Origin of the sequence: Nocardia neocaledoniensis (genome assembly GCF_003182135.1) — a bacterium.
Taxonomy (GTDB): domain Bacteria; phylum Actinomycetota; class Actinomycetes; order Mycobacteriales; family Mycobacteriaceae; genus Nocardia; species Nocardia neocaledoniensis.
This window is the reverse complement of the sequence record NZ_QGTL01000019.1, coordinates 1-56798: the sequence shown is the minus strand read 5'-3', so window position 1 is coordinate 56798 and position 56798 is coordinate 1. Positions and strand designations below refer to the sequence as shown.

The 56798-nt window shown below is 70.5% G+C and carries 57 protein-coding genes, 1 rRNA gene and 1 riboswitch (1 of these 59 running past the window's edge); of the genes, 30 read left to right on the top strand and 28 right to left on the bottom strand.

All coding sequences use genetic code 11. From position 1 onward, the window contains the following. On the bottom strand, window positions 1-237 hold the 5' end (the start) of the coding sequence (locus DFR69_RS32440; RefSeq protein ID WP_208644084.1) for a Glu/Leu/Phe/Val dehydrogenase dimerization domain-containing protein. It extends 993 nt beyond the left edge of the window; the window shows 237 of its 1230 coding nt (coding positions 1-237); it begins with the start codon at window positions 235-237; its stop codon lies off the left edge, out of view. 126 nt (window positions 238-363) lie between these two features. On the opposite strand from DFR69_RS32440, the gene DFR69_RS32435 reads away from it, so the two are divergent. Beyond that, window positions 364-1302, top strand: a complete 939-nt coding sequence (locus tag DFR69_RS32435; protein WP_110041510.1) for a LysR substrate-binding domain-containing protein — start codon at window positions 364-366, stop codon at window positions 1300-1302. Between the two features lie 16 nt (window positions 1303-1318). Here DFR69_RS32435 and DFR69_RS32430 read toward each other — a convergent pair whose 3' ends face one another. Continuing rightward, window positions 1319-1942 (bottom strand): antibiotic biosynthesis monooxygenase, encoded by a 624-nt coding sequence (locus DFR69_RS32430; protein WP_110041509.1) that lies wholly within the window; start codon window positions 1940-1942, stop codon window positions 1319-1321. Window positions 1943-2395: 453 nt separating this feature from the next. Here DFR69_RS32430 and DFR69_RS32425 point away from each other — a divergent pair, with 453 nt between their 5' ends. Beyond that, window positions 2396-3598 (top strand): glycoside hydrolase family 76 protein, encoded by a 1203-nt coding sequence (locus DFR69_RS32425; protein WP_110041508.1) that lies wholly within the window; start codon window positions 2396-2398, stop codon window positions 3596-3598. A 54-nt stretch (window positions 3599-3652) separates the two neighbouring features. On the opposite strand, the gene DFR69_RS34720 is transcribed toward DFR69_RS32425, so the two are convergent. After that, complete coding sequence (locus DFR69_RS34720) at window positions 3653-4033, bottom strand: hypothetical protein (RefSeq protein WP_167456484.1); 381 nt, start codon at window positions 4031-4033, stop codon at window positions 3653-3655. A gap of 445 nt (window positions 4034-4478) precedes the next feature. Here DFR69_RS34720 and DFR69_RS32415 point away from each other — a divergent pair, with 445 nt between their 5' ends. From DFR69_RS32415 to DFR69_RS32370, 10 genes are all read left to right on the top strand, one after another. Then, window positions 4479-5027 carry a TerD family protein gene (locus DFR69_RS32415; protein ID WP_110041507.1) on the top strand — a complete coding sequence of 183 codons (549 nt, stop codon included), beginning with the start codon at window positions 4479-4481 and terminating at the stop codon, window positions 5025-5027. 156 nt (window positions 5028-5183) lie between these two features. Beyond that, a complete protein-coding gene (locus tag DFR69_RS32410; RefSeq protein ID WP_244198574.1) occupies window positions 5184-6653 on the top strand; it encodes a serine/threonine-protein kinase in 1470 nt (489 codons plus the stop codon). An 11-nt stretch (window positions 6654-6664) separates the two neighbouring features. Then, window positions 6665-7849, top strand: a complete 1185-nt coding sequence (locus DFR69_RS32405; protein ID WP_146229483.1) for a DUF7373 family lipoprotein — start codon at window positions 6665-6667, stop codon at window positions 7847-7849. Window positions 7850-7854: 5 nt separating this feature from the next. Beyond that, a complete protein-coding gene (locus DFR69_RS32400; RefSeq protein WP_110041504.1) occupies window positions 7855-9411 on the top strand; it encodes a serine/threonine-protein kinase in 1557 nt (518 codons plus the stop codon). 27 nt (window positions 9412-9438) lie between these two features. Beyond that, window positions 9439-10893, top strand: a complete 1455-nt coding sequence (locus DFR69_RS32395) for a serine/threonine-protein kinase (protein ID WP_244198573.1) — start codon at window positions 9439-9441, stop codon at window positions 10891-10893. Between the two features lie 4 nt (window positions 10894-10897). Then, entirely contained in the window at window positions 10898-12124 is a 1227-nt protein-coding gene (locus tag DFR69_RS32390) for a DUF7373 family lipoprotein (protein WP_146229482.1), read from the top strand. After that, window positions 12117-13586, top strand: coding sequence for a serine/threonine-protein kinase (locus DFR69_RS32385; RefSeq protein WP_110041502.1), 1470 nt, complete (start codon window positions 12117-12119; stop codon window positions 13584-13586). The genes DFR69_RS32390 and DFR69_RS32385 overlap by 8 nt, the downstream gene beginning before the upstream one ends. A gap of 40 nt (window positions 13587-13626) precedes the next feature. Further along, window positions 13627-14199, top strand: a complete 573-nt coding sequence (locus DFR69_RS32380; protein ID WP_110041501.1) for a TetR/AcrR family transcriptional regulator — start codon at window positions 13627-13629, stop codon at window positions 14197-14199. Between the two features lie 73 nt (window positions 14200-14272). Continuing rightward, a complete protein-coding gene (locus DFR69_RS32375; protein WP_110041500.1) occupies window positions 14273-15295 on the top strand; it encodes a medium chain dehydrogenase/reductase family protein in 1023 nt (340 codons plus the stop codon). A gap of 184 nt (window positions 15296-15479) precedes the next feature. Further along, window positions 15480-16085: an ABC transporter permease gene (locus DFR69_RS32370; protein ID WP_110041499.1), complete on the top strand. Its 606-nt coding sequence runs from the start codon at window positions 15480-15482 to the stop codon at window positions 16083-16085. A gap of 204 nt (window positions 16086-16289) precedes the next feature. On the opposite strand, the gene DFR69_RS32365 is transcribed toward DFR69_RS32370, so the two are convergent. Then, window positions 16290-17993 (bottom strand): SulP family inorganic anion transporter, encoded by a 1704-nt coding sequence (locus tag DFR69_RS32365; protein WP_110041498.1) that lies wholly within the window; start codon window positions 17991-17993, stop codon window positions 16290-16292. Window positions 17994-18114: 121 nt separating this feature from the next. On the opposite strand from DFR69_RS32365, the gene DFR69_RS32360 reads away from it, so the two are divergent. Genes DFR69_RS32360 through DFR69_RS32350 form a run of 3 tightly spaced genes read left to right on the top strand, consistent with a single transcriptional unit; the run spans window position 18115 to window position 20838 of the window. Further along, the gene (locus DFR69_RS32360; protein ID WP_110041497.1) at window positions 18115-18696 is read left to right on the top strand and encodes a TerD family protein; all 582 of its coding nucleotides are present in this window, start codon (window positions 18115-18117) and stop codon (window positions 18694-18696) included. A gap of 53 nt (window positions 18697-18749) precedes the next feature. After that, complete coding sequence (locus tag DFR69_RS32355) at window positions 18750-19457, top strand: response regulator transcription factor (RefSeq protein WP_110041496.1); 708 nt, start codon at window positions 18750-18752, stop codon at window positions 19455-19457. Continuing rightward, entirely contained in the window at window positions 19444-20838 is a 1395-nt protein-coding gene (locus tag DFR69_RS32350) for a sensor histidine kinase (protein ID WP_110041495.1), read from the top strand. The genes DFR69_RS32355 and DFR69_RS32350 overlap by 14 nt, the downstream gene beginning before the upstream one ends. A gap of 222 nt (window positions 20839-21060) precedes the next feature. On the opposite strand, the gene DFR69_RS32345 is transcribed toward DFR69_RS32350, so the two are convergent. The 3 genes from DFR69_RS32345 to DFR69_RS32335 all read right to left on the bottom strand — a co-directional run bounded on the left by DFR69_RS32345 (window position 21061) and on the right by DFR69_RS32335 (window position 23753). Beyond that, window positions 21061-21729 carry an MspA family porin gene (locus DFR69_RS32345; protein ID WP_110041494.1) on the bottom strand — a complete coding sequence of 223 codons (669 nt, stop codon included), beginning with the start codon at window positions 21727-21729 and terminating at the stop codon, window positions 21061-21063. Window positions 21730-21769: 40 nt separating this feature from the next. After that, window positions 21770-22438, bottom strand: a complete 669-nt coding sequence (locus tag DFR69_RS32340; RefSeq protein ID WP_110041493.1) for an MspA family porin — start codon at window positions 22436-22438, stop codon at window positions 21770-21772. 217 nt (window positions 22439-22655) lie between these two features. Further along, on the bottom strand, window positions 22656-23753 hold the full coding sequence (locus DFR69_RS32335) for a winged helix DNA-binding domain-containing protein (RefSeq protein WP_110041492.1): 1098 nt from the start codon (window positions 23751-23753) through the stop codon (window positions 22656-22658). Window positions 23754-23789: 36 nt separating this feature from the next. On the opposite strand from DFR69_RS32335, the gene DFR69_RS32330 reads away from it, so the two are divergent. Both DFR69_RS32330 and DFR69_RS32325 read left to right on the top strand, forming a co-directional pair. After that, a complete protein-coding gene (locus DFR69_RS32330) occupies window positions 23790-24485 on the top strand; it encodes a class I SAM-dependent DNA methyltransferase (protein ID WP_110041491.1) in 696 nt (231 codons plus the stop codon). 87 nt (window positions 24486-24572) lie between these two features. After that, window positions 24573-24908: a hypothetical protein gene (locus tag DFR69_RS32325; RefSeq protein ID WP_110041490.1), complete on the top strand. Its 336-nt coding sequence runs from the start codon at window positions 24573-24575 to the stop codon at window positions 24906-24908. 31 nt (window positions 24909-24939) lie between these two features. On the opposite strand, the gene DFR69_RS32320 is transcribed toward DFR69_RS32325, so the two are convergent. Continuing rightward, window positions 24940-25977, bottom strand: coding sequence for a beta-ketoacyl-ACP synthase 3 (locus DFR69_RS32320; RefSeq protein WP_110041489.1), 1038 nt, complete (start codon window positions 25975-25977; stop codon window positions 24940-24942). Between the two features lie 90 nt (window positions 25978-26067). Here DFR69_RS32320 and DFR69_RS32315 point away from each other — a divergent pair, with 90 nt between their 5' ends. After that, window positions 26068-26649, top strand: coding sequence for a TetR/AcrR family transcriptional regulator (locus DFR69_RS32315; RefSeq protein WP_110041488.1), 582 nt, complete (start codon window positions 26068-26070; stop codon window positions 26647-26649). On the opposite strand, the gene DFR69_RS32310 is transcribed toward DFR69_RS32315, so the two are convergent. From DFR69_RS32310 to DFR69_RS32275, 8 genes are all read right to left on the bottom strand, one after another. Then, window positions 26624-27550, bottom strand: coding sequence for an alpha/beta hydrolase (locus DFR69_RS32310; protein ID WP_110041487.1), 927 nt, complete (start codon window positions 27548-27550; stop codon window positions 26624-26626). The two genes, DFR69_RS32315 and DFR69_RS32310, sit on opposite strands and share 26 nt — an antisense overlap. A gap of 57 nt (window positions 27551-27607) precedes the next feature. After that, window positions 27608-28150, bottom strand: coding sequence for a YaeQ family protein (locus tag DFR69_RS32305; protein WP_110041486.1), 543 nt, complete (start codon window positions 28148-28150; stop codon window positions 27608-27610). A 20-nt stretch (window positions 28151-28170) separates the two neighbouring features. Then, window positions 28171-28512 (bottom strand): MmcQ/YjbR family DNA-binding protein, encoded by a 342-nt coding sequence (locus tag DFR69_RS32300; RefSeq protein ID WP_110041485.1) that lies wholly within the window; start codon window positions 28510-28512, stop codon window positions 28171-28173. A 38-nt stretch (window positions 28513-28550) separates the two neighbouring features. Continuing rightward, a complete protein-coding gene (locus tag DFR69_RS32295; protein WP_110041484.1) occupies window positions 28551-29072 on the bottom strand; it encodes a hypothetical protein in 522 nt (173 codons plus the stop codon). Between the two features lie 88 nt (window positions 29073-29160). Beyond that, on the bottom strand, window positions 29161-30036 hold the full coding sequence (locus tag DFR69_RS32290) for a metal ABC transporter permease (protein WP_110041483.1): 876 nt from the start codon (window positions 30034-30036) through the stop codon (window positions 29161-29163). Window positions 30037-30043: 7 nt separating this feature from the next. Then, the gene (locus DFR69_RS32285; RefSeq protein WP_110041552.1) at window positions 30044-30775 is read right to left on the bottom strand and encodes a metal ABC transporter ATP-binding protein; all 732 of its coding nucleotides are present in this window, start codon (window positions 30773-30775) and stop codon (window positions 30044-30046) included. 26 nt (window positions 30776-30801) lie between these two features. Further along, window positions 30802-31719, bottom strand: a complete 918-nt coding sequence (locus DFR69_RS32280; RefSeq protein WP_110041482.1) for a metal ABC transporter substrate-binding protein — start codon at window positions 31717-31719, stop codon at window positions 30802-30804. 67 nt (window positions 31720-31786) lie between these two features. After that, a complete protein-coding gene (locus DFR69_RS32275) occupies window positions 31787-32161 on the bottom strand; it encodes a cupin domain-containing protein (RefSeq protein ID WP_110041481.1) in 375 nt (124 codons plus the stop codon). 72 nt (window positions 32162-32233) lie between these two features. Between DFR69_RS32275 and DFR69_RS32270 the strand changes: the two genes are divergently transcribed. After that, the gene (locus DFR69_RS32270; protein ID WP_110041480.1) at window positions 32234-32695 is read left to right on the top strand and encodes a MarR family winged helix-turn-helix transcriptional regulator; all 462 of its coding nucleotides are present in this window, start codon (window positions 32234-32236) and stop codon (window positions 32693-32695) included. 184 nt (window positions 32696-32879) lie between these two features. Continuing rightward, window positions 32880-33110: a hypothetical protein gene (locus tag DFR69_RS32265; protein WP_110041479.1), complete on the top strand. Its 231-nt coding sequence runs from the start codon at window positions 32880-32882 to the stop codon at window positions 33108-33110. Here DFR69_RS32265 and DFR69_RS32260 read toward each other — a convergent pair whose 3' ends face one another. Together DFR69_RS32260 and DFR69_RS32255 are read right to left on the bottom strand one after the other, a co-directional pair. Next, window positions 33111-34535 (bottom strand): amidase, encoded by a 1425-nt coding sequence (locus DFR69_RS32260; protein WP_110041478.1) that lies wholly within the window; start codon window positions 34533-34535, stop codon window positions 33111-33113. Between the two features lie 50 nt (window positions 34536-34585). Next, window positions 34586-34900, bottom strand: coding sequence for a DMT family transporter (locus DFR69_RS32255; RefSeq protein ID WP_110041551.1), 315 nt, complete (start codon window positions 34898-34900; stop codon window positions 34586-34588). A 15-nt stretch (window positions 34901-34915) separates the two neighbouring features. Further along, window positions 34916-34984: riboswitch (guanidine-III (ykkC-III) riboswitch) on the bottom strand. Window positions 34985-35143: 159 nt separating this feature from the next. On the opposite strand from DFR69_RS32255, the gene DFR69_RS32250 reads away from it, so the two are divergent. Next, complete coding sequence (locus DFR69_RS32250; RefSeq protein WP_110041477.1) at window positions 35144-36622, top strand: AIM24 family protein; 1479 nt, start codon at window positions 35144-35146, stop codon at window positions 36620-36622. A gap of 11 nt (window positions 36623-36633) precedes the next feature. Here the strand turns inward: DFR69_RS32250 and DFR69_RS32245 are convergent, their stop codons facing one another. Continuing rightward, the gene (locus DFR69_RS32245; RefSeq protein ID WP_146229481.1) at window positions 36634-37941 is read right to left on the bottom strand and encodes a hypothetical protein; all 1308 of its coding nucleotides are present in this window, start codon (window positions 37939-37941) and stop codon (window positions 36634-36636) included. Between the two features lie 77 nt (window positions 37942-38018). Next, window positions 38019-39308, bottom strand: a complete 1290-nt coding sequence (locus DFR69_RS32240) for a hypothetical protein (protein ID WP_110041475.1) — start codon at window positions 39306-39308, stop codon at window positions 38019-38021. Window positions 39309-39547: 239 nt separating this feature from the next. Between DFR69_RS32240 and DFR69_RS32235 the strand changes: the two genes are divergently transcribed. The 3 genes from DFR69_RS32235 (at window position 39548) to DFR69_RS32225 (ending at window position 42843) form a co-directional block, all read left to right on the top strand. After that, complete coding sequence (locus DFR69_RS32235) at window positions 39548-40693, top strand: acyl-CoA dehydrogenase family protein (RefSeq protein ID WP_110041474.1); 1146 nt, start codon at window positions 39548-39550, stop codon at window positions 40691-40693. A gap of 210 nt (window positions 40694-40903) precedes the next feature. After that, window positions 40904-41359 (top strand): DUF4254 domain-containing protein, encoded by a 456-nt coding sequence (locus tag DFR69_RS32230; protein WP_146229480.1) that lies wholly within the window; start codon window positions 40904-40906, stop codon window positions 41357-41359. A gap of 110 nt (window positions 41360-41469) precedes the next feature. Continuing rightward, window positions 41470-42843: a metallophosphoesterase gene (locus tag DFR69_RS32225; RefSeq protein ID WP_110041472.1), complete on the top strand. Its 1374-nt coding sequence runs from the start codon at window positions 41470-41472 to the stop codon at window positions 42841-42843. Window positions 42844-42846: 3 nt separating this feature from the next. On the opposite strand, the gene DFR69_RS32220 is transcribed toward DFR69_RS32225, so the two are convergent. Further along, on the bottom strand, window positions 42847-43284 hold the full coding sequence (locus tag DFR69_RS32220) for an Rv3235 family protein (RefSeq protein WP_146229479.1): 438 nt from the start codon (window positions 43282-43284) through the stop codon (window positions 42847-42849). 150 nt (window positions 43285-43434) lie between these two features. After that, on the bottom strand, window positions 43435-44277 hold the full coding sequence (locus tag DFR69_RS32215) for a DUF72 domain-containing protein (protein ID WP_244198572.1): 843 nt from the start codon (window positions 44275-44277) through the stop codon (window positions 43435-43437). A gap of 104 nt (window positions 44278-44381) precedes the next feature. Here DFR69_RS32215 and DFR69_RS32210 point away from each other — a divergent pair, with 104 nt between their 5' ends. From DFR69_RS32210 to DFR69_RS32190, 5 genes are all read left to right on the top strand, one after another. Next, window positions 44382-45596 (top strand): MFS transporter, encoded by a 1215-nt coding sequence (locus DFR69_RS32210; RefSeq protein WP_110041469.1) that lies wholly within the window; start codon window positions 44382-44384, stop codon window positions 45594-45596. After that, on the top strand, window positions 45593-45787 hold the full coding sequence (locus DFR69_RS32205) for a hypothetical protein (RefSeq protein ID WP_110041468.1): 195 nt from the start codon (window positions 45593-45595) through the stop codon (window positions 45785-45787). Before DFR69_RS32210 ends, DFR69_RS32205 begins: the two co-directional genes overlap by 4 nt. Window positions 45788-45875: 88 nt before the next feature. Next, on the top strand, window positions 45876-46421 hold the full coding sequence (locus DFR69_RS32200; RefSeq protein WP_110041467.1) for a YceI family protein: 546 nt from the start codon (window positions 45876-45878) through the stop codon (window positions 46419-46421). A gap of 27 nt (window positions 46422-46448) precedes the next feature. Continuing rightward, window positions 46449-47651, top strand: a complete 1203-nt coding sequence (locus DFR69_RS32195) for a L,D-transpeptidase (RefSeq protein ID WP_110041466.1) — start codon at window positions 46449-46451, stop codon at window positions 47649-47651. 137 nt (window positions 47652-47788) lie between these two features. Then, entirely contained in the window at window positions 47789-49237 is a 1449-nt protein-coding gene (locus DFR69_RS32190) for an LCP family protein (RefSeq protein WP_167456488.1), read from the top strand. Between the two features lie 51 nt (window positions 49238-49288). Here the strand turns inward: DFR69_RS32190 and fadD32 are convergent, their stop codons facing one another. Together fadD32 and DFR69_RS32180 are read right to left on the bottom strand one after the other, a co-directional pair. Then, a complete protein-coding gene (gene fadD32, locus DFR69_RS32185; protein WP_186817506.1) occupies window positions 49289-51172 on the bottom strand; it encodes a long-chain-fatty-acid--AMP ligase FadD32 in 1884 nt (627 codons plus the stop codon). A gap of 81 nt (window positions 51173-51253) precedes the next feature. Then, complete coding sequence (locus DFR69_RS32180; RefSeq protein WP_110041464.1) at window positions 51254-52474, bottom strand: KasA/KasB family beta-ketoacyl-ACP synthase; 1221 nt, start codon at window positions 52472-52474, stop codon at window positions 51254-51256. A gap of 203 nt (window positions 52475-52677) precedes the next feature. On the opposite strand from DFR69_RS32180, the gene DFR69_RS32175 reads away from it, so the two are divergent. Then, window positions 52678-53670 (top strand): acyl-ACP desaturase, encoded by a 993-nt coding sequence (locus DFR69_RS32175; protein WP_110041463.1) that lies wholly within the window; start codon window positions 52678-52680, stop codon window positions 53668-53670. Between the two features lie 18 nt (window positions 53671-53688). Here DFR69_RS32175 and DFR69_RS32170 read toward each other — a convergent pair whose 3' ends face one another. The 4 genes from DFR69_RS32170 to rrf form a co-directional block, all read right to left on the bottom strand. Continuing rightward, on the bottom strand, window positions 53689-54969 hold the full coding sequence (locus DFR69_RS32170) for a diguanylate cyclase domain-containing protein (protein ID WP_110041462.1): 1281 nt from the start codon (window positions 54967-54969) through the stop codon (window positions 53689-53691). 47 nt (window positions 54970-55016) lie between these two features. After that, window positions 55017-55826, bottom strand: a complete 810-nt coding sequence (locus tag DFR69_RS32165; RefSeq protein WP_110041461.1) for an SAM-dependent methyltransferase — start codon at window positions 55824-55826, stop codon at window positions 55017-55019. 93 nt (window positions 55827-55919) lie between these two features. Then, a complete protein-coding gene (locus tag DFR69_RS32160) occupies window positions 55920-56549 on the bottom strand; it encodes a YdcF family protein (RefSeq protein WP_110041460.1) in 630 nt (209 codons plus the stop codon). A 153-nt stretch (window positions 56550-56702) separates the two neighbouring features. Next, window positions 56703-56798, bottom strand: a 5S ribosomal RNA gene (rrf, locus tag DFR69_RS32155); the annotation flags it as partial.

Sequence of the window (56798 nt, the reverse complement as noted above, 5' to 3'; positions counted from 1 at the left end):
GTCCGCCATGCCGCGCGCCAGATCCTCGACCTCGCTCAGCCGGCAGCCCGCGCGCATCCTGGTGCCGCCGGTCGCCAGGCCGGAACGCAATGTGTGCACGACGAGGTAGCCGACCGCGCCCGTGCTCGAATCCGTCCAGTGCAGGCGCAGATACGGCTCGGGGCGGGTGGCCGCGGGAATCGTCGGAGTGGTTTGCGCGGTCACCTGCGGGGTACTCCCAGGTGAGTTCTGCATCATCGTCACGGCGACAACCTCCTCTTCGGGCTCGTGTCACCAGCCTGCGGCCGCATCCGCGCGCGCGTCTATTTACGGTTCGTTCACGGCGGTGTTCAGCATTGCTGCACAACGCATACGCTCGATCCCATGGACCTGTCGCTGCCCCGCCTGCGCATGTTGCGCGAGCTGCACCGACGCGGAACGATCACGGCCGCGGCGTCCGCGCTGCACTACACCGCGTCGGCGGTGTCCCAGCAGCTCGCGCAGCTCGAACGCGATGTCGGCACCCGGCTGCTCGAACGGCGCGGCCGCCGCGTGCAGCTCACCGACCGCGGTGTGCTGCTCGCCGAGCACGCCGCGGAGATCCTGGCCCTCGTCGAGCGGGCCACCCAGGCGCTCGAGGAATCCGGCGAATCGGTGACGGCGTCGCTGACCGCGGGCGTCTGGGCGTCGGTGGCCTCGGGCCTGCTCCCCGACGCGCTCACCGCGCTGGCCCGCACCCACCCCGGAATCCTGGTGCGCACCAGGGAACTCGCGCCGGAGGCGACGGCGGCGGCGGTCCGTGACGGCGCGCTCGACCTGTCCTTCGCGCTCGACTACTCCAACTCTCCCATGACCTGGGATCACGGCCTGGAACGCGCGGTGATCGCGGTGGAGCGGATCCATGCCGCCGTCCCGGCCGGTGCGGTGCCCTCGGCGCGGGTGACGCTGGCCGAGCTGGCCGAGTATCCGTGGATCCTGGCGCCGGCCCGCTCGCACTTCGGCAACTCGGCCCGCCTGGCGTTCCAGTCCGCCGGGATCGCGCCGCGAATCGATCACGAGGTGGAGGAACAGGCCACCGCGATGGCCATGGCGGCGGCCGGCCTCGGCGTCACGCTGGTCTCCGACCTCGGGCTCGCCCTGCGCCCGCCGGGCGTCGACATCGTCGCCCTCGGCGACATCCTCACCCGTACGGTGTCGCTGGCGTATCGCACCAACACCGGGCGCAGGGCGGCGCTGCTGCTCGTCGTCGACGCGATCCGCGCCGCCGCCGACGCGAAGGGGCTCGGCGCCACCCCGCCGGCCCCGAGGGAGCCGGCGGAATAGCACGGGCCGTCCGGTGTCAGACCAGTTCGGGGACGCGCAGATGCGCGAAGCCGAGCCGGAACTCGGCCACCTCGACCACGTCGGCGCCCACCTCGCGAACCACCGCCGCCCTGAGCTGGTCGGTCTGCTGACGGCTGCTCTCCAGCTCCTCGATGCTCGACCACACGGTCGAGCCCACCGCGCGACCGGTCGACCGGTCGACGAACAGGCTCGCGCTGCGGAACCCCTCCATCCGTTCCAGCTTCGGCAGCAACGTGTGCTTGAACGTGTCGATCATGCGGTCGATACCGCCCGGATCGACCTGCACCCAGGTGCACCGCGTGCAGGCGCGGGCCCCGGCCAGGTGGTCGCGGTGCATCACCGCGACATCCCATTCGTCGATCTGCTCGGTCTGCCCGTTGAGGGCATGGGCCAGGCCGTCGCGAACCGGTTGCACGGCAAGCCGGCTCGAACGCATCGCGTCCTCGGTTTCCCACGCGGTCGAGGCGATGCAGCGCCCCGTCGCCCTGTTCACCATCAGGGACATGCCCACCCACCCGTCGATCTCGGACAGTCGCGGCATCACCTCGTTGCGGAGGTACGCGATCCCACTGTCGATCGACGACGGCTCGGCCGTGATCGTGCTCGAACGTGCGTACACAGGCCACCTCCTGTTCAGGAAGGGCGGCGCCCCCGGTGGACGCCACCGGACATACCCACTGTCCTCCCTGTTCACCGTCCGCACAACGCCCGAAATTCGGTCCCGATTTTCCCTGCCCACGGGTCTTGACAGCGGCCGGATCAGGAGCAGACTGGAGATACACCAGAACACCGGGAACGAGCCACACAGCCGAGGGAGACGTCCGTCGACCGCTGAGACGCTTTTCCAGGATCTGGCCAAGCCCCCGGCAAGCCAGTCGAGTACCGGAGTTGTCAGCGACGACTGAAGCTCTCGGAATCGATGGAGACTACCGGGGACTGTTCTGTTCGGGGTCTTCCGCCCCGCCCCGCACTCCGCGACCCCGCCGAACGTTTCCACGGTGCACCGGCGCTATTCAGCCCTCGGCCATCCCCGCCGGGAACTCTGTGGGCGCGGAGAGGAGTGCCAGGGGTGATGGATCGCGCGAGCGGTGGGGTCAGCAGGCGCAGTGTGCTGTTCGCGGCGGGCGCGGCGATCGCGGTGGCCGGACTGGCACAGCCGATGCCCGCCGGTTCGATCAGGCCGGCCACCGGGACGGGACCGACGGACGCCGCCCAGCGTGCGGCGCTGGCCGAACGCGCGATCGTGGAGCGGCACGTGCGTTCGCTGTGGGGCGGCTCGCGGCGGCAGCTGGGCCTGCTCGTCTGGCCCGCGACGCTGATCGACCAATCCTTCGGCCGCTGGTGCTACTGGTGGCAGGCGCATTTGCTCGACTGCGCGATCGACGCCGCGCACCGCGAGCGCACACCGGCGCGCCTGCATCGGGTCCGCGCCCTGGCCGACGGGATCCGGATCCGCAATGTCACCGGCTGGACCAACCGGTACTACGACGACATGGCCTGGCTGGCGCTGGCGCTCGAGCGGGCCGAGCGGCTGCTCGACCTCCGGTTCGACGACGCGATCGACGACCTCCGCGCGGCGCTCTACGACGGCTGGAACCCGGAGGTCGGCGCCGTCCCGTGGCGGATCGACGAGCCCTACTACAACACTCCCGCCGTCGGCCCGACCGGCATCGCGATGGCCCGCCTCGGTGAACCGACCCGCGCCGTCGAACTGGCCGACTTCCTGCACACCCGCCTGCGCGACCCCGACACCGGCTTGATCCTCGACGGCGTGAACGAGCCGGGTGGGCGGCTGCACCGCACGGTGCACACCTACTGCCAGGGCGTGACGATCGGGCTCGACACCGAATTGGCCGTGCGCACCGGCGATCCGGTGTATCGCGCCCGCGCCCACGCCCTGATCGGCGCGGTCGCCGACCGGCTCACCCACGACGGGGTGATCGCGGCGGCCACCGACAACGACTCCGGGCTGTTCATGGGAATCCTCGCCCGCTATCTCGCCGAAGCCGCACTCGCGCTGGGCGATCGGACGGCGGCCCGGATCGTGCGCACGTCCGCGCGGGCGGCCTGGGAGCACCGGGCCGAGGTGGCGGGGCTGCCCCTGTTCGGCGCGGACTGGTCGCGCCCGGTGACCGCGCCGAACTCCCATGGCTCGCTCCAGCTCATGGCGTCGGCGGCCGCCGCGTCGGCGAATCTCAGCCGCGACCTGTCCGTGCAGCTCAGCGGCTGGCTGGTGCTCGAGGCCGACCACCGGCTCGCCGCCGCCGGGCACTGAGACGAAAACCGCCGCCGGGAAAGGCATCCCGGCGGCGGCAGATCTTCTCGAAGGTCAGGCGGCCGGAGCCGCGCTGCCCGAACCCAGACCGGTGAAGAACTCCGCGGACGCGGTGCTCGGCGCCGGGGTGGTGGCGGTCGGCTTCACCGGGTAGCTCGCGCTGCCGCTGAAGGCCTCGGCGGAGGCGGTGCTGGGGGCGTCGGCGACGGTGGCGGGGGCCGAGCTGCCCGAACCGAGGCCGGTGAAGAACTCGGCCGACGCGGTGCTCGGCGCCGGGGTGGTGGCGGTCGGCTTCACCGGGTAGCTCGCGCTGCCGCTGAAGAAATCGGCCGAGGCGGTGCTCGGGGCGTCGGCCGCGGCGGCGGTGCCCGCGGCACCGAGCATCAGACCGGTCGCGACGACAACGGCAGCACCGATCACACGGAACTTGCTCACAGAATTTCTCCTCATCAAAGGTCACGCATCGCGAGGCGATATCCACCGTTTCTCGCGGCCCGGAATATCGAATCCCCCGGCGAGGAATTATTAACACATCGTCACACGATCGACAAGTCGGGCGAACCCGCAGCGACCGGCGATTTCTCGACATACCCGCACGCCCAACGCTCGCCGGAAAGTAAACCTCACATCGAGCAATTTCATAGCGGGGCGGCATGATCCATGGTTCGCGACCTTAAAATTCGCGCCGACCCGAACCGTTGACAATGCCTTCATGTAGATGAACCAGAAATGACGCGCAGGTGTCCGAAAGAAATGAATTCGGTCGCCCGGGTAATAGCGAATCGGTCAGACAGCGAGTCGTCGGCAGGTGAATTGGCTCATATCCGCGGTGCGCACCGCATTTGCCAGCACCACCGTCTTTACGGCATCTTTATGCGGCATGACCGGATCTGTTCCCCAGCACCGACCGCCGCTCGAGCACGTCACGATGGGCCTGGGATGGGATCCCGCCAACCCCGACGGACTCCTCGTCGGCGCGAAGAAGGACATCGATCTCAACGCCGCCGCCCTGCTGTTCGCCGGCCCCGACTTCGTCGATGTCGCCTACCACGAGCAATTGACCTCCCGCGACGGCGCGGTCCGCCACCTCGGCGACAGCGTCACCGGCGACGGGGACGGCGACAACGAGGCGATCGTGGTCGACCTGACCAGGATCGACCCGGCGATCACCACCATCGTCTTCCTGGTGAGCTGCTACACCGGGCAGCGCTTCGGCCAGATCGAGAACGGCTTCTGCCGGGTCATCGACAATGTGACCGGCATCGAGATGGTGCGCTTCGACCTCGCCGACGCCGCCTCGCACACCGGCCTCGTCATCGGCAGACTGCATGCCCCCCACGGGAGCTGGGAGTTCACCCCGATCCTCGCGCCGATCCACGCCGAGCACATCGCCGACGCGGTCCCCCTCGTGGCAGGCCATCTCGGCTAGCGGCTCGACCGGTTGGCACCTGGCATAACCGCCGGTCGGTTATAGTCGGGCCGTCGGCCGGGTCACCGGCTTCGGTTGCGCCTCAGCGTGACCGCGCCCAGCGGCCGGCACGCGCCGGAAGGGTCCCGGCGCTGATCGGTTCGGGAAGCATGACAGTTGATTGTTTCTGAGGGCATGAATTTCGCCGGGTATCGCCTCGAGCGACGCCTCGGCATGGGCGGGATGGGCACGGTCTACCTGGCCCAGCATCCGCGACTCCCCCGCAAGGACGCGCTGAAGATCCTGTCCGACGCGCTCACCGGCGACCCGGTGTTCCGGGAGCGCTTCCTGCGCGAGGCCACGATCGCGGCCCGGCTCAACCACCCGAATCTGGTCGCGGTGCGCGATCGCGGTCAGCACGACGGCCGGTTGTGGATCGCGATGCAGTACGTCGACGGTGTGGATCTCGCGCAGCTGATCCGGCGCGGTCCGGCCGCGTTGCCGCTGGACCGGACGGTCCGGATCGTCACCGAGGTGGCCAAGGGTCTCGACGCCCTGCACCGCAAGGGCGTGCTGCACCGGGATGTGAAGCCGGCGAACATCCTGGTGGCCGAGCAGGACGGCCGCCCCGACCGCGTCCTCGTCACCGATTTCGGCATCGCCAGACCCGCCGACGCCCCCACCGCCTCGACCGGCCCCGGGATCAGCGCCACCCTGGCCTACGCGGCCCCCGAACAGATCAACGGCGGGGTGGTGGATCGCCGGGCCGACGTCTACGCCCTCGGCTGCGTGCTCTACGAACTCCTCACCGGCTCGGTGCCGTTCCCCCGCGACAACCCCGCCGCGGTGATGTACGCCCACCTGCACGAACCACCGCCCACCCTCGACAAGGCCGGGCTCCCACCGGGTTTCGACACGGTGATCGCGACGGCGCTCGCCAAGAATCCCGACGAGCGCTACCAGTCCTGCGGCGCGCTGGCCGCGGCCGTGCAGGCCGCGGCGCAGGGCACGGTGCGGCTCACCGCCGTCACCCGTCCGCCTGTCCGGCGCGGGCGGCTGGTGTTCGGCGCCGCGGCCGCGGTCGTGCTGCTCGCGGGCATGGCGGCGATCCTGGGTTTGACCCGCACCGGGTCCGAGCACTCGCCCGCCGCGATCCCGCTCGGTCCGCAGACGAGTGTGGACGCGGTGTCGTGGGGGGCGTACACGTATGTGGTGCAAGCGTTTCCGGAGCTGCTGCCGGCCTGGCAGTTCGGGGCTGGGTATCAGGAGATGTGGGGATGCAATCCGATCGACGAGGGGCAGAAGAACGTCTCTGTCGATGTCTACGTGCCGGTCGGCCGGATCCTGTGCTTCGGCAACAGCGAGCCGGCCAGGACGATCGACGTGGTCTGTAACGCCGACCGGACGCCGATCGCGCCCCCGCCCACCTACGACCGCGCCGAGGGTGACGAACAGTGGAGCAGGCGGTCGAGCCACGGAACCCTGCACTGGGGAACGTATCTCGATCGCTACAAAGCGCCTCAGTTGACCGGCTATCTGCGTCTGTACTTCGACGATCCCGATCGCAGCTTCTGCTACATCGTCGTGACCGGCGCGCGCAACGGCACCGAACTGCGCGCCGCGTGGTGGCCGGAGGCGCCGCTGTGAGACTCGCACGCATGTCGCTTGCCCTCGGCGTGGTCCTCACGGCCCTCACCGGCTGCGCGGTCGCCGGCGATCCGATGCCGGTACCCGACCCCGCGACCCTCGATGTGGGTCCGTACAGCCGATATCCGCTCGCCGCACCCGCGCACGGCACCGAGCGTTACGGCCGGGTGATCGAGTCGGTGCGGCTCGGCGAGCTCATCGCGAATCCCGCTCGGGTCGATCCCGCGCTGAACGTCCCCCGCACCCGAATGGGCTCGGACCCGCTGCCGACTCCAGCGAAAGCGGTGGCGCTGCTGGCAGATCCGGCCCGCGCGGCACTGGAACGACACGGCATGCTCGCCGGGTTCACCGTGGGTGCCAGCGACACGCGCCAGTTCACAGTCGGCAACGGCCGGATCGTGCAGATCACCTTGCTGCGCTTCCCCGACGCGGGGGCAGCGCGCGAGGCGGCGACGGAGATCGACTCCGCCGATGCGGCGGTGAGCCCGGACAATGTCGCGGTCACGATCCCGGATCACCCGACGGCGCGGGCACATTGGCGTCCGTCGGTGCCGACGCTGGCGGCGACGATGGCCATCGACTCCTTCGTCGTCACCGTGCTCGCCGGGCACGTCACCCCCGATCTCGGCGTTCTGACGACACTGGCGGGCAGGGCCTTCGCCGAGCAACAGCCGTTGCTGCGCGATGTCGAGCTCACCCCGGCCGAGGCGTTCGCCGACCTGCCACTGGACCGCGACGGGATGCTGGCTCGCATGGTGCCGGAGGCACCGGGGCGCTGGCCGTATCCGGTGGTGGTCACCTCCGAAATCGCGGAGAACGCGGGCTGGGACAGCATCGTGCAGCCGCACGGCATCGTCCTCGGTCCGCGCGCGGGCCACTTCTACAGCCCCGCCCCCGAGGTCCCCGAATGGACCGGACTCAACCGGTTCGACCGGCTGCTGCGCTTTTCCGACGCGGCGACGGCAGCCACCTTCTTCTCGGGTCTGCGGCAGGACGACGCGAGGTCCTCGGTGCCGACGCCGGCGGGCATGGTCGACATCAACTGCGCGGAAAAGGAGACCGGCGCCGCGTCGATGACGCGGTTCAGCTGCCGCCTCCGGTACGGCCGCTATGTCGCGGTCGTCTTCAGCCGCGATTACCAGGACGTGCATCATCGAGCGGCGGCGCAGTACGCGCTGCTGGTGAACAGCGAGTAGCGCCGATGTCCGGAACACTTTCCCCAGGAACGGTTTTCGCCGGCTACCGGATCGAGCGCGTGCTCGGCGCCGGTGGCATGGGCACGGTGTACGTGGCCACCCATCCGCGGCTGCCCCGCCGCGACGCGCTCAAGGTGCTGCCCGAGAACGCCGGTGCCGGTTCCGAATTCCACGCGCGTTTCCTGCGCGAGGCCGAACTGAGCGCGCGACTGGACCATCCGAACATCGTCTCGGTGTACGACCGCGGCGTCGAGGACGGTCGACTGTGGATCGCCATGGAACTGGTCGACGGGACCGACGTGGCCGCCTTGCTGCGGCGCGCGTCGGCGCTGCCGCCGGAACGCGCCGTGCACATCGTCACCGAGACCGCCCGTGGGCTGGACGAGGCGCACCGCAACGGTCTGCTGCACCGCGACGTGAAACCCGCCAACATCCTGCTCGAACCCGCCGACGACGCGCCGGAGCGGGTGCTCGTCGCCGATTTCGGCATCGCCAGGGCGGCCGGTGACGGCACCGCGTTGACCGCTGTCGGGACGGTCGTGGCGACCCTGGCCTATGCCGCGCCGGAACTGCTGACCGAGCAGCGCGTGGATCACCGCGCCGACGTGTACGCCCTCGGCTGCACGCTGTTCGAGATGCTCACCGGCGCGAAGCCGTTTCCCCGCGATTCGGTGGTCGCGGTGATGCAGGCGCACCTGATGGTGCCGCCGCCGAGCGCGACCGCGATCCGGCCGGAACTGCCGCCCGCGATCGACGCCGTCCTGGCGCGCGCCATGGCGAAGAATCCGGAGGATCGCTTCTCCTCCTGTGGCGCCCTCGCGGCGGCCACGGCGGCGGCTTTCGGTGTCGCGGTGGAGCAGACCGTGGTGGCGTCCCCACCGCCCATTCCGCCACCTGCGGATGTCACCGTCGCGCCGCCCTCGGCTCCCACCATCGTGCATCGGACTCCGCGACGGGCACATCGCTCGCTGCGATACGCCGCCGCGGCGGTCGCGGTCGTCGCCGTCGTGGCGGCGACGACGGTCGCGGTGGTGCTCGCCCGCGACCGCGGCGAGCCGGCGGCGAGCACTGCCGCGCCGACCACGGCGGCCGGAGTGACCTGGGGCCGATACTCCTTCATCGTCGACGCGCTGCCCCGATTGCTGCCCGCCACACCGACGCGAACCGGGCATCAGGGCATCCGCTGCGCCGCCATCGCCCGGGGCGCGGACGGCGTCACCAGGCAGGCCGATCTCGACGTGCTGCCCGATCCCATCGCCCGCATCACCTGCACGGGCGACGAGAACCCCGTGCGCGATGTCTACGTGGAATGTTCGACGAACCGGAGCCCCTACACGCTGGTGGACGAGCCGGGCGTCTTGATCCTCGGCGACCACACCTGGAATCGGGCGTCCGGACGCGGCCGCATCACCTGGTCGACCTTGGCACTCACCAACGGCGATATCGGCACGATCGGCATCTCCTTCGACGAACCGGCCCGCAACTTCTGCATGGTCGTCGTGAGCGGCGGGAAGACCGGCCAGGACCTCTACGACCGGTGGTGGCCGAATGCGCCGTTCTGATCGCATGGCAACGGGAGGGCAGCGCCGGTGACGGTCGCGGACGACACGGAATTCGCCGGATACCGGATCGAGCGACGGCTCGGCGCGGGCGGGATGGGCGAGGTCTTCCTTGCCCGCCATCCCCGGCTGCCCCGCAACGACGCGCTGAAGATCCTGTCCGACCGGCACGCGGGCGACGCCGAGTTCCGTGCGCGGTTCCTGCGCGAAGCCGAAGTCGCTGTGCGGCTGCAGCATCCGAACGTGGTCGCCGTGCGCGACCGCGGCGAGCACGAGGATCAGCTGTGGATCGCCATGCAGTTCGTCGACGGCGGCGACGTCGCGGAGCTGCTCCGGCGCGAGGGCGCCCTCCCGGTCGAGCGGGCGCTGAGGATTCTGTCCGAAGCCGCCGACGGTCTCGACGAGATCCACCGGGTCGGCCTGCAACATCGCGACGTCAAGCCCGCGAACCTGCTGCTCACCACCGAACCGGGCGAGCCGGACCGGGTGCTGGTCACCGACTTCGGCATCGCGCGGGCGGCCGACGGCGACGGAACACTGTCCGAGGACGTGGGTTTCACCGCGACCCTGGCGTACGCCGCGCCCGAACTGATCAGCGGTGATCCCGTCGATCACCGCGCCGATGTGTATTCGCTGGGGTGCACGCTGTACCAGTTGCTCACCGGCGAGGTTCCCTTTCCCCGCAGCAGTCCGGCGGCAGTGATGTACGCGCACCTGTCCGAGCCGCCGCCGCGCCCTTCGGCAGCGAACAGCCGAGTGCCCGCCGCGCTGGACGCGGTGATCGCCACGGCGATGGCCAAGGACCCGGCGCAGCGCTATCAGAGCTGCGGTGCGCTGGCCGCCGCGGCACGTGCCGCGTGCGCACCCGTCACGCGACCATCCCGTCGGTCCTGGTGGCTCGCCGGTGCGGCAGCGGTGACGACAGTCGCTGTGGCAGTGGCCATTTCGCTGATTGTCCGCTCCGACGGCGACGACGCCGCGTCCACGATCGCCGAGCCCACCGGCGTCGCCACGAATTCCGCGGCGTGGGGTGCGGCGGCCATGGCTGCCGAAGCGCTCCCGCGCCTGCTGCCCGTGGCACCGGCGGCCGTCGGCTACCAGGACATGCACGACTGCGTGCACGTCGACGGCAAAGGCGACCTCCTGCCCATGGAGCAGCAGGCCGAGGTCGGCGGAGTGTCCTGTCTCGGTGACCGCGACCCCGCCGAGCTGGTGTCGGTGATCTGCCGAGCCGACCGCGCCGAGATCGCCGGCTACACCTCCGAGATCGTCATCGAGGGCGAACAGCGGTGGACGCGCGGCACGGACACGGGCAAGGTGCGCTGGGGCACCATCACGACCACCGACGGCTTCCCGATGGGCCGTCTCGACGCGATCTTCGACAGTCCCGACCGGAACTTCTGCCGCCTCCGGGTCTCCGGCAGCGACTCGGGATCCGCGCTGTTGGAACGCTGGTGGCCGGACGCGCCGCTGGGGCAGAGGTAGGACGATGGTGTCGCAACGATTTCGGACCGTGCTCGCCGTCGCCGTGGCGCTGACGGTGCTCAGCGGATGCACCGGCCCCGGCGAACCGACGCCACAACAGGTCGATCTGGCCGCACTGGACGTCGGGACGCACGGCAGCGACCCGATGACGGCGCCGACGATCAGCAACGACAAGTACGGCCGCGTGCTCGAGTCGGTGCGCATGGGCGAGGTCATGCTCGATCCCGTCGAGGTCGATCCGACCCTGACCTACGGCGTCCAGGAACGGACCGCGCCGCTGCCCACGCCGTTGACCGCGGCGGGCATCCTCGCCGAGCGGGTTCGTGAGGCACTCGAATCGCACGGCATGCTGGCCGGATTCGCGGTCAGCGGCAGCGATGTCAACTTGCGCGGCAAGCGGCCGGAAGTCGGCGCCTCGCGCTTGCTGACCGTGCTGCTGCTGCGCTTTCGCGATGACCAGTCCGCCCGGTTGGCCGCCAGGCAGATGAACGCGACCGATGCCGCGATCAGCCCGGACAACGTCGACGTGCGCATCGAGGGGTACCCGGGCGCGTTCGCACACTGGCGTCCGAGCGTGCCGACCATGGCGGCCACCTATGCCCACGGTTCGTTCGTCATCAGCGCGCTGGCCGCGCACACCAGCCCGGATCAGCAGGTGCTGACGAGCACCGTGCGCAAGGTGTTCGACGCGCAGATCCCCCGGCTCAGCGATTTCCGGGGCACTCCACCGGAGGATTTCGACACCCTGCCGCTGGACCGGGAGGGCATGCAGGCACGGTTGCTGCCCTTCGGGCCGGGACGATGGACCTATCCGACGGTCGTCAGCTCCGATATCGACACCAACGCGGGCTGGTCGGCGGCGCTGTCCGTCTACGGCGTGGTCCTCGGGCCACGGGCGACCCGGCTGATGAAGCACTACGGATTCAAGGACCCCATCGAGATCGTCGCCATCAACGACTTCGATGTGCTCGAGCGGTTTCCGGACGCGGTCAGCGCGCGGAAGGTGTTCGAGCAGGAGCGGCAGGCGGTGAACCCCGCCGAGCTCGTCGAGAGCCCCGCCGGGGTCCCGGACGCGTATTGCACGACGGTGCGTTCGGACCCCGCGTCCCCCCACCAGGCAGCCTGTCACGTGCTCTACGGCAGGTACACGGCCGCGCTCACCGGCTGGAATCCGGCGAACGCACGGCAGCGCACCGCCGCCCAGTACGCCTTGCTGGTGCGCAGTGAGTAGGCGGATCCTGCCGCCGGGCACCGTCTTCGCGGGCTACCGGATCGAGCGGGTACTCGGCAGCGGCGGCATGGGCACGGTCTACGTGGCCGCGCATCCCCGGCTCCCGCGCCGCGACGCGCTCAAGGTGCTCGCGACCGAGTTCGGCGCGGACCCCGAGTTCCGCGCGCGGTTCATTCGCGAGGCCGAACTCGCCGCCCAGCTCGACCATCCCCACATCATCGGTGTCTACGACCGGGGCATCGAGGGCGGGCAGCTGTGGATCGCCATGCGGTTCATCGACGGCCCCGATGCCGCCACCCTCCTGCGCGAGGACGCGCTGACCCCGCCCCGGGTCGCGCACCTGATCACCGGCGTCGCGCGCGGGCTCGATCACGCGCATCGGGCCGGGATGCTGCACCGCGATGTCAAACCGGCCAACATCCTCGTCGAAGTGATTCCGGGACAACCGGATCGGGTCGCCGTCACCGACTTCGGCATCGCCAAGGCGGTCGCGGGCACGACGCTGACGCAGGCGGGAACGATTCTCGCGACGGTCGCATACGCCGCCCCGGAACAGCTGACCGGCACCGCGGTCGATCCGCGCGCCGATGTCTACGCGCTGGGTTGCACCCTGTACGAACTGCTGACCGGCGCGAAGCCGTTCCCGCGAGCGAGCGTCGACGCGGTGATCGCGGCACACCTGACCGAACCACCCCCGCGTCCGAGCGCCGTCGCGAACCTGCCGCGCGCGATCGATGAGGTGATCGCCCGCGCGATGGCCAAGGATCCACAGCGGCGCTACGCGAGCTGCGGTGAACTCGCGAAGGCGGCGGCCAGGGCATTGGGAGTCGAGGCGGAACCCGTGCCACGGGACCGCTCAAGCCGGCGCCGCGGTCTCGGCATCGCCCTCGCTGCCGTGGGCGCCGTCGCGGCCCTCGCCGTGGCGGGTGTCGTTGTGCTGAACCGTGACTCGTCGACGCCGGGCGCGTCGGGACCTACCTCCTCGGCGGTGCCGCTCGATCCGAACTCCTGGGCCGCACACCAGTGGGTGATCGACGCGTTCCCCGGCCTGCTGCCGAAAACTCAGGTGGACAGTGGCTTTCAGGGCATCCTGTGCGCACCCGTCGACGAGAACCAGCGCCCCATCGACGCGGGGGAAACCCGCTATTCGACACACACGCTCGCCTGCAACGGCAACCGCGACCCGGTCTCCCGCCTGATCCTGCAGTGCGGCACCGACGAACCCGTCGCGGAGTTCAAGCCGTCGTCGCGCGCGACCCGGCTCATCGGCGACGAGGACTGGCAACGTGCGAGCGGACGTGGCCACGTCCGCTGGAGTGACTCCACCGATGTCGACCTCCCCTCCGGCGAGCTGCAGCTCAGCTTCACCGACGGTCCGCGCGCGAACTGCGCACTCACCGTCACCGGCGGCACCTCCGGCCAGGACCTCTTCGACCGCTGGTGGCGCGACGGCCCCCTATAGGGATTGACCGCTCACAAAGAGTGAGTGTACAGTCACTCACATGAGCAAGAGCGGAGCCACCCTCTCCCGATCGGATCTCCGGCGCGACGCCGTCGTCGACGCCGCGATCGTGGAGTTCGCCCGGACGGGCTACCACGGCACGCCGATCACTACAGTGGCGGCGACCGCGCAGATCTCCCCCGCTTATGTGTTCAAGTTGTTCGAGGGCAAGGTCGCCCTGTTCGTCGCGGCGCTGGAGCGGTGCTTCGAGCAGATCGCGGCGGCGATGTCGTCCGGTGCGGCGAGGGCCGCGGCCGACGCGACGCCCGAGCAGATCCTCTACGACATGGGCGGCGCCTATGCCGAGCTGATCGGTGACAAGAACTTGCTCATGCTGCAGGTGCACGCCCTCTCGGTCGCCGATGTCCCCGAGATCAGGCAGGCGATGCGCGACGGTTTGGCCAAGGTCACCGACCTGGCCAAGCAGCGCTCCGGAGCCGAGGACGATCTGGTGCAGCGCTACATCGCCTTCGGGCAGCTGTGCCACCTGATCACCACCCTCGACCTCGACGGCGACACCAGCCCCTGGGCGCAGATCGTCACCAAGGGCATCCGCCACCCGCAACCCCGCTGACCAGCCATGCCCCGCACGGGGCATTTTTTCGACCCATCGAGTGATTGACCAGTCACACACTAGGAGTTCCGTCATGTCCACCACCGTCACCGAAATCGTCCTGCCCGGTCGCGTCGAGCCCCACGGCCTGCTCGTCACCGAGCGCGCGTTGCCGGCGCTTGCCGCGGGGCAGGCCCTGGTCCGGGTCGAGGCGAGCGGCGTCTCGTTCGCCGAGCAGCAGATGCGGCGCGGCAAGTACTACGACCAGCCCGCCTTCCCCTTCGTGCCCGGCTACGACCTGGTCGGCACGGTGGCCGAGGTCGGCGCCGGCGTGGATCCCGTGCTGGTCGGCGCCAGGGTGGCCGCGCTGACCAAGATCGGCGGTTGGGCCAGCCACGCCGTGCTCGACGCCGCGGACCTGGTGCCGGTGCCCGCCGCGCTCGACGCCGCCGCCGCGGAAACCTTCGTCGTCAACGGGATCACCGCCTGGCAGATGCTGTTCCGCACCGCGAAGGTCGAGCCGGGGCAGACCGTGCTGGTGCACGGCGCCAACGGCGGCGTGGGCTCCACGCTCGTGCAACTGGCGCGCGCCAACGGGATTCGCGTCATCGGAACGGCGTCGGCCCGCAACGCCGAGGCCGTGCGGGCACTCGGCGCGACCTGGATCGACTACCGGGGCGATGTGCCACGCCAGGTGCGGGCGCTGGTCCCCGGGGGCGTCGACGCGGTCTTCGACCATGTCGGCGGCCCCGGCATCGCCGACTCGTTCGCGCTGCTCGCCGAGCACGGCACCCTGGTCTCCTACGGCACCGCCGCCACCAAGAACGACGCGGGCAACTCGCGACTGCCCGTGCTGAAACTGCTGGGCAGGCTGCTGCTCTGGAACACGTTGCCCAACAAGCGACATGCCCACTTCTTCAACCTGTGGGCGGGCAAGCGCAACCTCCCCCGCTTCCGCGCCCGCGTCGCCGAAGACCTCGGCAAGGTGTTCGACCTGGCCGCGCGCGGCGAACTGCGCGCCCAGATCGCCGCCCGCATCCCGCTCACCGAGGCCGCCCGCGCCATGACGCTCGCCGAGTCGAGCACCGTCGTCGGCAAGGTCGTCCTCGTCGCCTGATCCAGGATCCATCCCCCCGCGTACTCCCCGCCCGCCCGGCCATCGGCCTGGCTCCGGCGCCGCGCGCGACCAGGCTTCCTGGTGGCGCCCTCCGCTCCGCTTCCACCCACGCACCGCACCGCACCGCACCGCACCGCACCGCACCGCACCGCACCGCACCGCACCGCACCGAGGAGAACCTGTGATGTCCGAGCACTTTTCCCCCATCGAGTCCCGCCCGTCGCCCCTGCGAGTCCTGCTCGACAACCGTCCGTCCTACCTGAGTTTCGGGCTCGCCTGGCTGCTCGGCCACGGCGCCTACGCCCTCTCCCACGGCGCCGATCCGGTGCTGCGATTGCCGTCCGCGCTGCCGACCGTGCTGCTGGTCGGTGGGCTGCTGGCGGCCATGGTCATCACCAGCGTGGTGACCATGCGTGCCCAGCGCGGCGCCACCGGCCGGGACGCGGTGGTCGGCAATCTGCTCGCCGCGTCCTGGCTGATCGGGTTCGGGGCGCTGTTCTTCGTGATCACCGCGCTGAGTTCGGCACTGGCGCAGCCGGATCTGAAGATGCTGCTGTGGCCCACCGGCTCCGGCCTGATCGTCGGCCTGCTCTACCTCGCCGGTGGCGCCGCCCACCGCGACGTCCTCCAGTACGCCCTCGGCGCCTGGCTGGCCCTGACCTCCTCGGCCGCGCTGTTCCTCGACGGCGCCAGCCCCTACTGGGTGCTCGCGATCGCGGGCGGCGGCAGCTACCTCGCCGCCGCCGTCCTGGAACCCCGACGCCGCGCCATGGCCCCCGTCCTCGCCTGACGACACAGCTCCCCACGCCACCGCTGCCCGCCCTGGTCCGACCGGGGCGGGCAGCGGCAGTGTCGGCGGACGGGTCGCCCGGCAGCCCCACGATGCTCGGCGGCAGCGGTACACCGGGGTCGCTGACCTGAACAATGCGCGCGTCGCGCACGCCGCCACCGGCGCCGCTGCCGGGCGCAGACGCCGACCTTGTCGGATCCGCCCTCAGGGGGTCGGCGGATCCGGGGGCTGCGCGGCGCGGAAGGCTTCGATCGCCGTGGGCAACGTGGGGAACAGGTGATCGGGCCCGATGCGCTCGGTCAGGCCGAAGGCGTCCAGGTCGGCGCGCAGGTCGTGTTTGACGCGGGCCAGCGCGAAAACGATGCCGCGCGCGGCCAATTCGGACCGCACCTGCTCGACGGCGTCGAGCGCGGTGAGGTCGACCTCGACATTGGCCTCGACATTGAGCACGAACCAGCGCACCGGTTCACCGCTGCGCTCGGCCCACCAGTCGACCGTGGCCAGCGCCCGCGCGCGGAAGTCATCGGCATTGGCGAAGAACAGCGGCGCGTCGTAGCGATACACCACCAGGCCGGGAAGGGGTTCGGCCTCCGGGTAGTCGTCCACATCGTGCATGCCGGCCACACCGGGGACGAAGCCGAGGACGGCATCGTGGCCGCGCGCGATCCGGCGCAGCAGATCGAACACCGACAGCGCGATCGCCACGGCCACACCGTAGAGCACCCCCAGCACCAGCACCGAGACCGCGGTGACCAGCGCGAGCAGCAGTTCGCTGCGCCGGAAGCGGCCGATCCGCCGGAACTCCGGCACGTCGATCAGGCGCAGCGCCGCGTACACCACCAGCGCGCCGAGCGCGGCCGTCGGGAACTGGGCGAGCACCCCGGTCGCGCCGAACAGCACGACCAGCACCGAGACCAGGGTGACCACGGCATAGAGCTGGCTGCGCGCGCCCATCAGATCGGCGATGGTGGTGCGGCTGCTGCTGCAGCTCACCGGGAACCCGTGGGTGAGGGCGGCGGCCACGTTCGTCGCCCCGAGCCCGGCCAGTTCGGTGTTGACCCGCACCCGCTCACCGTGCCGGGCGGCGAAGGCCCGCGCGGTGAGCGCGTTGTCGGAGAACCCGACGACCGCGATGCCCGCCGCGGGCAGCAGCAGCGCCACCACGTCGGCCATCGCGACGGCAGGCACTCCGGGCACCGGCAGGCCGGCTGGCACCTCCCCGATGACATCGATCCCGAAGCGCTCCAACGAGAACACCGCGACCGCCACCGTCGCGGCCAGCACCGCCAGCAGCGGCCCCGGCGCACGCGGCGCCCACCTGGCCAGGACCAGCAACACCGCGAGCACCGCGCCGGCCAGCAGCGCGGTCGCCGGATGCCAGTCCGCGATGTTCGCCGCGAACGATCGCAACTGCGCTGTCACCGACTGCCCGTCCACCGGCACCCCGGTGACCCGCCCCAGCTGCGACACGATCATCAGCCCGGCGGTGCCCGCGAGATAGCCGATCAGCACCGGCCGCGACAGCAGATCGGCGAGCACACCGAGCCTGGCCGCCGACGCGAGCAGGCACAGCCCGCCGACCAGCAGGGCGAGCAGCGCGGCGAGCGCCGCGTAGCGCGCCGGATCGCCCGCTGCCAACGGCGCCAGCGTCACCGCGGTGAGCAGCGCGGTGGTCGACTCCGGTCCGACCGACAGCTGCCGGGAGGTCGCCAGCAGCACGTACACCGCCAGCGGCGCGATGGTCGCCCACAGCCCGACCACCGGCGGCAACCCGGCGACGGTCGCGTAGGCCATCACCTGGGGGATCAGATACGCGGCCACGGTGACACCCGCGACCACGTCCGGACGCAGCCACGCGCGCCGATAGTTCCGGAACTGCCGCAGGCCCGGCAGTGCTCGCTCCAACACAGTCCGACCATTGTGCTCCCCCTCGGCCCGATCCGACAGCCACCGACACGCCGATCACCCCCGGTGACCAGGCGAAACCCGTTGCGCTGCAGGCTCGTCCGCGAGTCCGTAGCCTGGGATCGTGATTACGCTGAAGAAGGAAGACGGCGCGGCCGACCTCGCCGGCATCACCAAGATGAGCGTGGGGGTGAGCTGGGACCCGTCGGCCGGTTCCAGTGGGGGCCTGCTCGGCATGGCGCGGCGCAAGCGCGGCGTCGACCTGGACCTGATCGCCGTGCTCCTGCAGGGCGGTGAACCGGTGCGCTTCGCCGGACTCGACTCGCTCGACCCGCTCGGCAACGGCGCGGTGCTGCACACCGGTGACGAGCAGACCGGCGCGGCCACCGGCGACGACGAGACCGTGCACGTCACCTTCGCCCAGGTCCCCACCGGCATCGACGCGATCGTGTTCGTGGCCGCGGCGTTCAAGAAGGGCTCCTCGTTCGAGAAGGCCAACAATGTCTCGTTCAAGATCTACGACGCCACCGGCGCCGACAGCCAGCCGGTCGCCGACATCTGGCCCTCGCTGCTCGGCGCGGAGAACGCCAACGCGATCGCCAGGGCCTTCCGCAACGGCCCGGTCTGGCAGCTCGAGGTCCTCGATCGCAAGGGCAAGATCAAGCAGGGTGACCGGCAGGCGCTGCTGCGCTTCGCCATCCAGTAACCAGCGCGGATACCCGGCCCGGCTACGGTGGTTGCCGTAGCGAAGGGTATGGCATGAGCGCACAGTTGATGATCGTCGAGGACGACACTCGAGTCCGCACGTCGCTGCGGTTGGCGATGGAGGACGAGGGCTATGTCGTCGCCGAGGCCGAACGCGCCGAGGCGGCGCTGGACCAGGTGCGCGACCTCGGCGCGCCCGATGTGATGATCGTCGACCTCATGCTCGGCGGCATGGACGGCTTCACCTGCATCCGGGAGGTGCGCCGCGAGCACGACGTGCCGATCATCGTGGTCAGCGCCCGCGACGACACCCATGACGTGGTGGCGGCGCTGGAGGCCGGCGCCGACGATTTCGTCACCAAGCCGTTCGAGGTCAAGGAGCTCACCGCCCGCATCCGCGCGCTGCGGCGGCGCACCAGGAACACCACCGACCGCGACGTCACCGAACTGGTCCTCGACGCCGCGCTCGACCGGCGGCTGATCCTGTCGCCCGAGCGGGGTTCGCTGCGCCTCAACGGCGGCGAGGTGCATCTGACCCTGACCGAGTTCCGCCTGCTGTGCGAGCTCGCGCAGAACGACAGTCTGGTGCTGAGCAGGCAGACGCTGTTGGAGAAGATCTGGGACCGCGGGTTCTTCGGCGACGAACGCATCGTCGACGTGCACGTGCGGCGGCTGCGCACCAAGATCGAACGCGATCCCGCCGATCCGCGGCTGATCGTCACCGTGCGCGGGCTCGGCTACCGGCTCGATGTCCAGGGCTGACCGAGCCCTCCCCTGGCTGTGGCGAGCGCGCGGCCTGCGCGGCCGGGTGATGGCCGCGTTCGTGCTCGGTGCCGGCCTGGTGGCGCTCGTGCTGGCCGGCTCGGTGTACGGCATCAGCACCGGCTACATGGAATCGCAGCGCGTGCGCAGCGTCGAACGCGCCGTCAAGATCCACGCCGAACTGCTGCGCCTGCGGCTCGAGCATCCCGGCGTCACCGGCGAGCAGGCGGTCGACCGGCTGCACCTGTCCACCGGGACCCTCGCGCTGCTGCACCGGGACGGGCGCTGGTCGATCGCGGGCGCCGACGACGGGCTGACGCCGGTGACGCCGCCGGTCATCGATCCGGGCGTGCCCGTCCCGCAATCCGCGACCAGGGTGCGGATCGGCGGCGAGCCGTACCTGCGGGTGTGGGCGCCGGTCGACGACGGCGCGGTCCTCTACGAGTTCGCGCCGCTGAACGAACTCGAGTCCACTCTGCGGATGCTGCGCACGATCCTGCTCGCCTGCGCGGCGCTGTCGGTGACGGTGGCGGGCGCCCTCGGCGCGTGGGCCGCCCACCGCGCGCTGAGCCCGCTGCGGCAGGTCGCGGCCACCGCCTCACGCATCTCCTCCGGGGAACACGAGCTGCGCCTGCCGAATTCACCCGATCGGGACCTGTCGACGACCGTCGACGCCTTCAACGCCATGGTCGACGCCCTGCAGGACCGGATCGAGCGGGAGCGGCGCCTGGTCTCCGACCTCAGCCACGAACTGCGCACCCCGCTGACCACCCTCACCACCACGACGACTGTCCTCGCCGGCTACCGCGAGGAACTGTCCGAGCGACCGAGGGCCGCGCTGGGACTGCTGGAGGAGGAGACGGCGTATCTGCGCGGCCTGCTCGACGACATGCTCGCCCTCGCCCGCGCCGAGGCGGGCATCCACCGCTCCGAGCCGGCGCCGCTGTCGCTGGCCGAACTGCTCACCCAGTTGCTGGCCAGCCGGGACGTGGCGCCGGAGTTGCTCGACGTGCGTGACGCGGGGATGGTGCGGGGGCGGCGGATGGAACTCGAACGTGCCCTGGTGAATCTGCTCGCCAATGCCGAACGGCACGGGGGCGGGCTGGTCGCGGTCGCGGTGGAACGGCGGGGGTCCGACATCGCGGTGATCATCGACGACGCGGGGCCCGGGGTGCCGGCGGCCGACCGGACCAGGATCTTCGAACGGTTCGTGACCGCCTCACGGGCGACCGGCGGCACCGGCATCGGCCTGGCGCTGGTGGCGGAGACTGTCGCCGGGCACCACGGCACGCTGTCGTGCACCGACCGTCCCGGCGGCGGCGCGCGCTTCGTGCTCACCATTCCGGCGATAGACAACATTTGTCACACGATCGCAAAGTAGCCGACGGAGCCGTCGCAACGAAGCGTTGCGATCCTCTCCTCGGTCACCGGATCGGCCGTCGCGGCGCCGGTTCGGAGGAGGACAGCCATCGCGCGGCCACCGCCGCCGACGGTCCAGATGTCCGGACGCCCTGGGCGACATCCGATTCCGGTGACCACACCCCGATACAACAGCGGGCCCGGCGCGTGTCGCGCCGGGCCCGCTGTCGGGTGTGGGGGGAGATCAGCCGATGCTGAACGGCTGGCCCCACAGCGTGACGGTCGAGCTCACGTTCTCGGTCTCGACCTTGACCTTCACGAAGGCGCGCGCCTGCGCGTAGCCGCCGCAGCCGGACAGGCCGATGGTCGAGTCGGCCCAGGTCACCGAGCCGCTCTTGCCCTTGAACTTGTTGTTGGTGCCGTGGTCCTCGTTGCCGTAGTCGTCGGCCTTCTCGATGTCGAGCACGTAGAACGAGGTGGCCTGGCCGGGGCCGAGGCTCAGCTCGGCGCCGCTGGAGGCGCCGACGCTCACGTCCTCGCCGTCCCAGCTGCTCTCGCCCTCGACGCCGCCCTCGACGCCGCCGCCGTCGATGTTCACCTGGCAGCCGACCACGTAGCCGGGGTAGATCTTGCCGCCCTTGGCGTTGTCACCGGCCACCTCGACCTGCGCGCTGCCCGAGACCCAGGCGTTGCGGTGCACGGGGGTCGAGCCCATCGACGGGTTGATGTTGGCCGACTCGCCGACCAGGCGCACGGTGACGGTGGTGCCGTCGGACAGGGTCTTGACGACCTCGCCGCCGGGCAGCGGGACGAAGGTGTCGGCGTTGGCCGCACCGGTGGACAGCAGGCCCAGCGTCACGGCGGCGGCACCGGCCAGACCGGCCAGGCGGGCCGAATTCTTACGGTCGATCATGTGTGTCATTCCTCGGATCGAAGTCGGTCTCTGCGGGCGCTCAGCCGATGCTGAACGGGGCGCCGTAGAGCGTGGTCTTGGAGTAGTGGTCGCCGATGATCTCCACGACGCTGTACGAGCGGGCCTGCGCGTAGCCGCCGCAGCCCTGGACCTGGATCTCGACGTCCTGGTACTCGACCGAGTAGGTGCCTGCCTTCAGGATGTCCTTCTTGTCGATCTGGACGAACTTGACTTCACCGGGGCCCAGGTCGAGGCCCACCGAGCCACCGAGGCTGCCGCCGGACAGGTCGATGCCGCCGGAGATGCCCGCCGAGATGGCGTCGTCGCCGATCGCCACCTGGCAACCGACGATGTAGCCGGTGTTGAGCTGCGAGGCGCCGTGCGTGGAGGAGTTGTTCGAGCCGGGCTTGTCGGCCGGGCCGTTGTAGGGGCCGACCTCACCCTCGGGGGTGGCGGTGACGTCGGCGGTCACGGTGCCCGAGACCCAGGCCACGCGGCCCGCGCCGTTGGCGGCCAGCGACGGCGAGACCAGGGCGCGCTCACCGGTTCGCTTCACCGTGACACCCGGTCCGGCCCGCTCGCCGTCCGGCAGCGGGACGAACGCGTCGGCGCTCGCGGTACCGGCCACCAGGGCGCCCAGCGCGAGCACGGCCACACCGGTGCCGGCGGCGCGCAGGCCACGGGTACCGCGAATACGGTTGATTCTCATACTTCCCCTCATCAGGTTCGAGCGGTCACACCTGTCGACGCAGGCCACCCGTGCGGGGGCGCGTCGACGGCTCAGCCGAGCTTTCCGCCCGCCGATGGCGCGTTGAGGACCGCGCCACGGCCCGACGATGAAGCTCGCGAGACGAGAACCTTTCGGGCTCTTTGCGGTGATATGTCGGTCATCGCAAACTGTTCGCAATATTTCCGCGCGCGAGGCGTCACAGAAGCCGGACGCTGTCACTCTCGTTGCCGGACAAGAGCATTGCCATGCGCTGGCCTTCCTCGGTGACCTCGCGGGCTTCGGCGCGGGTGAGCACGCGCAGCGGAGCGACCGTTACGACGCCGTCGTCCACGGTCCACGAGGCCGACACCCGGCCGTCGACCAGCACCACGCGCGCGCCCGCGACCGACAGGCCGCGATCGGCGTCGTCGATGATCCGGCTGCGGTCGTCGTAGCCGAGGATCGCGTTGTCGAAGGCGGGCAGGAAGCGCGGCGGCGCAGGGGTTTCCGGGTCCGGGCGCGGGGCATCGGGCAGGTCGAGCAGTTCGCGGCCGCGGGCGTCGCGGAAGGTGATCAGCTCCGGGCGCACCGCGGCCACCGCGGCGGGCAGACCGGTCAGCCCGGACCACGCACGTAGGTCGGCCGAGGCGGCGGGGCCGTAGGCCGCCAGATAGCGGCGCACCAGGTCCGCGCCGACGGGGTCGGTGCCCTCCGGTGCGGGCGGATCGACCGGGCGGCCGAGCCACTGCTCGACCGGCGTGTTGCGCACCCCGGCTCTGACCTGCCACAGCCCGCGCGGGGGCAGCTGCACGGTGGGGACCAGTGCCGCGATCACCAACTCCCCCAACGCTCTCGGGCTCGCGTCCGGCCAGCGGTCGGCCAGCGCCCGCGCGGTCTCGCCCATCGAGCGCGGTTCGCCGTCGGCCAGCAGGGCGCGCGCGGCGGCGGCGAGTTCGTCGACGTCGACGCCGTCGAGTTCCCGCTTGTAGGTGGTGAGAACGCGCTGCCGCAGCATGCCGTCGTGCCTGGCCCGCCAGGCCAGCGCGTCCGCGGTGGCGACCAGGTGCACGGTGCGGCGCATGAGGTGGGCGCGCACCACCTGTCGACCGGTGAGCAGCTCGTCGAGTTCCTTCGGCGCGAAATCCCGTATCCGCGACCACAATCCGAGAAACGGCTCCTGCGGCTCCTGGGCCTGCACGCCGCACAGGTGGGTGATCGCGTCGAGCGCCGGGATCTCGGCACGGTCGAGCAGGAACTGGCGGGCGAGCGTCGCGCGGTTGAGCGCCCTGGCGTCGAGCACGGTCGATCCACTCATCCGTCAACGATAGAGGCATGCGGAATACTGGCTGACATGCCGAGCTTCGCGGACTTCGATCGCCGGAACTACCGCACGGTGGATGTGGTCACCGGCTACGACGGATGGTCGGCGACGTATGAACAGACCGTCATGGACGAGATGGACCTGGCCCTGCTCGAGCGGCTGGACATCGACTGGGCCGCGATCGGGCGGGCCGCCGATCTCGGCTGCGGGACCGGGCGGACCGGTGGCTGGCTGCGCGCGCACGGCGTCACCGAGATCGACGGCGTGGACACCAGCTCGGGAATGCTGGCGCTGGCCGCCGAGCGCGCGGCGCACACCACGCTGACCTTGGCCGATGTGCGCGAGAGCGGATTGCCCGGCGGCGCCTACGATCTGGTGATCTGCGCGCTGGTCGACGAACACCTGCCCGACCTGGCGCCGTTCTACGCCGAGGCGCGCAGGCTCCTCGCGCCGGGCGGGCGCTTCGTGCTGGTCAGCTATCACCCGCAGTTCATGATGGTGACGGGGATGCCGACGCACTACACGACGGGCTCCGGCGAGGCGCTGGCGATCAGCACCCATCTCCACCTGGTCGGTGACCACGTCAGCGCGGGCGTCGGCGCGGGCTTGCGGCTGACCGAGTTGCGCGAGGCGCTGGTGGACGAGACCTGGCTGGCGGCGAAGCCGAAGTGGGCGCACCTGCGCGGTCAGCCGTTCACCATGGCCCAGGTCTGGACGGCGTCCTGATCGCCCCCGCGGCGAGGTTTGCGAAGATCGGTCAAGGGCTCTCGATTTCCGTGTTCCCTGGATAGTTGCTGCGTTACGGTTTCCCGCATGGACGACATCGAGTTGGATTTGCCGAGCGTCGCTTCTGCCCACAACGCCGGCCGCATTCTGGAAATCGGCGCGGTCCGCCTGCGCAACCCACTGCCCATCGACGGCGAGCGGACGCACGCCTACGTCTCCTGCGTCGACGGCACCACCTTGCGCCTGCCGGACTCCCTGCAGAACTGGGCCATGCAGACCCTCGCCGCGAACTACGACCTACGCTCCACCGGCCTCCCCTCCCTCTTCCCCTGCCGCTTCGAATTCGGCATCCGCGACGGCGAGGCCTACGCCGTCCCCGTCCGAGACAAGAAGACCAAGCGCACACCACAACCCACCGCCTGAGCCGCCCGATCCCGCGCTGATCGCCTGAGTGTCAGGCGATCGGGGGGAGATGGACGACCTGGCCGGCGTAGGCGAGGCCGGCGCCGAAGCCGAGGAGCAGGGCTGTGTCGCCGGGGTTGGCGCCGCCGGAGCGGATCAGCTGTTCCATGGCCATCGGGATGGAGGCGGCGCTGGTGTTGCCGGTTTCGATGATGTCGCGGGCGACGGCGACCGTGTCCGGGAGGCCGAGGGTGCGGATCAGGGCGTCGGTGATGCGGATGTTGGCCTGGTGCGGGACGAAGGCGTCGAGATCGCTCGCGGCGACACCCGCGCGGTCGAGCGCGTCGCGGCACGCCTTCTCCAGGAACGTCACGGCCCAGCGGAAGACCTCGGTGCCGTTCATCCTGATGTACGGACGCACCGACGTGCCACCACTGGCCTCCGCCGCGGCGACCTCGGCGAAGTACTCCTGAAAATCCTTGTCCTGCTTGATCGCCGAAGTGCGGCTGCCGTCCGAGCCCCAGGCGACCGGGCCGATCCCCTCCTGTTCGGCCGCGCCGACGACCACCGCCCCCGCACCGTCGGCGAAGATGAACGCGCAGCTGCGATCGGTGGTGTCGAGCAGGTCCGAGAGCCGCTCCACGCCGATCACCAGCACGTTCCTGGCCTGCCCCGACCGCACCAGATTCGCGGCATCGGCCAGCGCGTAGCAGAACCCGGCGCAGCCCGCGGACACGTCGTAGGCGGCGGTGTCGTGCATGCCGAGCTCGGTGGCGACCACCGCGCCCGCCGAGGGCCCGAGCACCATCTGCGAGGACGTGGCGAGCACGACCACGTCGACCTCCGCGGCGTCCAGGCCCGCCGCCGTCAGCGCGTCGCGCGCCGCGGCGACGCTCATGCCGACGATGGTCTCGTCGGGCTCGGCCCAGTGCCGGGCGGCGATCCCGGAACGGGTCCGGATCCACTCGTCCGAGGAATCGATGGCGTCGACGATCTCCGCGTTGGGCACGACCCGGCGCGGGCGGTACACGCCGAGGCCGAGAATTCCCGTATGGGTGACCGGAACTGCGGTGGCGATGGGGGTGGGCATGGCATCCTCTCCAAATGAACCGATCGGTTCACGCTGGATCAGGTTTAACATGGACCGATCGGTTCAATCAAGGGTTTGGGAGGAAATCGGATGGCGGCCGGACCACGCGCCCGACTGATCGAACACACCATCAGTACCGTCCAGGAGCACGGCGTCCACGCCGCCGCGCTGAGCGAACTCCTCAAACGCAGCAACACCTCGCGCAATTCGCTGTACCAGCACTTCCCCTCCGGCAAGGGCGAGCTGGTGCAGACGGCGGCCCGCATCGTGTCGCGACTGGTGTACTCGCACGTCAGCGCCATGGCCGACGCGCTGCAGACCGCGCCGTCGGCCCAGCACTGGCTCACCGAGCTGTTCGCCTTCTGGCGCATCCCGCTGGAGAAGTCCGACTACCGCGCCGGCTCGTTCATGATGGCCGCGGCCCTGGACGAACTCGACCCGGCCGTGCAGTCGATCGCCGGTCAGGCTTTCGCCGAGTGGACCGCGCGGCTGGCCGACGGGCTGGTCGCCGCCGGGATCGAGCGGGCCAGCGCGGTCTCCATCGCCGGTTTCCTGCTCACCACGATCGAGGGGACGATCGTGCACAGCCGGGCGCTCAAATCGGCCCACCCGTTCGACCAGGCCGTCACCCAGCTGACCATCCTGCTCAACCACCACCTCGCCCAGCGCTGAGCCGGGCGAGATCACCGCGCAGGGTGGTGACAATGTGGCGCCGGGCGGCCTCGCCCTCCCGGCTGGGTGTCAGCGGGTAGACGTGGACGAGGTCGTGGCCCTCGTGGAAGTCGATGTCGACGCCCGCCGCCCGCGCCTTCCCGAGCAGCAGCCTGGCATCGGGGTTGAGGATGTCGCGGGTGCCGGTGAACAGGGTGATCGGGCCGAGGCCGGCGAAGTCACCGAACAGCGGACTCACCATCGGGTCCTTCATCGGCAACGCGCCGCTCCACAGTTCGCCGAACACCAGGCCACCCGGCTTGCCGAGCCAGGGGTCGCGCGGCTGCACGAGTTCGATCTGTGGGTTCTCGAGGGTGAGGTCGAGCGCGGGGGCGATGAGCACGATCCGCGGCGGGTTCGGTCGTCCGGTGTCGCGCAGGTGCAGGCCGGTGGACAGGGCGATCTGGCCGCCCGCCGAGTCGCCGGCGAGGAAGGTCGGACCGTAGCGCTCACTGCTCGTCGACACCAGATCCGCCACCCGGGGAATCACCGCCGCGGCGGTGCCGCTGGGGATGAGCGGATAGATCGGCACCGTGACCGTGAGACCGACCTGGGCGGCGAGCCTGGCCGCGAGATGCCAATGCTGCGAGGCGATCTCACCGACCCAGCCACCGCCGTGGGCGTAGACCAGTCCGCCGCGCGACACCCCGTCGGCCGGGGTGATTGTGTAGACCGGCCAGCCGCCCTCGTCGGCGGCGGTGACCTCGACACCGCGCAGGCGGCGCGGCGGCGCGTAGGACAGCGGTCGCAGGCTGCGCTCGCGAACCCGCGCCCTGGCGGCGTCGGCGTCGATATAGGCACTGTTGGCCCGGGTGAGCCGCAGGTATCGCGGGATCACCACCCGGCTCATCACGCTGGTCACCCGTTCCTCCGCTCGTCGCTGACAGGGTAACCCTGTCGCCCAGGGACTTTCCGCGACTCAGGCCAGCGGCTGTTCGGCGATCTCCGACCGCAGGCTCGTGCCGTTCAGATCGAGGTAGAGCACGCCCTCGGTGACCGACAGCGTGGCGGTGTTGCGGCGGTCGATCAGCGCGACGGCCTCGTCGACGAAGGCCCGGTCGAAGCTGTAGAGCGGGATCGACTCGGCGTTGTGGATCTTCTTGCCCGCGTACTGGGCCAGCACCTTGGCCGGATCGCGATGGGTGTACACCGCCGCGCGGCCCGCCAGCTTGCTGCCCCGGTGCACGCGCTCGGCGTCGGGAGCGCCGACCTCGATCCAGGCCGTGGTGCGGCCGGTGAGGTCGCGGATCTGCACGGCCGGTTCGTCGGTGGCCGAGATGCCGCCGTCGCTGAACGCGATGCCCTCCTCGTACTGCAGGCAGTAGGCGAGGATGCGGGTGAGCATGTACTCGAGGGTCTCCGAGGGATGGCGGGCGACCCGCAGTTCGAGGTCCTCGTACACGCCGCGGTCGACGTCGGCGAGCTGGACGGCGAAGTGGTGCAGGGTTGCGCTGAGTGCCATAGGAGTTCCGAGCCTACCGGTCAGCTCCCGGCGTCCTCCAGCAGCGCCCGGGGCGCGGCCAGCCGCCACGAGTCGGTGACGATCGCGGTCAGTTCCTCGCGGTCGTCGAGCGCGGCAAGGCGCACCCGCACCCACGGGTTGTTCGCCTCGTGATCGGCGATCCAGAACTTCGCCGGCTCGGCGAGCACCAGTTCGTCGCGATCGATGATCGGGCAGCGCACCGCCATCGAGGTCTCCTCCTCGGGCAGCGTCAGGAACAGCTTGCCCGCGACCTTGAAAATCGGCATGCCCCAGGCGAATTGCTCGACCGTCTCGGCTAGCGAGGCGACGACCGCGCGAACATCCTCCCCAGTGACCTCCATGGCCTCATCCTGCCAGCCGGGACCGACAGGAAGCGAGGTCACCCTTCGGCGAGCAGCGTCTTCCAGCCCGCGCCGAGCGGACGGGCGAGCGGGCGCAGCAGTGCCGGAATCCGCGTGGTGTGGTTGCGGAAGGCCAGCGGCTCCGGTGTGTCCTCGACCCGGAACCATTCCTTGGCCGCCGGGCGGTCGAGCAGCACGATCACCGCCACCGACAGCACGACGGCGGGCAGGGTGAGGACGCCGAAGACCCCGACCAGCACGACCAGCGCCGCCGCGTACCAGCCCGCCGCGTGCATGTAGCGCGAGCGCGCGGAGAAACCGAGCGTGAGCAGGGCGAGCAGCAGCGCGGCGACGGCGGTGAGCGGAGCGATCCCCAGAAAGCCCGGCAGCGTCGAGCCCTCGGGCAGCAGCACCGTGGCCACCACCGTGGCCACGGCGAGCACCACGCAGTAGACCGCCTGCCACGCCGCCAGTTGCACGGCCCGCCGAACCGGGCGCGGGCGACCGTCCGGCGCGTCCGCCGACAACGCGGCGGCATCGACTATCCCGAGACCGAGCATCCGAGGACGACCTTTCACACACGACTGAAACACGTTCCAGTGACATCGTGCGACGCGGACGGCCGTCGCGGTGCGTTTTCGCCGAAATTCAGCTCGCGACAGGAGCTTTCGCTCTGGCGCGGGCCGCGGAGAGCCTGCGCCCGATGATGCCGTGCCGGGGCGCGAACAGGTACACCAGCGTGAACGCGACGCCCTGGGTCACCACGACCATGCCGCCGGCCGCGGTGTCGAGGTGGTAGCTGATGTAGAGCCCCGTCACCGCGCAGACCACCGACACCGTCGGCGCGATCAGCAGCATGCGGGAGAACCGGTCTGTCAGCAGATACGCCGTCGCGCCCGGAATGATCAGCATCGCGACGACCAGCACCACGCCGACCGCCTGCAGCGCCACCACCGAGGTGAGCGCGAGCAGCGCCAGCAGCGCGGTGCCGAGCACCCGCGGATTCAGGCCGATGGCGTGGGCGTGGGTGGCGTCGAAGGCGTAGAGGGTGAAGTCGCGGCGTTTGAGCACCAGCGCCGTCAGCACGATCGCGGCCAGGATCATGATCTGGACCATCTCGCCGCGGCTCACCCCGAGCAGATTGCCGAACACGATGTGGTTCAGGTCGGTCTGGCTCGGCGTCACCGACACCAGGACCAGGCCGAACGCGAACAGCGTGGTGAACACGATGCCGATCGCCGCGTCCTCCTTCACCCGGCTGGTGTCGCGCACCACGCCGATCAGCGCGACCGCGAGGAAACCGAAGATCACCGCGCCGACGGCGAACGGCCAGCCGACGATGTAGGCCAGCACCACGCCGGGCAGCACGGCATGGGAGACGGCGTCACCCATCAGCGACCAGCCGATCAGCACCAGCCAGCACGAGAGCACCGCGCACACCACGGCCGCGGTGACGGTGGTCGCCAGCGCGCGCACCATGAACTCGTAGCGCAGCGGGTCGAGGAAGAACTCTTCGAGACTCATCGCGTCCTCACTCGTCCACATCCAGGCCGAAGGCCTTGGCCAGGTTCTCCGGTCGCAGCACCACATCGGGATCGCCGTGCTCGAGCACCCTGCGGTTGAGCAGCACCGCCTCGTCGGCCAGCTGCGGCAGGGCGTGCAGATCGTGGGTCGAGACCAGGATGGTGGCGCCGTCGGCGGCCAGGTCGCGCAGCAACCGGGTGATCGTCGCCTCCGACCGCTTGTCGACCCCGGCGAACGGTTCGTCCAGCAGCAGGATCGTGGCCTCCTGGGCGATGCCCCTGGCCACGAACGCGCGCTTCTTCTGGCCGCCGGAGAGCCGGCCGATCTGGCGGTCCGCGAGGTCGGTGAGGTCGACCCTGGCCAGCGCGTCGGCCACCGCCGCGCGGTCGGCCTTGCTCGCCCTCCTGGTGAAGCCCATCTTCCCGTAGCGGCCGGTCATGACGACGTCGCGGACCGAGAGCGGGAAGGTCCAGTCCACGTCCTCCGATTGCGGCACGTAGCCGAGGCTGCCCGCCTTGCGCGCGGCGGCGGGCGGACGGCCGTTGATCAGCACCCGGCCGCGGTCGGGGGTGACCAGGCCCATGACGGTCTTGAACAGCGTCGACTTGCCCGAGCCGTTCATCCCGATGAGGCCGCAGACCCGGCCGGACTTCAGGGTCAGTTCGACATTGTCGAGCGCGAGGACGTCGCCGTAGTGCACGGTCACGTCCTGGATCTCGACGACGGGCGCGGTGGTCATCGCGGGGCTGCCGACATCGACGCCGCTCATCGCGGCGCTCCGGCGAGCGCGGTCGCGATGGTGGTCGCGTCGTGGCGGATCAGATCGAGGTAGGTGGGCACCGGCCCGTCAGTCTCCGACAGCGAGTCGACGTAGAGGACACCGCCGAAGCGCGCGCCGGTGGCCTCGACCACGCGCTGCATGGGCGCGTCGGACACCGTCGACTCGCAGAACACCGCGGGCACGCCGCGCTGGCGGACGAAGTCGATGGTGGCGCCGATCTGCTGCGGGGTGGCCTGCTGCTCGGCGTTGACCGGCCAGATGTACTTCTCGGTGAGCCCGGCGTCACGGGCGAGGTAGGAGAACGCGCCCTCGCAGGTCACCAGGGCCCGCTGGTCGGCGGGCAGGGTGTTCACCGCCTCGACCAGGTCGTCGCGCACGGCACCGAGCTGCGCCTTGTAGGCGGCGCCGTTGGCGCGGTAAGCCTCGGCGTGCTCGGGGTCGAGGTCGCTGAACGCGCGGACCATGTTGTCGACGTAGATCTGCGCGTTCACCGGCGACATCCAGGCGTGCGGGTTGGGCTTGCCGCGGTAGGCGTCCTCGCTGATGTCCATCGGCGCGACGCCCTCGCTGACCACTGCGTGCGGGACGTCGAGATCGGCGACGAACTGGGCGAACCAGGCCTCCAGGTTGAGGCCGTTGTCGAGGATCAGATCGGCCTTGGCGGCCTTCTTGATGTCGCCCGGTGTCGGTTCGTAGCCGTGGATCTCGGCGCCCGCCTTGGTGATCGACTCGACCCGCAGATGCTCCCCCGCGACATTGCGCGCCATGTCGGCGAGCACGGTGAAGGTGGTGAGCACCACCTTCTTCCCGTCGTCCTCGGCGGCGACGCCCCCACAGGCGGTGAGCGCGACCGCCAGAACACTCAGTACAGCCGCGGCGGCGACCCGAAACCCAACCTTCATTCCAGAATTATATTGTTCGGGCGACCGAACTTTCAAGTTCTGGGCTCGGAACAGCCTGGTCGACGGCTCAGGATGCCCAGGGCGGGACGAAAGTCGAACCGTCGGGCAACTCCGCGGCGAACCCCGCGCGGACGGTCACGAGCAGGACCGCGGGCGCGGTCGTCGCATTGCTCAGCCCGATCGTCGCACCCGCGGGCGCGACCGCCGCGTCGCCCGGCGCCATCGGGGTCGACTCGCCGTCGATCGTCATGGTCACCTCGCCCGAGAGCAGCACGAAGGCCTCCTCCCCCAGAATGCGGTGCGACACGCCCTCGGAGCCGGGTGCCACCTCCGTCTGCCAGACGCAGAGCTCGGCGCTACCGCGACCGGGGCGGATGAGCGAGGTGAAGCGGGCGTTGTGGATCTCGTGAACTTCGGCCTGGTCGGCGCGGATGACGGGCATGAACGACTCCTCATAAAGTCAAGCAACTTGTCCATATAGTCAAGTAGATTGACCAACATGTCAAGTGCCAGAATGTCGGCCGTGCCCGAGAACCCCCCGCCCGCCGGCGATCTGCCCCTGCTGCTGCTGGCCGCGGCCGCCGAGGTGACCGACGCGGTCAACGCAGGCGTGATCGCGGCGGGATTCACCGATGTGCGGCCCGCGCACGGCTTCGCCTTCGTCCGGATGGCACCCGACGGCGCGACGATCGGCGAGATCGCCGAGCATCTCGGCGTCACCAAGCAAGCGGCGAGCCAACTCGTCGACGAGCTGGTCACCAAGGGCTATGCCGACCGCAATCCGCATCCGCGGGACGCGCGCGCCCGGCTGATCACGCTCACCGACCGCGGCTGGGCGTGCACGCGAGCGGCCGACGCCGCGCTCGCCGAATTCGCCGCGCGCTGGTCGGACGCGCTCGGCCCGAACGCGCTCGCGCAGCTCAGGAACGGCCTCGCCAGGGTGGTGACACCGGGACGGGTCCGGCCGTCATGGTGACCTCTACCGTCCGATGACGGGTACCCGTTAATCCGGAGTACAGGATTTTCAAAAGTGTGCGCGTACTCTCACAGCGCGCGGCATACTCGGCATCGAGCGGTGACGCGCCACCGCGGTATCCGGGCCACTCGGCCCGGGGCTTCTCGTCACGTCAGCCACCCTCCCGTTTCCCGACAGGATCGTCATGTCTTCACTCGCCACGCTCGCCACGGTCGACACCATCACCCGGCACAAGTACGAGCGTCTGCAGTACACCGGCTCGGCCGGTGTCATCACCTCGCTCGAGGATCCGCGGCTGATCGGCCGCTGGCACGCCGAATTCCCGGGCTGGCACGGCGAACACTGGGCGTTCGAGGCGGGCACCGTGAGCCCGGGGCGGCTGCGCCCGATCAATGTCGCGGTGCGCCAGAGCTGATCAGGCGGCGCCCTCGGCGGCGGGGCTGTCGACGATGCGCGGGAACGGGCTCGCCGCCTCCAGCTGGTAGGCCAGTTCGAGCAGGGTCCGCTCGTCGCCGCGACGGCCTGCGAACTGGACCGAGCCGGGCAGCCCGTGCGGGAGCAGTCCGTGCGGCACCGACACCGCGGGACCGCCGCCGACATTGTTCAGCGGCGTGAACCCCACGTAGTCGACCAGTTTGGCGAACAACGCGTCGAACGGCTGACCCGGCGCGAGCTCCCCGATGCGCGGCGCCGGGTGCGAGAGCACCGGGGTGAGCAGCACGTCGACATCGGCGAAATGCCGGTCGTAGGCGGCGGTTCCGGAGCGCAGCCGCCAGGCCGCCGCGGCGGCGCCGAGCGGATTGCGGGTGGTCAGCCCGATCAGGCCCTTGGTGAACGGGTCGAGCTTGCCCGTGTCGAAGTGGCCGCGGTGGTTGAGCCGGAACGACAGCGTCATGGCGCCGGCCATCACCGCCCAGTACCGCTTGAAGTCCTCCACGAACCGCTGATCCACGTCGAGCCGGGTCTCCACGATCTCGTGCCCGAGGGCGCCGAGAATCGCGACCGCGGAGGCGAGGACAGCGCCGTTGTCGGGATGCACCGGCCTGCCGAGGACGTCCTCGGTGATCAGCCCGATCCGCAGCTTGCGCGTGCCCGGCCCCTCGACCAGCCCGATCGGCGCCAGCTTCGGATTCGGCCGGTACTGCTCGACCGCGGCCAGGTAGTGCGCGGTGTCGCGCACCGATCTGGTCACCACACCCTCGGCGACCAGGTGCACCGGCAACTGCCTGGCGCCGGGCTGGTCGAGCAGCCGGTTGCGGGTGGGCTTGAGCCCGACCAGACCGTTGGCGGCCGCGGGAATCCGGATGGAGCCGCCGCCGTCGTTGGCGTGCGCGATCGGCACCACGCCCGCGGCGACCAGCGCCGCCGACCCGCCCGAGGACGCGCCGGCCGAGTACTCCGGATTCCACGGATTGCGCGTCGGCGCGCGGTGGACGAATTCGGTGCTGGCGGTGAGCCCGAACTCCGGCAGCGTCGACTTGCCGAGCACCACCACGCCCGAGTGCAGGAACTGCGCGCCGGGCCCGGCCGTCGCGGTCGCCGGGTGCGGGGTGAACGCGGCCGAACCGTGACAGGTTGGCAGTCCGGCGATGTCGGTGTTGTCCTTGACGAACGCGGGCACGCCCGCGAACACGCCCGCGGTCTCCGGCGCCGCGCTCGCGCGCTCGAAACAGGCCAGCTGCACCGCGTCCAGGCTCGGGTCGACCCGTTCGGTCCGCGCGATCGCGGCCGCGATCACCTCGGCCCTGCTCACCTCTCCCGCGCGCAGGGCGGCGGCGAGTCCCACCGCGTCCGACGTGCCGAGTGCGTCATCGGTGAATCCATGGACGGCGGAGCTCATGGCCGCAGCCTACTGCGCGGTATTGCCGTTCGCAGCGGTAACGACTCGGATCAGTGGACGGCTTTCAGGCCGACCACGCCGCCGACGATCATCACCAGGAAGAGCACCTTCATGAGGGTCACCGGTTCCGCGCCGGTCGCCATCGCGTAGACGACGGTGAGCACCGCGCCGATCCCGACCCACACCGCGTACGACGTGCCGACGGGCAGCGAACGCATCGCGTAGGCGAGCCCCGCCATGCTGGCCAGCAGCGCCACGGCGAACACGAGCGAGGGCGTCAAGCGGGTGAAACCCTCGGTCTTGCCCAGCGCGGTGGCCCACACCGCCTCCAGGACACCGGACACCACGAGAACGATCCACGCCACAGACATCACGACCTCCGTGGGTCGTCTTGTCGCACGCCGGGTACGGCCCTCTCGTCCGGGAGCGCGCGTCGATGCGGGCTCACTTCCAAGTTCTCACACCGGCCATTTCGTGGCAAACCGCGCCACGCGGGCACACGCCGACCCCGGCGGGCCGCGCTGGCGCGGCGGCCGCGCACACGGCACTATCGAGTCCGTGGATCACTTGCGAATCGGACAATCCACCCGAGCCCCGGGTGCTGTGTCGTGACCGCGCTGGCACCCGGTGAGAACCGGCCCGCGCCCGGCGATCAGCTCACCGTGACCGTGGCGAGTTCGGCTTCGGTCGACGTCTCCGCGCTGCTGCTGAACAGCGCGGGCAAGGTGCGCTCCGACGCCGACTTCGTGTTCTTCAACCAGCCCACCGGACCCGGCGTGGTCTACCGGCACGGCAACGGCGGGCCCGATGTGGTGCAGGTGCAGACCTCGGCGCTGCCCGCCGACGTCGACAAGGTGGTGGTCACCGCCAGCCTCGACGGGCGCGGCCCGGCCACCTTCGCCGCGGTCGGCCAGCTGGTCGCCACCATCGGATCCGGTTCCGACACCCTCACTTTCACGATTCCCGGGCTCACCACCGAGAGCGGTGTGGTGTGCGTGGAGATCTACCGCCGCAACGGCGCGTGGAAGATCCGCGCGATCGGGCAGGGCTACGACGACGGTCTCGCCGGGATCGCCTCAGCCTTCGGCGTGAACCTCGACGACGAACCCGAGCCGCCGCCCGCGCCCGCCCCGCCGCCGGTTCCGCCCGCGCCCGGCCCTGGCGCCGGTCAGTTCCCGCCGAGCCAGGTCCCCCCGGCACCCGTCCCGCCGCCAGGTCAGTACCCGCCGTCCGCGTCGGGTTTCCCGCCGCCGCCCGGCCAACCCGCCTTCGGGCAGCAGCCCGGCCAGTTCCCTCCGCCCGCCCCGCCGGCGGCACCCGCGCAGCAACCCTCGTACGCCTCCCAGCAAGGAGCCCAGCCCGTGCACAGCGACCTGTTCAATCCCGCGCACGCCGAGGTCAACGGCCTCGGTATCCAGAAGCAGGGCGGCAAGATGGTCAAGGTCGGCCTCAACGGCGAGGTGATGGCCCGCGCCGGGTCGATGGTGGCCTACCAGGGCGAGCTGCAGTTCCAGGCGCTCGGCTCGGGCGGCATCGGCCGCGCCATCCGCCAGCATCTGACCGGCGAGGGGGTGCCGCTGATGAAGGTGAGCGGGCGCGGTGACCTGTTCCTGGCCAACAGCGCCGCCGACGTGCACATCATCGATCTCGACGGTTCCGACGGCCTCACCATCAACGGCGCCAACGTGCTCGCCTTCGACTCGACCCTGCGCTACGACATCGGCCGGGTCCAGGGCGCGGCGGGCTACGCCTCCAACGCCGGCCTGTTCAACTGCGTGTTCACCGGCCAGGGCCGCATCGCCATCACCACGCACGGCACCCCGGTCGTCCTCACCGTCGACCAGGCCACCTACGCGGACCCGAACGCCGCGGTCGCGTGGTCGTCGAGCCTGCAGACCGGGATCAAGCGCAACGATTCCTTCGGTCTCGGCAGGCTGATGGGCCGCAGCACCGGCGAGGCGAGCACCCTCGCGTTCTCCGGCCGCGGCTTCGTGATCGTCCAGCCCTCCGAACTGCCGCCCGGCGGCCTCATCGGCGGTACCGGCGGCGGCCAGTCGGCGGGCCACGGCGGCGGCCTCTTCGGCTGAGCGCCCGCTTGTCAGCCCTGGTCCGTGTCGGCGGGCGCGGGTCGCCTGCGCGCCGCCAGGAGGGCGCAGCCCGCGATCACCACGGTGGCGGCGATGATGGGCAGTTCGGTGGCCGTCGCGACGGCGTAGGTGTCGGGAGCATAGGCGGTCCATCCGGTGTCCACTTCGCCTGCGGCCCGGCTGTTCTCGAACAACCGGGCGACGACGGGGAACACCGAGACGCCGATGACCGTCAGGGGGCCCGCGGGCAGGCTCGCGCCGACCGCCAACCCGATGGCGGCGGGCAGCACGTAGCCGAAGACCACGTCGGTGAACGTGGCGTCGGCGAACAGCACCGGCGCCAGCCCGCTGAGCGTCACCAGGCCGAGCAGCCCGATCGCGGCCACCGGCACCCACCGTCCGGCATCGGTGGCCTCGGGCGCCGGGCTCGGGGTGTCGGACCACGCCCTGCGGCCCACCATCGCGAGCAGCGCGCCGAGAGCCAGCACCCCGACCTGGATCGACAGGCCGACCCGGCCCGGGCCGCCGGTCATCGACGGGTCCACCGCGATCGCCGCCGACAGCGCGAGCATCGTGAGCACGAAGATCGCGTCCGCGCGGGGCAACCACCAGCTCACCGCCACCGTCCCGGCGACCGCGAGCACAGCCACCGTCACCGACGGATTGCCGGGCAGCTGACCGAGCACCATGATCAGCGCGCCCGTCGCCAGCGGGATTCCGGCGCCGACCAGCACCGCGCGGCCACCGGCCACCGGTTCGATCCGATCCCGCCCCACCACGAAACCCGCGGCGAGCAAGGCGATCACCGCCGCGACGAGCAGCGGCCAACTCTCGGGCAGGTCGGGCACGGTCCGGGTGGGCAGGTAGTCGGCGTAGCGGCGGGCCAGTGCCACGCTCTCGTCGATGCGGGCGCCGTAGAGGACCGCGATCACCGACCCGACGACGAACCAGGTCTGCGCGGCCGGCCGGATCACCGCGACCGCGATGAGCAGCCCGGCGCCGACGCTGCCGAGAACCCACGGCTCGGACCAGGTTCCGGCCGATTGCAAGGCCGCGATGGCCACCACCATCGCCAGCCCGGCCAAGCCGGCCGCCACCGCGACGAGATAGCGGGCCCGGAACCGGCCGAGCACCACCACGACCACCACCGCGATGAGCGCGGCGACCACCGCCGCGGCACCCGGCCCCGAACCGAACCAGCTCGCCCGGCCGTCGCGGACGACGACGGCGTAGTTCGTTCGCGTGTGCCCGATGACGTACCCGCTGAGGTATCCGCACAGCACACCGACCGCGGCGGAGACCGCCCAACGCCCGTTCATGCGCTGCACCATAACCGCATGCGTGGTCGCGGCGAGCGCGAATCAGCTGCTCAGCGAGGAACTCTCACTGGACAGGGTCAGGAACCCGCGCGCTCCTTGCGGGCCTGACGGCGGGCCTCACGCATGGCGTTGAGCTCCTGTTCCAGGCTCTCGGCGATGCGGAACTGGCCCGTGTCGTACACGCTGACCGGCTCGATCGCCTCGTAGCCGAAGTTGGCCTCCGCGAAGGCCTTCTCGACGCGGGCCTCGATATCGGAGATCGCGCTCTTGCGAGCCGCGGGCACCGCCTCGGCGGGCTTGGCCGTCTCGGCGGGCTTGCTCGCCTCGGTGACCGGCTCCGGCGTCGCGGCCGGGGGCACCACGGACTTCTTCGCCTTGTCCGCCGAGGGCTTGCCGATGCCGAACCGCTTGCGCTTCTCGGCAGGCTTGCCGTTGCCGACGGGCTCGGTGGGCGTCCACGCGGGTTCGCGGGTCACCGGCGCGGTGGCCGCCGCCTGATCGGCGGCGAAGGCCTCGGCCCTGGCCGCGCCCGTCATCGGCGGGGTGTAGGTGAGCCGGACCCCTTCGACGGCTTGCCGGTTGAGCAGGTTCTCCGCCGGGTCGGGCATGTCCCGGATCTGACTGGTGGCCCTGGTGATGGCGAGGCCGTAGCGGGCGCTGGCCGCGTCGTGGATGAGCAGCGCGACGCCGATCATCACCGGCGCCACCGCGTGCACGGCCGCGTCGTACCAACGGCCGTCGCGCACATAGGGATAGGTGTTGAGGGTGACGGTGAGGGCCAGCAGCGCGATCTCGGCGAGCGCGACCTGGCGCCGGTTGTCGATGACGCCCCACTCGGCGACCTTGTTGGTGCCGACCATGATGATGATCAGGCAGACACTGATCATCGCCTCGAGCAGGTAGCTGAACCAGAACAGCGGATCGGTCGGGCCGCCGGGGGCGATGTTCTGCTGAACGTTGACCGCCGACCACAGCATGCCCGCGCCGACCACACCCGCCAGCGCCTTGAGCGACCACGACCGGTGCCGGTACAGCGAAGCCAGCTTCGCGTGCGGGCTCGATTCGCGCCGCTGGGCGGCCATCGCCTTTCTGGCGAGCAGCAGATCTCGCATGTCGGCCTTCTCGATCGCTTCGGTGGTCTGCCTTGCCCGGTCCGAGGCCTGGGCCATGGCCTGGGTGTGTTTCCAGCGCTGTTCGCGATCCTGTTCCCGGATGCGTTCGGCGAGCTCGCGCTCGGCGCGCAGCTCGTCTTCCGACAGGGCGTCGGTGAGCGCGGGATCGAATTGATAGGCGAGGCGCCCACGCGCCCGTTCGACGCGTTGGGCGAGCTGGCTGACGTCGTCTTCGACGGGAGTCTCGACGGTCATGACCGACCACCGACCCGGCATCGCGACGGCAGACGGGTGACCACACGTGTGAACGGCACACGCCATTAATAGTCCATACACCCGCTCGTGCGAAACCGATGGTGCCACACCGCTGCCCGAAACCGGCGTGCCGCGAGCGACACACCCACTATTGCCACGTCGCCAATAGTGGGTCACACTGTACCTGTAACCACTGGTCACCCCTGAGCCAGTGCTGTGCCGAGCCGTAAGGAGACTCGATGGCCGCGAATCGGTCGAGCTGGATGAACGAGGACCTGGACGCCCTGCGCGACCTCGCCCGCGCGTTCATGGCCAAAGAACTCGTGCCGAATATCGACAAGTACCGCGAGCAGCACCACGTGGACCGTGACCTGTGGAACAAGGCGGGCGAGGTCGGCCTGCTGTGCTTGTCGATCCCGGAGGAGTACGGCGGCGGTGGCGGCACCTTCGCCCACGAGGCCGTCCTCATGGAGGAGCAGGCCCGCGCGGTCGACACCTCCTGGGGCGTGAGCCTGCACAACGGCATCGTGGCCCACTACCTGCTCGCCTACGGCACCGAGGAGCAGAAGAAGCAGTGGCTGCCCAAGATGGCCAGCGGTGAGGTCGTCGGCGCCATCGCGATGACCGAGCCGGGCACCGGCTCCGACCTGCAGGCGGTCAAGGCCAAGGCCATCCGCGACGGCGACGAGTACGTCATCAACGGCTCCAAGACCTTCATCACCAACGGCGCGCAGGCCGACCTGATCATCCTGGTCGCCAAGACCGACCCCACCCAGGGCGCCTCCGGTGTCTCGCTGGTGCTGGTCGAGGCCGATCGCCCCGGTTTCCGCCGCGGCCGCGTGCTCGACAAGATCGGCCAGAAGGGCCAGGACACCTCCGAGCTGTTCTTCGAGGACGTGCGCGTCCCGGTGGCCAACCTGCTCGGCACGCAGGAGGGCCAGGGCTTCGTCCAGCTGATGCAGCAGCTGCCCCAGGAGCGCCTGATCGTGGCCCACGGCGCGGTCGCGGGCATGGAGGTCGCGCTCGAGCACACGCTGCGCTACACCAAGGAGCGCGAGGCGTTCGGCCGTCCGGTGTTCGGTTTCCAGAACACCAAGTTCAAGCTGGCCGAGGTGGCCACCGAGGCCCGCATCGCGCGCGTGTTCATCGACGACTGCATCGAGAAGCACCTGCGCGGCGAGCTCGACATCCCCACCGTCGCGATGGCCAAGTGGTGGTGCACCGACAAGGCGATGCAGATCGCCGACACCTGTCTGCAGCTGTTCGGCGGCTACGGCTACATGAACGAGTACCCGATCGCGCGCATGTGGGTCGACAACCGCGTGCAGCTGATCTACGCGGGCACCAACGAGATCATGAAGGAGATCATCGCGCGCAGCCTGTGACGGTCCCGCGCTGAGGATTTCGACCGGCCGTGAGCAGCATCGCTGTTCGCGGCCGGTTTTCTGTTCAACCTATCCGATCTCCCCGCCGAGACGAATGTCCATCGGAAGCGGTGCGAACCAGACGACAGGGATGGTGCGGCGACAGTGGACACGGACGGCGGTTCATCGGGTGAGCCCGGACAGGAACCGGTACTGCCGGACCGTGCCAAGATGATGCGGGCGGTGTGCGGATTCGCGGGCACGGGCGACCCGGTCCTGCGCGCCGCGCACGAACTGGCCGCCCTGCACGAACGACGCGAGCAGCTGGTCCACGGCGACACCAGCGAGATCGATTGGCAGCGGGCGCATCTGGTATGCGAGATCGATCGCTGGGTGGTGATGCGCTCACCCCGGCCCGCCACCACCGCGCCCATGCACACCGAGAGCATCGGCGCCGTCGTCGACCGGATGGCCCATTTCGCCGCGATCACCTATCGGGCGCTGGCCTGCGGCGCCGAGGCCGAACTGCGCGCCGCGCAGACCCGGCTGCACGAACTCGCCTGCGGCTACGACGATCTCGTCGTCGAGGTGGCCAACGGCGCGCGCAGGCTGCCTGACGGCCCCGAGGAAGACTCGCCGGAAAGCGGTGGCGCCCAGCCCAGCCGCAACCGCCCGCGCACCGAGTAGCGGAAGCCACCCGACCAGCCACGCCGTCGGCGGCTGACGGCCACATCGCCGTCCACGCCCGTTCAACCAGCGTCGATACCGTCCTCGGTGACGGCGAACGGAGCTCGGCGATGCTCGATCCTCGACTGCACACCGCGTGGCTGGTGAACGCGGCCGCCGGCGCGGCGGCGGCCACCGTGCGCGCGCCGATGGCCCGCCCGCGCGCCGCCGTGGTCACCCGGCTGGTCGTCACCGACCTGGAGGTCGTGACGGTCACCCACGACACGGCGATCCTCACCTGGACCACCCGGGAGCGTGACCGCTCCGGCGCCCTTCGCCCCGCCGCCGCCGACACCGAGGTGCTGCTCGCCCCCGCCGACGGGCGCGCCGCGGCGACGACCCGCTATTTCGACGCGCGGCGCACCGCGCACCACTACGCCGAGCTCAGTGGCCTGGAACCCGGCCGCCGGTACCGTTTCACCGCCCGCTCGGACGGTGTGCGCGCGGTGCCGGGCCGCACCTGGGTCACCCGTCGTCCGGGCACCCCGGAGCTCACCGGCGTGTTCCGTACCGCCCCACCGCCGCCCGGGCGGTTGTTGCGGACGATCGCGCTCGCCAACGACCTGCACTGGGGCGAGGAGCGCAGCGGGCTGATCGTCGCCGGCCTGCCGCCCGGCCTGCGCCACGACGACGGTCACTACCCGCAGGTGATGACCGACGCCCTGCTGCACGACATCCGGCGGCCGGCCCGCGCGGCCGACCATCTCGTCGTCACGGGCGATCTCACCGACCGCGGCTCCGCCGACCAGGTCGCCGGCATCCGCGCGCGCCTCGACGGCTGGGGCACGCACGGCCGCGACTACCTGGCCTGCCGTGGCAATCACGATGTCGCGCGCGGCCGGAAGGACCACTGGGGCTGGGCTTTCCATGCCCACCAGCGCCTCGTCTGCCACGAACTCGGCGGCCTCAGGCTGATCGGTCTCGACACCACGCGGGGCCGCGGTGCGGGCGGCACGATCTCGGCCGCGCAGCTCACCCGGCTGCGCGAACTGCTGGCCGCGGCGCCGGACCAGCCGACGCTGATCTTCGGCCATCACCCGGCGACCCGCTATGCGGCACTGAGCAATCCGGGCGGGCCCGGGTTCGTGCTCGACAGGGAGAGCGCGCAGGCGTTGCGATCCTGCTACCGGACCAGTCCCGGTGTGTTCCTGCATCAGGCCGGGCACACCCATCGAAACCGGATGAGCCGCCCCGATTCCGGGCGGGTGGAGTTCCTCGAGGTAGCCGCCGTGAAGGAGTACCCCGGCGGCTACGCGCTGCTGCGGATCTATGAGCGCGGCTACACCGTGCATTTCCACCGCATCGCCGCCGCTGCGGCACTGGCCTGGACCGACCGCACCCGCGGGCAGTACTTCGGTCTGCAACCCGATCACGCCCTCGGCACCCTGGCAGACCGCAATCATCGAGCCGCCCACGACTTCTCCGGCGTCACCCCCGCGCACTGAGGGTCAATACATCCGCAGCGCGACCAGTCGCCAACGCTCCCTGGCGGATTCGATGCGCCCGGCCAGCGCGAACGTGCGCGCCCCGCGCTGGTACGACGCGAACAGCTCGGCCCCCGCGGCCTCGCCCGCGCTGAGCCGCACGTGCTTGACCGTTGCTGTCCCGAGCCCTCGGCCCGGCGCGAGATCCTGAACGAGCATGGTGCGCACCGATTCCAGCACCCGCGGCTCGGTGATCGCACGCAACTGGTCGACCTGCCTGCGCCGGTCGACGACCTCGAGCAGCAGACGCACCGACTGCTCGGCGAACCGCTGCGCGTCGGACTCGACCACCTCGGCCCCGCCTGCGCAGGCAGCGCGCACCGCCCTGCGCAGCCCACTGCCGCTCGGCGTCCGCCGCCGGGACCCACTCGGAACATGTTGCCGCACAGCTGAACCCGTCACGTTCTCAGCTCCGTACCCCGGCTCGCACTGCGGCGCGTGCATCAATGACAGCCGATCCGTAGACATCACTCGTCCCCTTCGAGTCCGCCCACGCACTCCCCAGTGCTGGCGCACAGCATGCCACGAGGGTCCGACAACCACGCGCGGAATTCAGAACAGGGTCATCGGCTCGGTCGGCTCCGGTGTCGGCTGGGCGGGCAGGCCGGGGACGACCTCGGCCACGGCGTCGTGGAAGCGGCGCGCCAGCCCGCGGGCGGCGGCGTTGTCGGGGGTGTGCACGAACACCGTCGGCGAGCGCCCCTCGCGCAGCCACTCCGCGACCGTCTCGACCCACGGTCGCCACCCCGCGACCGTGCGGTCGACATCGGCGCGGCCGTGGTAGCACACGATCGGGTACTCGGTCAGCGCCCGCAGCCGCCGCGGCACCCGCGGCTTCTTGGCGCGGGCCTCGTGCTCCGACGGGTCACCGGGAGGACCGTCGAACAGCACGGTCGTGTCGAAGGGCACCCATTCCGCGCCGATCCGGCCGAGCACCCGTTCCAGCTGCACGGCCGCGCGCTCATCGGTGAAGAAGGCCGGGTGCCGCACCTCCACCGCGCAGCGCAGCCCGGCGGGCAGCTCGCGCTGGAAGCGGGCCAGCGCGCCGAGGTCGGTCGGGCCGAAGGAGGCGGGCAGCTGGACCCACAGTGCGTGCACGCGCGGGCCGAGCGGCGCCATCACGTCGAGGAACGTCCACAGGTCGGCTCGCGCGTCGACGAGTCTGCGCTCGTGGGTGACCGCCCTCGGCGGTTTGAGCACGAACCGGAAATCCGGGTCGGTCTGCCGCGCCCACGAGGCAACGGTCTCCGGTGACGGCGTGGCGTAGAAGGTGGTGTTTCCCTCGACCGCGCCGCAGTGGCCCGCGTAGGCGCGCAGCCGCTCCCCCGGCGGCGGAAGCCGTTGCTGCCATTCCGGATGCGTCCACATCGCACATCCCACCCGCAGCTCACGCACAGGCCGACGGTAGTACAGCGCGGGGGCGCGCCTAAAATGAGACCGGTTGCCACCACTCGCCCTCCGCGCGTGCCCCGGTGCGCGCGAGACGGAAAGGGCCTGTGATGGCGATTCTCACCAGCGAGCGGCTCAGCGCTGTCCCGGAAACGACGACCAGAGCGTGGCGCGCCGTCGCGGCGGCGATCGTGGCGATCGCGTGGGGCGGTAACGAGTTCACGCCGCTGCTGGTCATGTACAAGGGCAACGGGCTGCCGCTCACCGCGGTCGATCTGCTGCTGTTCTACTACGTCCTCGGCATCGTGCCCGCACTCCTGATCGGCGGTCCGCTCTCGGATCGATGGGGTCGTCGTCCGCTGATGCTGCCCGCCCCGCTCATCGCGGCGGCCGGCTCGCTGCTGCTGGCGGTCGGCGCGGCCTCGGTGCCGATGCTGGCGGCCGGGCGCATGCTCTGCGGTGTCGCGCTCGGCCTGGCGATGGCGGTCGGCGGCAGCTGGGTCAAGGAACTGTCCCAGGCGTCGGCGGCCGGCTCCGGGGCGCGCCGCTCGGCGATGAGCCTGACCGCGGGCTTCGCGCTCGGCGCCGGGGTGGCCGGGCTCCTCGCCCAGTGGGGACCGCTGCCGAATTCGACGGCCTACCTGGTGAACGTCGCGCTGTGCCTGGCCGCCGCCGTCGGGTTGCGCCGCGTCCCCGAGACGGTGACGCGCCAGCCGGATCCGGGCCGGTTCCGTGACGATCTGAAGATCCTCGCGGCCGGGCACCGCCGGTTCCTGCGCGTCGCCGTACCGATCGCGCTGTGGCTGTTCACCGCCAACGCCACCGCCTACGCCGTGCTGCCGACGCTCATGCTGCCGCGCGTACAGCAGGCCCCGATCGCCTTCTCGGCCCTGGTCACCATGGTGGCGCTGGGCTGCGGATTCCTCATCCAGTCGGTGGCGCGGCGGATCGACCGGCCCGGCACCGCCCGCGCGGGCGTGATCGCGCTGGGGCTGCTCACCCTCGGCATGGTGCTCGCCGCGTGGACGGCGGCCACCCTGAGCGTCTGGGTGACCCTGCTGGCGGCCGTGGTCCTCGGCAGCGGCTACGGCATCGGCCTGGTCGCAGGCCTGCAGCAGATCGAGCGGATCGCGGGGCCCGGCGATCTGGCGGGGCTCAACGCGGTGTTCTACTCGGTGAGCTACCTCGGCTTCGGCGTGCCCGCCGTCCTGTCGGCGCTGCACGGTGGCCTCGGCTTCGGCTACCCCGCCATGTATCTGGTCACCGCGCTGATCGCCGCGGCCTGCCTGGCTCTGGTCGCCGCGAACTACCGTGAACGGTTGTGAACACCGATCCGATCGAGGTCCTGCGGCGCTGGCAGGATTCCGGCGCCCTGTGGCGCGTGCTGCACCGCACCGCCGACGCGGTGACCGTCGGCCTGTTCGAGTGCACGGGCGGGCAAGAGGTCGACCGGTTCACCTCCGCCGATCCGGCTTTGCTGCGCTTCCTCGGCGAACGCACGAGCAGCGAGGACTGACTCGGGCGTCCGCACCGAGCTAGGCTGGGTGCCGTCATCGCTTCACCGTTGTCGGCCTCGTGGCCGGTCCGCTCAGTGAGGAGAGATCATGTCGGCACCCACCCAGGGACTGTCCGCGGGTACATGGGTCATCGACCCCGCCCATTCCGCCCTCGAGTTCGCCGTGCGCCACCTGATGGTGAGCAAGGTGCGCGGGCGGTTCAAGGACTTCAGCGGCCAACTGGTCGTGCACCCCGACGGCACCGCCGACGCCGACGTGGAGATCAAGGTCGACTCGGTGACCACCGACAACGCCCAGCGCGACGGCCACCTGGCCACCGCCGACTTCTTCGACGTGAGCAACTACCCGGTCGCCACCTTCGCCGCGCGCGGATTCCGGCCGATCGCCGGCGAGTTCGAGGTCACCGGTGACTTCACCATCCGCGGCACCACCCACCCGGTCACCCTCGCGGTCGAGTTCCTCGGTTCCGGACCGGGCATGACCGACGCGCCGGTCGCCGGCTACACCGCGACGGCCACGATCAACCGCCGCGATTTCGGCATCACCACCGAGATGCCGATGGCCAATGGCGGCGCCGTGATCGGCGACAAGATCACCTTGACCCTCGACGTCGAGGTCGGTTTGCAGGGCTGAGGACGGCACCGTGCACAGGAGGGGCGCATGAGGGGACGTTGGCGAGCCGGGCTCGCCGCCGGGCTCGCGCTGTTCCTCGCCGCCTGTAGCGGCTCGACCACCGATCCCGGCACCGATTCTGCGCCGCCGGCCCCGGTGATCTCGGTCGAGCCCGCGGACCGCGCGACCGAGATCGACCCGCTCGCGCCGGTCCGGGTCGCCACCAGCGACGGCAAGCTCACCGCGGTCACCATGACCAACGAGCAGGGCGGCACGGTCGAGGGCGTCTTCACCCCCGACCAGAGCGCCTGGAAACCCACCGAGCCCCTCGGCTACGGCCGCACCTACACGGTGCGGGCCGAGGCACTCACCGTCACGGGCACCGTCGGGCCGATCACCTCGTCGTTCTCGACGCTCGCGCCGAACAACCAGACGAAGGTGTACTTCCGCACCACCGGCGGCGCCGCGCTCTCCCCCGACGGCAGCTACGGCGTCGGGACGGTGGTGGTCGCGCACTTCGACGAGGACGTCCCCGACCGCGCGACGGCCGAGAAATACCTGACCGTCGGCACCGATCCCCCGGTCACCGGCTCCTGGTACTGGCTCGACGACCGCAACGCGCACTGGCGCCCGGAGAACTACTACCAGCCCGGTACCAAGGTCACCCTCGCCGCCGACATCTACGGCAAGGACCTCGGCGGCGGCATGTACGGCCAGGAGGACACCAGGACCAGCTTCACGATCGGGCCCTCGCACGTCTCGATCGTCGACGACAACGACAAGCAGGTGCGGGTTTTCGAGAACGGCACCCTGATCCGCACCATGCCCACCTCGATGGGCATGGGCGGCAGCGAGGTGGTCGCGGGCAAGACGATCACCTTCTGGACCCAGCCGGGGACCTACACGGTGATGGACAAGGCCAACCCGGTGATCATGGACTCCTCCACCTACGGCCTGCCGGTGAACTCCCGCCTCGGCTACAAGGAGACCATCGGCTGGGCGACCAGGATCAGCACCGACGGCATCTACCTGCATCAGCTCGACGACACGATCTGGGCGCAGGGCAACACCAACGTCTCGCACGGTTGCCTGAACCTCAGCGGCGAGAACGCCCGCTGGTTCTACGAGTTCTCGCAACCCGGTGACGTGGTGGAGATCCGCAACACCGGCGGGGCCCCGCTCGAGGTGTGGCAGAACGGCGATTGGAGCGTGCCGTGGGATCAGTGGCAGGCGGGTAGCGCACTGCGGTGAACGACGACGACATCACGGCGCCCCTGCCGCGCCGGGAACCACCCGCGCTCGGTCCACAGCGCATCGGCAGGCGAGTACCCCGCACCGAGCCCACCCGCGGCGCCCGGCTGCGCCGTGCCGGGCTGATCACGGCCAGGATGATCGGCGCGACGGCCGCGCTGGCGATCCTCACCGGCACCGGGCTGGCATGGTCGGCGAAGAACGATTTCGATTCCGGCTTCACCCATTCCACCGCGCTCGGTGACGACGCGCCCCGCTCCCGCGGCGGTGACGTCAACGTCCTGCTGATCGGCCTGGACACCCGCAAGGATCTCAACGGCAACGATCTGCCGAAGGACGTCCTCGACCAGCTGCACGCGGGCGACGGCACCGAGGGCGGCTACAACGCCAATTCCCTGATCCTGCTGCACATTCCGGCCGATCTGAGCAAGATCGTCGCGTTCTCCATCCCCCGCGACGACTACGTGGCGGTGACCGGCATCCCCGGCTATTCCCAGGTGAAGATCAAGGAGGCGTACGGCCTGAAGAAGGCCGCCGTGCACGCGCAACTGCTCGACAAGGGCGTCACCGATCCGGTGGAGCTGGAGCGGCGCAGCAGGGAGGCGGGCCGCGCCTCGATCGTCACGACCGTCCGCAATCTGGTCGGGGTGCCGATCGACCGGTTCGCCGAGATCTCGCTGGCCGGGTTCTACGACCTGGCGACCGCAGTCGGCGGCGTCGACGTGTGCCTCAACCAGGCGGTCGACGACAGCGAGTTCTCCGGTGCGGTGTTCCCGGCGGGCCGCCAGCATCTCGACGGCGCGCAGGCGCTGGCCTTCGTGCGGCAGCGCCACGGGCTGCGCAACGGCGATCTGGACCGGACGCACCGGCAGCAGGCGTTCCTCACCTCGGTGGCCAAGTCGCTCAAGGATTCCGGCACGCTCACCAATCTGAGCAGGCTCGCCGAGCTGATGGACGTGGCCCATCGCGATGTCGTGCTCTCCGACGGCTGGAATCTGTTCGACTTCGCCCGCGAGCTGGGCGCGGCGGGTTCGCTGCCGGTGGAGTTCCGCACCCTACCGGTGCTGCGCTACGACGTGATCGACGGCCAGGACGTCAACATCGTCGACCCGGCGGCGATCAAACGCGAGGTGCGGGCCGCCTTCGGCCAGGAGGCGCCGAAAACCACGGCGCCACCGCGTGTTCCGACCAGCGTGGTGGATGTCCACAATGTGGGTGGCGCGTCGGGTCAGGCGGCGGCCCTGTCCGCGGCGCTGACCGCCCGCGGCTATCGAGCGGGCGAGGTCGGCAACGGCGCGGGCGACGACCCGATCACCGCTGTCACCTACGGACCCGGCGCGGCCGAGGATGCCCGGGCGCTGGCCGAAACCCTCGGCGGGGTACCGGTTTCCGCGGCGTCGTCGGTGGCGGACGGTCACATCCGGGTGGTGATCGGCGCCGATTTCACGATGCCCGTCGAGCTGAGCCCGGCCACGGCGAGCACCACGGCGCCGCCGACCACCACGGGCACCTCCACCCTGCCGCTGCCCGACGCGGGCAAACCGGTGACCACCTCGATCGGCGACACCATCCCCTGCGTCAACTGACCACGGCCGCACCGCGGTTCGGCCACCGGCGCCCCGGTGGCCGAACCCGCCTCACTCCTCCGGCGCGTCCGGGTAGGCGTCCTGGCGGTGCCCGCCGCGCAGGGTGCCGTCCAGATACGCGGCCCGGCAGGCCCGCCGGGCGATCTTGCCGCTCGATGTCCGCGGGATCGACCCGGCCGGCACCAGCAGCAGATCACGCACGGTGACGCCGTGCCTGCGCGCGATGGCCGCGCGTACCGTATCCACGATCGGGCCTGGGTCGAGTTTGGCCGCGCCCGTGCCGCGTTCGGCCACGACGACGAGCCGCTCGGCCGTGTCGTCGGCGTCGGCGCCCGCCTCGCGCACCGCCGCGGGCAGCTGCCCCGCCTGCACGGAGAACGCCGCGATGAACCCGGGCCGCAGCGCCGTGCTCGCCTCCTGCGCCGAGTACTCCAGATCCTGCGGATAGTGATTGCGGCCGTCGACGATCACCAGGTCCTTCACCCGCCCGGTGATGAACAGTTCGCCGTCGTGATAGGCGCCGAAGTCGCCGGTGCGCATCCAGCGCGCGTCGTCCGGCGCGCCCTCGGCACGGCTGCCGACGGGCAGGCGGGCGATCACCCGGTTGTGGAAGGTCTGCGCGGTCTCCTCCGCCCTGCCCCAGTATCCGATGCCCATGTTGTCGCCGTGCAGCCAGATCTCGCCGACCTCGCCGTCCCTGCGCTCGATCCCGGTGTCCGGGTCGACGATCACCGCCCACTGCGACCGCGCCACATACCCGCACGACACCTGCGCGACAGCGTTGGCCGAGTGCTCGTCGACCTCGACCATCCGGCCCGAGTTGAGTTGTCCGCGGTCGACATACACCACCCGCGCCTCGTCGTCGCGACGCGTCGCCGACACGAACAGCGTCGCCTCGGCCATGCCGTAGCAGGGCTTGATCGCGGTCTTGGACAGCCCGTACGGCGCGAACGCCTCGTTGAACTTGCGCATGGACGACACCGAGACCGGCTCGCTGCCGTTGATCAACCCGATCACATTGGACAGGTCGAGCGATTCGTCGCCCTTGGGCACCCCGCGCACCGCGGCGTGTTCGAAGGCGAAGTTCGGTGCCGCCGAATAGATCTCGGCGCCGTCGGCCTGGGCCGCCAGTTCCTTGATCCAGCGCGCGGGCCTGCGCACGAACGCGCTCGGCGACATGATGGTGATGAACTTGCCGCCGATGGTCGGCAGGATCACCGTGAGCAGCCCCATGTCGTGGAACAGCGGCAGCCAGGTGACCCCGCGCGCGTTCTCGGTGATCCCGATCGCGTCGACCATCTGCAGCAGATTCGTGCCGACGGCGCGGTGGGTGATCTCGACGCCCGCGGGCACCCGGGTGGAGCCGGAGGTGTACTGCAGGTAGGCGACGCTGTCGATGTTGATGTCGGGCCTGCGCCAGGTCTTGCCGACGGTGTCCGGAATCGCCTCCACCGCGATGATCCGAGGGCGCTGCGCGGCGGGCTGCTCGCGGAAGAACTTGCGCACCCCCGCCGCCGCGGTGCCGACGGTCAGGACCGCCGCGGGCTCGCAGTCGCCGAGGACGGCGTGCAGCCGGTCGCTGTGGCCCTGCTCCTCCGGATCGAACAGCGGCACGGCCACGTTCCCCGCGTACACGGCGGCGAACAGCGCCACCACGTAGTCCAGTCCCTGTGGCGCGAGCACCGCCACCCGGTCGCCCGGTTCGGTCACCTGCTGCAGCCGGGCCGCCACCGCGCGCAGGCGGACGCCGAATTCCCGCCAGGTCAGTTCCTGATATTCCCCCTCACGTTCGCGTGAATAGTCGATGAAGCGGTAGGCCAGATCGTCGCCGTTGGCCTCGCTGTGTTTGTCGACGAAGTCGATCAGGGTCTGGTCACCGGGAATCCGGATATTGCCCGATTCGTCCACATAGTCGTCGAAAGTGTCGCCGATCATTCCCTATCCTTTTCAACGCACAATGCCTCGCCGAGAGGCTGAACTCGTGCAATGCAGTGGCAGGCGTCGCCGGGGCGATCGTCAATACCGACCGAAGGCGATGGCGACGTTGTGCCCGCCGAATCCGAAGGAGTTGTTCACCGCGTAGTCGATCCGCCCGCGGCGGGCTTCCCCGGAGACCACGTCCAGCTCGATCTCGGGGTCCTGGTTCTCCAGGTTGAGCGTCGGCGGGATGATGCTGTCGCGCACGCTGAGCACGGTCAGCACCGCCTCGAGCGCACCGACCGCGCCGATCGAGTGCCCGAGCGCCGACTTGGGCGCGTACACCGAGGCGTGGTCGCCGATCGCCTTGCCGATGGCGTTGGCCTCGGCGGTGTCACCGATCGGGGTCGCGGTCGCGTGCGCGTTGATGTGCGTGACGTCGGTGCTGGCGATCCCGCCCGTCTGCAGCGCCCTGGTCATCGCCCGCGCGGCGCCGCTGCCCTCGGGATCGGGGGCGACGAGGTGGAAGCCGTCGGAGGTGACACCTGCGCCGAGCAGCCGCGCGTGGATCGTGGCGCCGCGTGCCTTGGCGTGCTCCTCGGTCTCGATGACCATCATCGCGCCCGCCTCGCCGAAGACGAAGCCGTCACGATCGGCGTCGAAGGGCCGCGACGCCGCCTTGGGGTCGTGGTTGCGCGTGCTCATGGCACGCATCTGGGTGAACGCCGCGATCGGCAGCGCCTGGATCGAGCCCTCCACCCCGCCGGTGACCACCATGTCGGCGTCGCCCATCACGATCATCCGCCACGCGTTGGCGATCGCCTCCGAGCCGGAGGAGCAGGCCGACACCGGCGTGGAAACCCCGGCCCGCGCGCCCAATTCGAGGCCGATGCAGGCGGCGGGGCCGTTGGGCATGATGGCCTGCACCGTCAGCGGCGACACCTTGCGGTAGCCGCCGTTGCTGAGCTTGTCGCGGGCGTAGATCAGGGATTCCGCGCCGCCGAGTCCGGTGCCCACCGAGACGCCGAGCCGGTCGCGATCCACTTCGGGGTTGCCCGCGTTGCGCCACACCTCGCGGCCCAGGACCACGGCCATCTGCTCGACATAGGACAGCCTGCGCGCTTCCTCCCTGGTGAGCGCGGCGGCCGGGGAGACCTTCAGATGGCCACCGATCCGCACCGGCAGGTCGAAATCGTCGACGAAGGAGTCGTCGAGGACATCGATTCCGCTTTCGCCGTTGAGCAGACCCTTCCAGGTCGAATCGACGTCACCCGCGATCGATGTGGTCGCCGCGAGGCTTGTGACCACGATGTCCGTCATATTTTTCGCTCACTCTCTCTAGCTATGCCACGACTGATCGGGAACCGCTGATGGAGCTGAACTGGTGGAGCGTATATGCACGCGGCGCGACGCGCCCAAATTCCGAAACAGTACCCTCCGCACCCGTGTCGTTCGGAGGTGCGATGTACCGGGTCTATTGTCGGCGACGACGGGCAACACTACCGGACCGAAAGGGTACGAGCGTGGCCAGGAACCTCACCCAGTTGGAACTGCTCATCGAACTGGAGCCGATCGCGGCGAGCAACGTCGACCGGCACCTGTCGATGGCCAAGGATTGGCACCCGCACGACTACGTGCCCTGGGATCAGGGCCGCAACTTCGCGGCGATGGGCGGAATCGACTGGGACACCGGGCAATCCGCGCTCAGCGAGGTCGCCAGGGCGGCCATGATCACCAACCTGCTCACCGAGGACAATCTGCCGTCCTACCACCGGGAGATCGCCGAGAACTTCTCCCAGGACGGCGCCTGGGGCACCTGGGTGGGCCGCTGGACCGCCGAGGAGAATCGCCACGGCATCGTGATGCGCGACTACCTCGTCGTCACCCGCGGGGTCGACCCGGTGGCGCTCGAGAACGCCCGCATGATCCACATGACCAACGGCTATTCGGCGATGGCCGTCGTCGACGAGAAGGCGCGCGGCGCCGACATCCGGCCCGATTCCGGCGCGGGCCTGCTGTACTCGGTCGCCTACGTGACCTTCCAGGAACTGGCCACCCGCGTCAGTCACCGCAACACCGGCCGGGTCTGCGACGACCCGATCGCCGACCGCATGCTCGCCCGGATCGCGGCCGACGAGAACCTGCACATGATCTTCTACCGCAACCTCTGCGCGGCCGCGCTCGACCTGGCGCCCGATCAGAGCATGGCTGCCATCAACACGATCGTGCAGGGTTTCCAGATGCCCGGCGCAGGCATGCCGGGCTGGCGGCGCAACGGCGTGCTGATGGCCAAGCACGGCATCTACGACCTGCGCCAGCATCTGGAGGAGGTGCTGCTGCCCGTGCTACGCAAGTGGAACATCTTCGAGCGCAACGATTTCGGCGCGATCGGCGAGCAGGCCCGCGAGGACCTCGCTGGCTTCCTCGAGCGGCTGCGCGCCGACGTGGTGCGCTTCGAGGAACAGCGCGATCGCTCGCTCGCCCGCGCCGCGCGGCGCGCCGGTCAGCTCGTCTGAGCGCGTGCGCGATCCGGCCTATCGGGCCGGATCGCGGCGCGCCTCGTGCTTGCGCCGGTACATGGCGGCGTCGGCGGCGTGCACCAATTCGTCGACGGTGCCGGGCAATTCGTCGAAGTACGCCGTGCCGATGCTCACCCCGACCACGAGCATGTGACCGTCCACTTCCAGCGGCGCCGTGAGCGCGGCCATCAGCTCGTCCGCCAGGCCGGCCAATTGCGCTTGCCCGGAAGAGTTCTCGACCAGCACCAGGAACTCGTCACCGCCGATCCGGGCCGCCAGCGCGCCCAGCGGCCGGACCGCCTCGCGCATCCGGTCGGCGACGACGCGCAGCACCCGGTCCCCGACCGTGTGCCCCCACAGGTCGTTGATCTCCTTGAAGCCGTCGAGATCCAGGTAGCAGACCCCGATCGGGGGCACCGCCCCGGCGAGCCGGTTGAACAGGTGCGGGCGATTCGGCAACCCGGTGAGCGCGTCGTGATTCGCGTCGTGCCAGAGCCGGTCGGCGAGTTGCTTGCGCTCGGTGACGTCGACGGCGACACCGATCAGGAACTGGATCTCCCCGTCCGGATTGCGCACCGCCGACATCGACAGGTCGATGATGGTGATCTCGCCGTCGTCGTGCAGGTGCTGGGTCTCGGTGCGGAAGCTCTCCGATTCGCCCGCGACCATGCGCTGCAGCTCGGTGAAGGCGTAGTTCAGGTTCTGCGGGCCGAGGATGTCGGCGACCGTCCGGCCCGGCATCGACTCGGGGGTCTGGCCGAGCATCTCGGCCATGGTGGCGTTGCAGTTGACCACCTTGCCGGTCATGTCGACGGTGCCGATGCCGACCAGGGCCCCGTCGAAGACGGCTTCGAACCGGGCCTCCGACAGCGCCCGGCGGCTCTCGGCTTCGCTGGCCGCGGCCAGCACCGCGGCCAGCGTGGCCTCCTGCTCGGCCAGCGCCGCGGAGCGCAGCGCACCGGTGAATCCGGCGGCGAAGTCGGCGGCCAGCCCGATCGCGCGTTCCCTGATCTCGGGCAGCGCCGGGTCGTCCGACCCGTCGGCGACCTCGGTGACCAGGTCTTCACAGATCACCCGCACCGACCGGCTGACGGCCGCCGGATCGCGATAGTTGGCCGCGACCAGCATCCGGGCGGCCCGGCGTGCGACGTCGGGGTCCTCACCGCCGAGCGCGGCGTCGATCATGCCCGTGCACAGGGCCGCGAGCATGTCCTCGATCTGCGAGCGGTTCAGCGTGGGAGCGACAACGCCGTCGAGGGCATCCGCCCACCGCTGCGCCAGCTCCCACGACCCCACTGCTCGTCCACCCTGTCATCTCATGACGCCGCTGCCGTCCCCGACGGTCAACCCTTGCGCGCGACGCCCGCCAAGCCGAGCGAACGACCCGGCTGCTCGTGCTGATCCCGCTCCGACTCCGGCCGCCACGACGGCAGCTCGACGACCCCGGGATCAACCATGTCCCAACCCTGAAACATCTCGGTGATCGCGGCCTTGTCCCGGAAATGGATGCCGACCTTCGTCTCGTTCACCGAGTGCGTTCCCAGTTTACCGGCATCCTCCGGCCGCGACTCGGACGACAGATGTGAAATGGCGATGTAGCTGTCCGGGGTCACCGCCGCCCGCAGTGCGGCCACCTTGCCCGCCGGATCGTCCTCGTCGGCCACCAGGTGCAGCACCGCGATGAGCAGCAGGCCGACCGGCTGGGTGAAGCCGATCAGCCCGGTCTCGCCGACCGCGGCGAGCAGCGCTTCCGGCTCCCTGAGGTCGGCCTCGATCGCGCCCGCCTGCTCGTTGCCGCTCAGGATGGTGCGCGAGTGGACCACGGCGACCGGGTCGATGTCGATGTAGAGCACCCGCGCCTCGGGGTCGAGCTCGTGCACGATCTCGTGCACGTTGCCCGCGGTGGGGATGCCGGAACCGATGTCGACGAACTGGCGGATGCCTGCCTCGACCATGAAGCGCACCGCGCGCCGCAGGAAGGCCCGATTGCTCAGGGCCAGCCGCGGCAGGTCGGGCACGAGCTTGATCGCCATCTCCGCCGCCATCCGGTCGACCGCGAAGTTGTGCGAGCCGCCGAGCAGCGCGTCGTACATCCGGGCCGGGCTCGGATGCTGCATGTCTACGCCTTCGGGTGCCCACGCAGGCCTGTCCATCACATTCCCCTGTCGTTCGAGCCGCCCCGCACCCCGCGGTGACGACTCACGCATCGTAGTGCGCGCCACCGACGCGGGCGCGCGCTCGCGAACCTAACTGCCCGCACCGAACGGCTTGGCCCACAGCGGCGCCACGTCCGGCGTCATGGTCGCGACCACCGGAACACCGACGGCCAGGAAGTTCTCCAGCGCCCGGCGCATGTGATCGGCGGAGGTGATGAGCACCGCCTTGTGCACCCCGAGCGCCTCCATCACCTTGGCCGCGAACTCCGCATTCTGGACCGTCGACCCGGCCTGGGTCTCGGTGTGGATCCGCCTGGCCGGCACGCCGCGCACCTTCAGCCACTCCGCCATCACCTGCGCCTCGGTGACGCCGTTGCGCGGGTTGCCGCCGGTGACGATCACCGGCGACGAGGGCGACATGAACGCCTGAATCAGCGCCGCGTGCAACCGATTTCCCAATTCGGCCCGCATGGTGCCGTCCGGCAGCAAGCCGTAGCCGAGCACGACGATCGCCGTCTCGGGCCCGTAACTGCGGGGCAGGTCGATGCCGGCCACGCCGGCGATGGAATGGGCCGCGCCCGCCAGGCCGTCGGCGAGCGGGTCAGGTGTGGGCGCGGCGATCGCGGGCGCCGCGGTGGCGATCGCGCCGAGCAGAGCGGCGGGCAGCACGAGGGCGGCCGCGCCGCGTCGCAGGGACCTGTGCGTGAACAACCAATCCATGGTGACCTCCCGAAGCAACGTGGCACCATGGTGGCTGACCAGGGCGGGGGCCGGGCAGGTTTCTGAAATATTCGTGACTCAGTTCCGGGGAACCGTTATCATTCAACGCAAAAAGGCCCTCCAACCGAAGTTGGAGGGCCTTTCGCAATGATGTTCCGGCGGTGTCCTACTCTCCCACACCCTGTCGAGTGCAGTACCATCGGCGCAGGTGGCCTTAGCTTCCGGGTTCGGAATGGGACCGGGCGTTTC

Coding starts and splice junctions, on each gene's coding strand:
- DFR69_RS32400 (WP_110041504.1), top strand. CDS start 7,855: ATGTCCGGAACACTTTCCCCAGGAACGGTTTTCGCCGGCTACCGGATC.
- DFR69_RS32325 (WP_110041490.1), top strand. CDS start 24,573: ATGGACGACATCGAGTTGGATTTGCCGAGCGTCGCTTCTGCCCACAAC.
- DFR69_RS32225 (WP_110041472.1), top strand. CDS start 41,470: ATGCTCGATCCTCGACTGCACACCGCGTGGCTGGTGAACGCGGCCGCC.
- DFR69_RS32235 (WP_110041474.1), top strand. CDS start 39,548: ATGGCCGCGAATCGGTCGAGCTGGATGAACGAGGACCTGGACGCCCTG.
- DFR69_RS32160 (WP_110041460.1), bottom strand. CDS start 56,549: ATGGATTGGTTGTTCACGCACAGGTCCCTGCGACGCGGCGCGGCCGCC.
- DFR69_RS32380 (WP_110041501.1), top strand. CDS start 13,627: ATGAGCAAGAGCGGAGCCACCCTCTCCCGATCGGATCTCCGGCGCGAC.
- DFR69_RS32265 (WP_110041479.1), top strand. CDS start 32,880: ATGTCTTCACTCGCCACGCTCGCCACGGTCGACACCATCACCCGGCAC.
- DFR69_RS32190 (WP_167456488.1), top strand. CDS start 47,789: ATGATCGGCGCGACGGCCGCGCTGGCGATCCTCACCGGCACCGGGCTG.
- DFR69_RS32330 (WP_110041491.1), top strand. CDS start 23,790: ATGCCGAGCTTCGCGGACTTCGATCGCCGGAACTACCGCACGGTGGAT.
- DFR69_RS32340 (WP_110041493.1), bottom strand. CDS start 22,438: ATGAGAATCAACCGTATTCGCGGTACCCGTGGCCTGCGCGCCGCCGGC.
- DFR69_RS32390 (WP_146229482.1), top strand. CDS start 10,898: ATGGTGTCGCAACGATTTCGGACCGTGCTCGCCGTCGCCGTGGCGCTG.
- DFR69_RS32270 (WP_110041480.1), top strand. CDS start 32,234: ATGTCGGCCGTGCCCGAGAACCCCCCGCCCGCCGGCGATCTGCCCCTG.
- DFR69_RS32230 (WP_146229480.1), top strand. CDS start 40,904: ATGATGCGGGCGGTGTGCGGATTCGCGGGCACGGGCGACCCGGTCCTG.
- DFR69_RS32345 (WP_110041494.1), bottom strand. CDS start 21,729: ATGATCGACCGTAAGAATTCGGCCCGCCTGGCCGGTCTGGCCGGTGCC.
- DFR69_RS32305 (WP_110041486.1), bottom strand. CDS start 28,150: ATGGCACTCAGCGCAACCCTGCACCACTTCGCCGTCCAGCTCGCCGAC.
- DFR69_RS32285 (WP_110041552.1), bottom strand. CDS start 30,775: ATGACCACCGCGCCCGTCGTCGAGATCCAGGACGTGACCGTGCACTAC.
- DFR69_RS32295 (WP_110041484.1), bottom strand. CDS start 29,072: ATGCTCGGTCTCGGGATAGTCGATGCCGCCGCGTTGTCGGCGGACGCG.
- DFR69_RS32375 (WP_110041500.1), top strand. CDS start 14,273: ATGTCCACCACCGTCACCGAAATCGTCCTGCCCGGTCGCGTCGAGCCC.
- DFR69_RS32425 (WP_110041508.1), top strand. CDS start 2,396: ATGGATCGCGCGAGCGGTGGGGTCAGCAGGCGCAGTGTGCTGTTCGCG.
- DFR69_RS32320 (WP_110041489.1), bottom strand. CDS start 25,977: ATGCCCACCCCCATCGCCACCGCAGTTCCGGTCACCCATACGGGAATT.
- DFR69_RS32335 (WP_110041492.1), bottom strand. CDS start 23,753: ATGAGTGGATCGACCGTGCTCGACGCCAGGGCGCTCAACCGCGCGACG.
- DFR69_RS32280 (WP_110041482.1), bottom strand. CDS start 31,719: ATGAAGGTTGGGTTTCGGGTCGCCGCCGCGGCTGTACTGAGTGTTCTG.
- DFR69_RS32245 (WP_146229481.1), bottom strand. CDS start 37,941: ATGAACGGGCGTTGGGCGGTCTCCGCCGCGGTCGGTGTGCTGTGCGGA.
- DFR69_RS32180 (WP_110041464.1), bottom strand. CDS start 52,474: ATGACGGACATCGTGGTCACAAGCCTCGCGGCGACCACATCGATCGCG.
- DFR69_RS32355 (WP_110041496.1), top strand. CDS start 18,750: ATGAGCGCACAGTTGATGATCGTCGAGGACGACACTCGAGTCCGCACG.
- DFR69_RS32290 (WP_110041483.1), bottom strand. CDS start 30,036: ATGAGTCTCGAAGAGTTCTTCCTCGACCCGCTGCGCTACGAGTTCATG.
- DFR69_RS32210 (WP_110041469.1), top strand. CDS start 44,382: ATGGCGATTCTCACCAGCGAGCGGCTCAGCGCTGTCCCGGAAACGACG.
- DFR69_RS32405 (WP_146229483.1), top strand. CDS start 6,665: ATGTCGCTTGCCCTCGGCGTGGTCCTCACGGCCCTCACCGGCTGCGCG.
- fadD32 (WP_186817506.1), bottom strand. CDS start 51,172: ATGATCGGCGACACTTTCGACGACTATGTGGACGAATCGGGCAATATC.
- DFR69_RS32300 (WP_110041485.1), bottom strand. CDS start 28,512: ATGGAGGTCACTGGGGAGGATGTTCGCGCGGTCGTCGCCTCGCTAGCC.
- DFR69_RS32200 (WP_110041467.1), top strand. CDS start 45,876: ATGTCGGCACCCACCCAGGGACTGTCCGCGGGTACATGGGTCATCGAC.
- DFR69_RS32370 (WP_110041499.1), top strand. CDS start 15,480: ATGTCCGAGCACTTTTCCCCCATCGAGTCCCGCCCGTCGCCCCTGCGA.
- DFR69_RS32315 (WP_110041488.1), top strand. CDS start 26,068: ATGGCGGCCGGACCACGCGCCCGACTGATCGAACACACCATCAGTACC.
- DFR69_RS32195 (WP_110041466.1), top strand. CDS start 46,449: ATGAGGGGACGTTGGCGAGCCGGGCTCGCCGCCGGGCTCGCGCTGTTC.
- DFR69_RS32165 (WP_110041461.1), bottom strand. CDS start 55,826: ATGGACAGGCCTGCGTGGGCACCCGAAGGCGTAGACATGCAGCATCCG.
- DFR69_RS32415 (WP_110041507.1), top strand. CDS start 4,479: ATGACCGGATCTGTTCCCCAGCACCGACCGCCGCTCGAGCACGTCACG.
- DFR69_RS32350 (WP_110041495.1), top strand. CDS start 19,444: ATGTCCAGGGCTGACCGAGCCCTCCCCTGGCTGTGGCGAGCGCGCGGC.
- DFR69_RS32260 (WP_110041478.1), bottom strand. CDS start 34,535: ATGAGCTCCGCCGTCCATGGATTCACCGATGACGCACTCGGCACGTCG.
- DFR69_RS32275 (WP_110041481.1), bottom strand. CDS start 32,161: ATGCCCGTCATCCGCGCCGACCAGGCCGAAGTTCACGAGATCCACAAC.
- DFR69_RS32435 (WP_110041510.1), top strand. CDS start 364: ATGGACCTGTCGCTGCCCCGCCTGCGCATGTTGCGCGAGCTGCACCGA.
- DFR69_RS32240 (WP_110041475.1), bottom strand. CDS start 39,308: ATGACCGTCGAGACTCCCGTCGAAGACGACGTCAGCCAGCTCGCCCAA.